Source organism: Bacillus sp. FSL R5-0434, assembly GCF_038004745.1.
In the GTDB taxonomy this organism is placed as follows: Bacteria; Bacillota; Bacilli; order Bacillales; family Bacillaceae; genus Bacillus; species Bacillus halotolerans.
The window spans coordinates 3,054,875-3,108,733 of sequence record NZ_JBBORV010000001.1; the positions used below are offsets into that span (position 1 = coordinate 3,054,875).

Consider the following 53,859-nt stretch of genomic DNA (forward strand, 5'->3'; position numbering starts at 1 on the left):
TTTCCTTTTACGCCAAACAGGTTGTTGGCTTTAGAGGCAAGCTCGCTGTTTCCCCAGTCAGATTCGAGTATGGCCTGAGCTATCGTTATGCTGGGAAGGACATGATATTTTTCATATAAAATTTGAGCATGTCCGGAAAGGCTGTCAATAAATACTTGCTGTTCATCAATTTCTTCAGGTTCTTTGGATGTTTCAATTGGCTTTGAAAGAGTTGTCGCTAAAACAAACAAGGCTAGCGGAATCGATACAACGAAAAATAGAGAGATGAAGAGTCTACGTTTTTTCAGTTTTTTACGGGCCATGAAAACCTTCCTTCGATTTAAAAGATTACGAGTGTAAAAGAATCTACCTTTAAGAATTTTACTTGTACTTCTAATATTTTTCAATTCTTTAGGGATAAAGTTTGAGAGAGAACACACAAAAAGCCTTTCCCATCAAGGGAAAGGCAGTGATCATGTATCTATTTTTGTAAGACTGTGCTGTTTAAAATGTCTGAGCGCATCACGATATTCTTGATCATGTATGACTTTATGAGATTTTACGGCAGCCTTTGTCAGTCCATGTGCAGAAACAGTCGGTTTTTCCGGAGCGGATTTTCCTTTATCATGAGGCTTATGAGCCAGCTTGTGCCCCATTCCGGTGGCGTTCATACAAAACGATAAACAAACGAGCAGCACGCTCAGGATAAAAGAAATCAAAAACAGATCATGATAGGCAGTCATCATAGAATCCTGCATCGATCCGTTTTGTCTGGCAGCATCCTTTTTCGTGAAATAGCCGATCAGGATAGGTACACCCATATAGACAAACAATCTTAAAAACTGAACAGCTGTCATTCTTTTGACCAGATCAGGAAGCGGGCCGCCCATAGCGGCTCCCATTAGTCCTGCTGCGACCGTCAGGCCGGTTCCTGCTGCCAGCATGATGAACAGCGCCGCAAACACATAGAGAGACGATTGATATTGCATATGAAGCCATTGAAAATTCACAAAAACGAGAATGAGAGAACCTATAATCCCCAGCATCCCTGGTCCGACTTTATCATATAACAGAGCACTCGCAATAGCTGCGATGGCCACTCCAATCAATAGAGTCATATTTAAAAGAATGAGATGATCTCGGGATATATCATACATTTGACGAAGCAAGCCTTGAAAAGCTGCCAGACTGACAGCTACCGTAATCGTTCCTGCCGCTATGATAAATAAACCGAGCACAGGTTTAGGCAGCAGCATCTGTTTAATAGAGATGAAAGGGTTTTTCACCTTATATTCTACAAATAACAGAATGAGGAGCAAACATAAAGCAACCCCAAAACCAGCCCGTACATAACCTGATGAAAAGCCCCATTTTTGCAGAAAAATGAATGTAAACGCTGAGGCTGCGGCCACGCATACAGATAAAATGATCCCTGCTCTGTCGAGTGATGACTGTTCCTTTTCTGATCCCCCATGATGCTCATCATTGAGAAAGAAATAACTCACTGCGACGCCGATCAAAGACAATGTGCCAAAGGTAAAAAACAGCCATCTCCAGTGGCCGTAGCTCAACGCGATCGTTCCTAAAATCGAACCGATAATAACAGAGCCATAGAACCCGCCGATAAGCACCAGTAGTGCGTAATTCCGCCGGTCAATCGGAAATGACAGGACTAGCATCGGAATCATAATCATCAGCATGACACCTGTAGCCGCTCCCTGTAAAAAGCGTCCTGCCGCCATCCAGGCAATATCGCTTGAAAATGCGAAGAGCAGTGAGCCAAGTATAAAAACGGGTAATGAAGCCAGATAGATCGGACGGGCACCGAATTTTTTCCTTAGCAGCGGTCCTGCCGGAACTAATAAAGCGAAGGCCATATTGCCGATCAATATTGGATTTACTGATGTGAAGTCACTTGTTCCAACCGTCTTCTGAACAAGGCCTTGAACTGACGACAATGCCGTGTTAGACATCAATCCCGGCCCGACCGCTAAAACAGCGAGCAAAGAAATCACCCAATAGTGTTTTGTCTTCATGTTGTCATTCCTTCCTATATGAATACATACGAAACACATCATTTTTTAAAAGCAAAAGAAGCTAATAGATTTTGCATGCCATTAGCTTTCATTCGGATTCTCTCCCCATCATGGGAAATGATATTATTTTATGATAATATGTGAAAAAATGAGCATATACTCAAACATTATTCCAAACCGATTGTGTTTTGTCAATGGCGCAAATTTCAAGCACAAATCAAACACCTAAACGGCTTTTGCCCGATATCGTGACTTATGAGTCCCTGCCTGCTCCCTCAAGCGATTTAAAGCAGGCCGTTTTAAAATTAATCCTATCGGTCTTCGCTTGGGTAATGACGGCACCTTTCAATTCACTGTTTTCATCAAAATCCAAACTAATCAACCCGAATAAGTTGGTGATAAGAACAACATGTTGACCGCACATTTTTTTGTGTTCACTAGGCGTTTGCCGCCTCTAAATTGTCTATGGGTAAATATCATGAACTAATCTGCGAAATACCAATGCTAGGCAATTTTAAATGATCCGGGAGGTAAAAACGAATGGAACTGTATAAGTGTATCGAAGAAATTTTTGGCGGCTTGAAAAATCCATCGGTTAAAGATTTGGCAGCTTCTTTAAAACAAATTCCAAACGCGGCAGAATTGAGTCAACCATATATAAAGGAACCAGACCAGTACGCTTACGGCCGAAATGCCATCTATAGAAACAATGAATTAGAAATTATCGTGATTAACATTCCCCCAAACAAGGAGACAGCAGTCCACGATCATGGTCAATCCATTGGTTGTGCAATGGTGTTAGAAGGAAAACTTCTCAATTCTATTTATCGCTCAACCGGCGATCATGCAGAACTCTCCAATTCATATTTTGTCCACAAAGGAGAATGTCTTATATCAACCAAAAGTTTAATTCACAAAATGTCCAATCCGACTTCCGAACGAATGGTGTCTCTTCATGTTTACTCACCCCCTTTGGAAGACATGACGGTCTTTGAAGAACAAAGTGGTGTATTGGAAAATTCATGATTTATAGCCTGAACTACTTTACTTGATTAGTTTGTTATATGTCATTTTTCAAACGCAGGAGCCTAACGAAGGAATATCTGACTTTATCATTGGTTTATGAAATGCTCCTGAGGACATATGATTTCGGATCAACAGAAGGGTTCAGCGAATGAATCCTATCTATTAAAAACAAAAAAACCCTTATAGAATAAGGGTTTACAGGTATGGAGCCAAGGGGGCTCGAACCCCTGACCTCTACGCTGCCAGTGTGGAGATATGTTTCTGACACGAACAGACGTTTTATTTTAAAACCCTATTTTATAGGGTTTTCTTACATAAGCTTCTGATGAAAAATGTTCTTTTTTGATTAAAAATGAGGAAGTTGGTCCCCAATTCGTCCCCATCTGTCCCCAAAAGGCATTATAACGTTCTTCTTTAACTAAATCAGACTTCAAATATAGCTCCTGATATTCCATTATTTTCTCTGTTGATAAAAGAACGTTTGTTCGCATATAATTTGTTCAAGGAGATGATCGGAATGAATGAAGGAATTTACGACAAGAGATGGGAACAAAAGTTCATTTTGCCTGAGCAAAGGGCTGCACTGTTAAATAGGAAGAGAGAAGTTCAGAAAATCGACAAACCCATTCTTGATGAATACCAGCTGGAGGAAATGGCACGCACAATTTGTGAGGCTATGGAATTCAACTCAGTTCTGGTAATCAGTGTGTACAGAAATGGTTTTATTGAAGAAGTAACAGGACATGTTCATTACATAGATGAAGTAAAACAGAGGCTTCATATGAAGGATTTAAAAGGAGATACAAACATTATTGCATTTTACACACTTATAGATGTAAAAACTTTATCCGATTGAGTTTAAACAAAACAAAAACCCCTCAACTCAACGTTAAGGGGTTGTAAATTCAAAGGTTAAGGCCCTGGGCACTCTGCCGTTAATGGCGGGGCATCTTAGATACCGAGTGGTGATCCAGCTGACCTAAACCCACTATACATTATGTATATATTTTTGTCAATGTATTAATTAATTTTGCGCACAGCTGATTTTTTTTGTTTTCCGAATGGAAAGTTATGCTTCATAAAACACGATTTAGATATTATATCCCAATATTCACTTTTTTTATTTTCGTATTTTTGATAAATTGCACCAGCAACGAAATCTGACAACTGTAACATTCTTTCTGCAGTCGAGTCTCCAAAAGTTAAGGCAGTAAAATACATGCTATCTTCCGCTGTATATCGCCTCGATTTCATATACTCTTCAACCGCTTTATTTCTTACAATATCTCTCCCATCAATTACAATTTCCAAGTTCCTTTTATTACCTAGTTCTCTGTTTATCGCTTGCAATATAAGTTTTAAAGGAAAATTATATCGAGCGTCCATATCTTTATATAGCTGTGTGTGATCCAATATTACATGTTTTCTATATAGCAAATACCCTATCTTTATATTAGGATCATTAACCAGTTCATTCAAAATAAACTTTCTTTGATTTGGACGACATTTTTGGAATTTCAACTCTTTAATTTTCTTAAATGGTAGATTGAATTGAGTTCTTGCATTATTAATTATTTTTCTGGCTTGTGCTCGATAACTCTTTTTTATTAATACAATGCCATAGGCAAGATACTTGCTTGATCCTTTATCGAAATTTATTCCAGCACACCCTGACTCATCAATATATGCAATCCACTCTGTGTTCTCGGGTGCATCCAGCACCCCCAATGTTTTTAATCTATTTATTTCAACTTTATATTGAGACAACGCCTTAACCCCCGAATATTTTAATCTACTACCGAATTTTTCTATACATTTCATTATACACCATTGTTTGAATTTTCGTATTCTGATTAATATACAAAAAAATAACCCCTAAAACAATCGAAGGGTTATTCATCGTACGGCCGGTACTTCTTCCGGCCGGCTTCTAATTCTTTTTTTAGGGCTTGTACATGTCCAAGCAAAAACAGTGCGACTGTCCCAACCTTTTTAACCGGTTTGAGCTTTCCAGAAGTCACAAGGGTACTTAAACGCTGCCGAGTGATTCCAAGCAGCTCCCCCGCTTCCGCTGCAGTCAAAACTTCTTCCTGGATAAACTTAATTTTTTCGCTTTCTTTCATGTCGACTCTCTCTCCACATCATAAAGAATCCTTTTAACAAGGTAACAACAACGGCTATCATCAATACAGTATGCGCAATCTTTCCAGACATACCCTCATCGGTCAGATCAATTGCAACGATCCCAGTAACCAAAATGAGCAAAACGGCAAAATCTCCTGTGCTGTACTGCTTAAAATATTTTTTCATATTATCGTGGACGTGATATAATGGTATGAGCAAGGGGATTTCTCCCCTTTGCTCACTGTGTATCAGCGCTTCTTGCTTACCCGGCGGGAGCGCTTTTTCTTTTTCTTGCTATGCTTTTCGCTTTCCTTCTGCCATATGTCGTAGATGTGTTTTATGATGGTCACGATACCAGCGATAGCAAGAATCCAGTTTCTCACCTCGTCCACTTCAGCACCTCCTTTCTATACTTTAATTATACAATATCTATTTACAACCGTCAATAGATATTGCAAAAAAATTCCCTTGCTTTAATTTTTTAGGATAAGAAATGAAACTATGGTTTAATTAAAGTCCTACTCAGGTAATAGGGCTTTTTATAGACCCCAGCAATTTCCCAATAGTCAATATGTCAATTTTGAGTTCATAAGAACACAACTTTAGAAGTCCTTTCACTTTATGTTCATGATACCTTACTACCAACTTTATTATAACTATGGAAAATTATGTTATGAAATGTTAGACTCTAATTGCTTCAAATTTAAAGGGAAGGAGAACCAAAAATGAATAGTGTAATCGGAAGTTTTAAGACTAAGTTTGCGATTGTTTTGGGGTTGGTTTTAGCTTTGGGTTTTGCATCTATCTTTGGCACTCCACAAGCTCAAGCTGCACAGGCAAATAATGATTATCAAGATAAAAAAGCAGCTGAACAGTTGGCATTAGCTTTTTATGAAGCGTCTACATTTGACAAAGAGACAAGTAAGTACAGTTTCGATGTTGAAAAAGCTATTGCATCCGGAATCAAATTGGCTGATGCTGTCCAAATGAAAAATTATTTAGAATCGTTGTCACCTGATCAAGCTAAAGAAACATATGATCAACAAGTAAGCGCAATAAAAGAAATGAAAAATAACCCAACAATTGCTCCTATTATTTGGTGGGCTGTGAAAGTTCTTGCTGGTGCTGGCTTAGCTTGGTTAGGCAAAAAACTATTAGATATGGGTGGATATGAGTTCTGTAAAAGATATGAGGATTATAACGACGTTACAAAGTATGTATGTAAATTTATCGGATAACATCTAGGAGTGATCAATATTGAAAACATGGTTTGTATATGTCTTTATTGCGACGTTAGTGTCAATGCTGATTCAATCAGGATTAGATAAGGCTGGTATGTTAAACTTGAACAACATATGGGCTGATTTTATCAGTTGGATTATCATTTTCTTTGTCGTTTATATTCTGATTGACTTGGCAGGAAGATTCCTCTTACGCTCGAAAAGCAATAGTTAAAAAATCCCCTCCTAGAAGGAAGGGATTTTCTTTTTCACTTCAATTTCTCTTCAATTTTCGCTTTCGTTTTCGGTCCATAAATGCCGTCAGCAGTCAGACCGCTTACTGACTGAAAACGTTTGACTGCATTTGCTGTTTTTGGACCATACACGCCGTCAATGCCGTTATTATTCGCCCCTTTGTCCGGGTAGAAATAAAGAGACGCCAGAGCATTTTGAATCCGCCTTACGTCATCCCCTTTTCGCATAGGGCTTGTTACTCTAATGACACCAGAGGGCAGCGCATATGACGTTTTTTTGCTGCTTGGTTTAGGGCTCGAAGTGCTTGAGCCTGTGAGCTTTAATACTTGGCCGACCTTGATCAAGTTCGGGTTTTTGATACCGTTCAAGCTTTGCAGGGGCACCACACTCACCCCGTGCTCTTTTGCAATTGCGGAAAGAGTATCGCCTTTTTTGACTGTGTAAGTGCCCCCAGAAGCTTTAGGCGCAGATGATGACGGTTTAGAAATTGTCTTTCCTCCCAGCGCCTTCAATTCTGCTTCAATGGCAGATTTAACCTCGTCCCATCTTCCCTCTGACAAAATACGGTGCGGGCAATACTTTCCGCTCCAATCTTGATGCTTCCGCACACGATCAATCCCCCAGCCGCGTTCTTTAAGCAGCTGCGCCACAAACTTGATAGCCAACTTTTCAGCAGCCCTATATCGTGCGCCTCCTGACTTGCTGTAGCAGATTTCAACGCCGATAGACTTACGGTTCCCAGGACCGTTTGTGCCGTCTCCAGTGTGCCATGCATTGCGATTTAACGGCAGTCCTTGAATAACCTCTTTGTCATCAACTGCAAAGTGAAAACTCGTTGAACTGGTGTTTCCGGTCATGTAGCTGACCTCGTTAGCAGCTGACGCATCATTGTAAGTATTATGAATGGTGATGTATTCAGCATCCAAGTAATTCGGGCATTTCAAAGCGTATTTTGCTTCTGATACAAGGTTCTTTTTCACTGCAATTGTCATGAAAATCTCTCCTATTCTGTTTTTTAAATAGAAAGAGCCGCCAGCTGGCAGCTTATTTGGTTAGATCGTGATTTTTCAGGACGGCTTTTTGCTTGTGTCCTTTTGCTGTCACGTAGTTGTTTTTGAACCACGCAGCAAGTGTTGTGCCGATTGTGAAGAGAAGAGAGCCGGCAGTGTATAGCGCATCCGCCAGTTGGTTCACTTGTGCATCAGTAATATCCAAGGGTGATTTACCAAACATCAGCATTGTTTGGTTGATAAGCGCAATTAAAAGAAGCGCAGTCCGAACAACTGTGCCTTTGTCAAAGTTTTCCATATGTTATTTTCCTCCTTAATGTTGCAACACGTTATAAAAAATAGCGATTAATCCCCCTATAACTCCGGTGGAAATCGCTGTGATAATTGCACCCGTTATGGTGCGCTTGATCCAAGTTGTGTTCTCTTCAATTTTGTTGAGCTTTTCATTAAGTGACATGATTTGCTGGTCTTGCCTATCTGAGGATCGTTCAAGCGAGCTTACCCGTCTTTCAAGCGATTTTTGTTCTAGTTTGAACTCTGCCATCTCTTTTTGTAGTGAATTCACTTCCGGTACCTCCGTCAATTGTGACATTAGTACGCCCCCCTTTTATCTATTTCATGCGATTTCACCTCCTTTGAGGCAAAATAAAAAAGCCGCTTCTCCGCCGCTTATTTTTTCTTGTGATTTAGTTTTACAGGCCCTTTCAAGTTGTTCAGGTTCTTTTCTAACTTCTCAATATGTTCCTTCAGATGCTGGATTTCTTCATCTTTTTGCTTTAGAAGCTCTTTGTCTTTCTTCGACATATAACTGTATGTCATCAAAGTATCTTCGGCTTTAAGCCATTTTTGCTGATAAGTTGCTGCTTTCATTTCAAACAACTCAACTTTTGTTTCTAACTCCAGATTATTTGATTGTTCCATGTAAGTATTCTCCTATTCTGTTTGATCAGGAAAAGCGTTTCCGCGCTCAAGAGCTGTTATTGCATCAAATTCATCTTGTGTAATGCGTTTCTTTTGAACATTCGCTTTTAGTTCAACGGTCAGAACAGTTCCGTTCTTCCAACAATCCTCAAAAAACCCGTATAGTGCACTTTGACTTTCCATAGGGCTTCCCTCCGTGTATTACGATTGATTCGCCATTAAGACATTGCACACACGTTGAAGATCCAATATTTGCTCCTTCATTTGTTCGACTTCTGAGGCAGGTTCATCTATTGGGTTTATTCCTTTCAAAATCTCGTCAATTTCCTCCTGGGTAGCACCTTCCACCCATTGTCCCCGCTCTCTATCGTATCTTGGTTTAAAAAATCCTGAACCTTCCCATGCGTCTACAACATTATCAGGAATGTTAGGGTCATCAGGATTATAACTCCTTACGATATATCCATTCCCATCAATCACATATTTCATCAATCTTGATTCTTCCAATCTAACTCCTCCTTTTTAATATGTTCCTATAGGCATACCTGTTCCGTTAGCATATTGAGGCTTAGGCATATACATAATGCCATTAAGATTTATCGCTCCTGATTTATATCCTAAAACTTTCAATGTCCCGAATGTATCTCCCGGCGTCTGATCGGCTCCATTCACTTGCACGCGCAGGAAACTTCGACCATTAGAGCAAACCCAAGCGCCGTTCTTATCTGGTGTAGGTACTCCTCCGATATTCAAGTCGCCCGTGTAAGTAGTTCCTTTTATTTCTCCTCGAAGTTCAACGAACCCATATTCATTGTATCTCCAATCAGCATAACCCCATTGCCCGCCTGTGTGTTCAAAAAATGGCCCAAGATTAATCCGGTTCCAATGTTTATTTTTTGAAAAAATAATGGAACGGTCTTGTGCATATAGGACATTTTTTTGTTTCGATTCCATATAAAATTTACCGGGCCACCACTCCCAGTTTATATCTTGACCTTGAATTCTAAATTTGTCCGAAGCTCCAGTTGTTCCGAGTGTATCATAATAAATAGCCAGTCTTTGCACATCATCGCGATAATACTCGATATATGCACCGTCATAACCGTTAGCAGACTCAGCCGCTTCACGGGCAGCTATTTCCATTCTTACGTTTGCTCCATAAGGGCCGTTTGAAAGTTTGACAGCACCCCTTGAAACTTCCGCCTTTTTCTCCATTTTTTTATTATCACTAGAATATAATGTGCCATATTCCTGAGTTATGCTGCCTGACGTTACAGTTAATTCCTCATAATAAATAGAATTGAATTCCCTATATTGGCTGATTTTATTTGCTTCGATATATGATTTTACGCTCGTTGATCCCGTTGTTTCAAAACGCGAACCCCGAATCACAACCCCTTCAATCGTGATACCTTTGAGGGTTCCGACATTGATCTTATCCGCTGACAGGTCTTTTATTTTGGCGTTTGTAATAGCAGCATCTTTGATGTTTGTCGTGTCAATAATCGCTGTGCCTAAATGGACGTTTTTAATAGCTCCGTTTTGAATTGCTACGGAACCAATCGCTGCTTCTGCAATTTGCGCACTCGTTATGGCCGCTTTTTGTATGTGTGTTGTGCCAATAGCTGCTGATTGAATATATTCTCCATATATAGCGCCATCAGTGAGCATGACGTCATAAGGGCTGTAACCGTATTCCTTGATTTCTTCGCCCTTTCTTACTTGAATCTTACGAAAAACAAAACTGCATGGTTCTGTATTTCCGTTTGTATTTCGGCCGCCGATTCCAATAGTATAATCAGATCCGGTTGCTGGCGCTGTGAATTTGATATTGACCCTCACGAATTGATCGGAGGGAAAACTGGATATGTCGTTCAGGTCTGCTCCGCTTATCAAGGTGAATTCTTTGTCCTTTTTCAAATGAATGAAGTTTAAGTTAGTCGTGTTGTTTCGCTTTACCTCAAATGATAGAGTGTATACTTGCCCCTCAACTAAAGTCATTCTCTGTATGTTATTCGGTGAACCTCTGTAGCCAGCTACCCCGAATACCGTAGTATCACCGTTAATCACTTGCGAAACGGTCATTTCATTGAAAGTCTTTTGTTCAACGCTGAGAGTAGAATTGCTGTAGGTGTAAAATTGATTCGCTTTCAGCAAAGACCCTGGGAATATATTACCTTCGTCAAAATCCCTGGCTAACTTATCAGCTGTCACTGCCAAGTTAGCCAGCTTTTCGGCTGTAACTGCACCAAATAATATGTCATCAGTTAATATTCTTTGAGTAGTGGCAGAAAACTCATCTGTAAAATCGCTTGCTGTGCCTCTTGTATTGATTGCTCGAAGACGGTAATACCAAACTTCATCCACACCTGTGAAATGTTCGTAGCCACCTGTTTTCCCTCTGAAAATCAGATTCTCTTTTAAGGGTGTGAAGCCCTTAATCTGTGAAGCATATACCTCATAGGCAGCAATGTAACTGGATGGGACATAATCCCAAGTAAGAGCAATATTTTGAAATAGCGCTTTTACTTGAACGTTTGTCGGGACCGGTGGTTTTGTATCCGGGAAACTGCCGTCAGTGACTTCGCCGACGTCTGGCTTTCTCTCCCAAGTACCACGGTTTTTGTCGAGTATACTCTCTATCTGATTAATCCGATCATCACCTTGGAGCACTGATAAAAACTGCCCTATTTCCACAACACAGGTATTGTCCGGATCTGTGATGTCATATTCCATGGAAATGATGCGCTGCGACGTTTCTATCGGAATAGCAAAGTTTCGGTCTATGGCAATTGTTGTATCGCCCAGCTCTACGTGCTCATGCTCGTAACCTGGTACATTTTGAAGCAATTGAACTGACAGCTCATAATTCACCTCAGTTTTGGATGCTGTCGTAATGAGGTGGTTGTATGTGGCTTTTAAAAGCTCCGCTGGATCAGTGATGTCTTCGTTGTTATATTGCCCTTCTCTGTGGATCAGTTCACCGTTTTTAAGGCGTCCCCGCCTTTTTAATAGATCCGGATCGCCAACCCATTCCTGCCCCAGTGGTTTATCGACAGGATCGCCTTTTGATTTCTTCCACTCTACTTCGGAGAAGTCAATAAACCGCGAATAACCGCCCGTCTCCTCCCCGTCTTCGTCTGTTGAGGCAATAGAGGCTCCATATCCCCAAAGAGCTGTCAATGGGTAGCTGATGACTGTCCTTTTGATATTCTCTGTATCTTTATCTATCTCAAAGCGTTTTCCGCTGTCTTTTCCTCGTCGTGGCAATATCTTTATAATTCTCTTTGTGATCTTGTTTCCGTCAAACTCAATATAATCTTGAAGCTCGCCGCCCCAGATGTTTATCACTTCAGCAATACATTCCAAAGCTGTTTTCTTATAAAAAGTTGTGGAGTTTGTACCGAGTTCAGCGCTTACCTCTGCCACCCACCGAGAACGAGCGAGTACATTGTCCAGAACATATTGTGCTGTTTTGTCAGTTGGCCGGAAGTCTTTCACAAAGGTTTCTGCCAGCTCCATCATGGCAGCTTCACATGTTACGAGTGTATTAACCTCTGAGTTTTCGTCCGTATCGTCAAGCTCCTTGATCACAAACAATCGGAGAATGCCGTCTTTATCTCTAAAAACAACCTGATTCTCTTCAAACAAATAGCGTGCATCAGGATGGGAAGCATCAGCTACAAAAGAAAAAGAAGAGCCTTTATTCAGCTCTTCTTTGTATTTGGCATCCCAAAATCTGCACGCTTCTTGTCCGTCGCTGGACAGCACTGTCAGCACTTGATCATCTGGTGAAAGAATATACATGTCAGCCATTAACGGACCTCCTTACAAATAAGCCTCATCGAATTTGATGCGGCTAGCATGGCTTAACTTCAATTTAGTTGGAACTTTTGGTGGCAGCGTGAACCACTCAGACTGTATTTGCAGAGCAGTCATGATCAATTTACCGCTGCATGTCACTTTTCTCTTTGATGAATCAATAATGAGAGTGTCACCGGCGATGAAGTTATACACGACTTTTATTGTCTTTAAAACAGATCCATCACCATTTAAAAGAGCCACCTCATATGAAGTGGCTGCCTCTTTAAAAACACATTCGATTTTTGGTTCAATCTCCGCATAACCCGGATTTGTGAAAACCTGCACCCCGGCATTCAGTTCTGATTCTTCAGCTGCTCCATACTTTTTAGGATCAGGGCAGATAAAGGTCAATGTAGCCTGTTGGAAGCCGCCCTGCTCTTCGCTTTCAGATATACTCTCAAATATTGCGTAATAGGTTCTGTCAGGCTCATCATGGAAAATGAGTGGCTTTGGCTCCTCTGTATGCAAAATAAAAGTCAATTCTTCTTGTTTCTTCTTCAATTCCTCTTCATTGCTGAATGCAAAAAGAACATCTATCGTTATCGTTCTTATCGGTAGCCTTGTGCCACGAAAGAAACCGCCTGGACGGTTCCCGATTGTGGCTGTATTTACCTCTCGGCTCATTACTCCCCGCCCAGTGGTTGATTTCACATAAAAGAAGGGTGAAATATCGATCCCATTGAATGTGATTTTCCACTGGTTGGGCAAAATCTCCTGATAATTGATCAATTAAACCTCACCCTCCTTTTGTTTGATCTTCTTTGCGCGTCTGTTACAGGCTTCTCTACGCCCTGACCGACTTTCTTGCTGTCCATTTCAACAATGATAGTTCTTTCAGGTAACTCAAGGTTTTTGACATCTGTACTGAGTTCTTTTCTAACAGTGCCGAGGTCGCTTCTAGATATGGATGTATCGTAAGCAAGATTCATATCTTTCTGCTCGATATACATGGCATCGCTGACAGCAGTCATCGCCCGCTGAACCGTTCCGATACCGTTCTGGATACCAACTGCAATTCCCGCTGGCACCATCACACCGACTTGATCCCTCATTAATCGGGAAGGAGAATGTATCTTCAGCTTTTTCTTTATTGTCTTCTCGATTGTAGAGGCAATAGTGTTGGCTTCCTTCGCAAGCTCACCCTTCATATTTCTCATTCCGGAAATAATGCCGGCCATCGTGTTATAGCCGATTGCTCTCCCGCTGTTCTTAAGGGAGCCCAACTGCTTCACATTGACAGTAAGCTCGCCAATTTTTCTCATGTAGTCGCTCTTCAGAAGACTCAATTCTTTATTGGCAGCTGATCGAAGCTCATTAATTTTCTTGGCAGTCTCATTCTTCAGGCCAGTCAATTCCTGAGCCGCCTGTGTGCTTGCGAGTTTATGCTTTTCTGTCCAGAGTCTTACGTACTCATCTAATTCAGACGAAGTCATGCGGGCAATTGCATTGATCTGATCTGCTGAACCGACTCCCATTTCTTTCAGTTCATCAGCGAATGCCTTTGGTGCCCTGCCTGCGATGCTTGCGATATCGCTGTCAAATTGCTTTAATTTTGCCAGCTGATTTTTAAGGTTTGATGTCAGCTTTGAGCCGTTAACCTTCTCGCTTGAAACATCGTCAAATAGACCGATTGCGTTGTAAATCGCATTTGTTCGGTCTTGGAGCTCCTTCTTATAGGCATCGTTTGCCGCTTTTATATCTGAGGTTAGTTTGTCATTGATGCTTTTGAATTTGGACAGATATGTGTTATTGGCTGAGAGAATACCTTTGTTGATTTTATCTGCCGCTTTTCTCTCATTCTCTTTTTGCTTCCTGACCTTATCAGCCATTGCTTTTTGAGTTTGATAAATCTCACGCTGTACCTTGATTTGCTGATCAGAATTCAGTTTGTTCTTCTTACTGATCTTCTGGAGAGTCTTTACGTATGTGTTACCGCTGATTTTCCCTGTATCGTACTTGGCCTCAGCTCGTTTAATCTGATCAGACACCTTTTTGGTATACGCAAGCTTCGCTTTTGCTTCCTTGCGTTGCTGCTCTTTCAAAAGCTTTTTCTGTTTGTCAGAGGCGTTTTTAGCAGCTTGATAGATTTCACGTTGGATTTTCCGGTTTTGCTCGCTTGTCAGCTTGTTTTGCTTTTGGATTTTCTGCAACGTCTTGATATAAGTGTCAGCGCCCATTTTCTTGGTGTCATATTTTACTTCAGCGTTTTTAATTTTGTTGGTCACTTTCACTTCAGCAGCTTTTTGAGCCGCTTTAGCCGCTCTCGCCGCAGCCGCTTTTACTTTGGCCTGTGACTTATCAATACCGGCTGCCATACCGGTGCCGACGTGATAACCAACCTGATCGCGCATAACCCTTGATGGAGAATGAATTCCAAGAAGTTTTTTCATGCCGTTAGGGATTGCATTTGCCATCGATTTAATTTTGCTGGCTAATGCCCCCGCCATGCCGCTGATACCATTTATCAGACCTTGGATAATATTTCGGCCAATGGTTTTCAGATTGATTCCTTTGAAAAACTTCATCACGCTATTCCAGATACTCACTATCTTTTCTCGGGTCGCAATTATGCGATTTGCGATCTGATTTTTCATGTAGAGGAACGCATTAGAGGCAGCACTTTTTATCCCGTTCCAGATGGATTGAACCTTACTCTTAATTGCATTCCAAGTGCTAAGGATTTTTTCACGTGTCGCCAAAATCCGGTTTGCTATTTGGTTCTTCATGTACAAAAAGGCTGCAGATGCGGCTGACTTCAACCCATTCCATATTGAAGACACTTTACTCTTTATGGCATTCCATACACTGAGTATCTTTTCTCTAGTTGCTAGGATTCTGTTTGCAATCTGGTTTTTCATATAGAGAAACGCTGCAGATGCGGCGCTTTTCAAACCGTTCCAGACTTTAGTAACTGAGTTTTTAATCCCATTCCAGACTTTTGAGGCGAATGATTTAACAGCATTCCAAACCGTCATAATTACCTTTTTTTGCAGCTCAAAATTTGCCTTTAAAAGTGTGACGAGAGCCGACCATACTTTAGACGCTGCATTCTTAATCCCTGTCCAAGCAGATGAAAGCCACTTAGAAACAGCGCCCCAGACTTTGACTGTATAAGCCTTGATCTTATCCCAGTTCGCAATGATGAGGACAACCAAACCCACTACAGCCGCTGTGATCCATCCAATAGGACCCATAGCAATGACCCAAGATGCCGCCATTCTCGCCGCGTTTGCCGCCGCTTGAGCCGCTAATACAACCAAACGCGCTCCGAAAGCAATCATCTGTTTGATTCCAGCTGCCAACATAGATGCAAATGAGCTTATTTGAGCCGCTGTCCACGCTGCGGCCATTCTCGCTGCCTGCGCAACAGATTGAGCAGCCATGACAACCATCTGTTTGATCCAAAGGCCCATCTGAACTATTCCAGCTCTAAGGGAAGTTACAAAAGAGCTTATTTTCATGATTGTCCATGCTGTTGCTGTTCGTGTTGCCTGTGCAATCGACTGCGCCGCCATAACAGTCATATTTTTAATCCACAGACCCATTTGAACTATGCCGCTCTTTAGGGAAGATACAAGAGCAGATATTTTCATCGCTGTCCAAGAAGCAGCCATTTTTACACCATTTGCTGTGGCTTGAGCTGCCATAACGGTGTATTTTGCAATGAAGCGACCAATAGCTGCAGTGGCTCCTTTTAATTGAGTTATCAGCCCGGCCAACTTAATTCCGGCAGCTGTATCTTTGAACCCACGCAAGTATTGAGCAGCATCTTTAAAATCTTTAAATCCATTTGTTACTGCACTGACAGCAGCCATCGCAGGAACCAGCGCCCTTAATGCACCCAGCAATGAAATGCCTACTGCAATGAATTGCCCGATAGCAGGGTTAGCTTGCATTGCTGCATTTGTGAATTTTAAAAATCCGTTTACCGTTTGTAAGATGGATTGCCCTAACGGCGCCATACCAACGAGCAAATTGATAATTGTTTTGGCGATTTCTCCGATCGTACTCCAAACAGTTGGACCGTTCGTTTTGATGTAGTCAATAAACGACTGGAATTCTTTTGTTTTCGTGACGCTGCCGGCCCATTCATTAAACTTCTGAGTCATGTTGACAAGGGATGTCATCATGTCCTGAGACATCGGGGCAAAACCGGTAAACAACTTTGTTAGACCGCCTGATAAGTTCCCGATGATCTGCAGCAACTTAGGACCGTTTGTTTTGACATATTCTATAAACGTTTGGAACTTTTTAGATGAACCTAAATTAGCTGACCACTTCACCCATGAAGCCGTGGCCTTTTCCAAACTGGCCGACATGTCGTTCCCAAGAGGGCCAAAAGCAACAATCAGATTCATAACTGTTCTGAGGACGTTTCCGGCTATTTTCCCAAACGTCACAAAAGCCTGGCCTGCATTTTTATTCATGAAACCAATAAAACGTTTCATGTCTGCATCTTTAAATGCTGCATTCATACTTTTAGCCAGTGTAACGCCGCCATTCGCCACGCTTTTGAACATAGGTCTTAAACTATTCAGAACACCTTTGAACGTTGTCAGCGAGCTTGTGAACGTTTTTAGGATAGGCTTCTGAACAGATTCGGAAATGCTCTTCCAGTTCGCTTTGAAATCTTCTAATGTGGCAAGCGCCTTTTTCTCTTCTTTTCCAAGAGACTGCTGAATGCCCTTGATCTTCTCCATGATTTTAGCGCGCTCTTTGGCGTCAGTGGTTTCATCCAGTTTTTCCTGAAGCTTTTTCAAGTCTTCAGAAGCTTTGAAAACACCACCTAGTGAAGATACCGCCAGTGCCCCAAATGCAGCAGCTCCTGTCCCTGCTGTCGCAAACGCACTACCAAGCCCCATAACGCCACCAGCTGCCACACCAAGCATCGGGCCCAGTGATCCTATTGCTCCAGTAATACTGGCAAGAACCGGAGAAATTGCTGGCAATGCGGATGTGAAGGCTCCCGCAAGCGAATGACCTATGACGGTTGAAACAGAGTTAGTGATTTTCGCCAGACGATTCATAGAGTTTTCGAAGCGATCAGTACGGGCTTCTATGAAGATCCATACTCTGTTTGGTAAGGATCTCGTCTCAGTTTGAGCTGCAGCCACTGACCTCGTTAAATCTGATGAATCGCCGTTGATATTGGTTGTAACCCGGTTGGGCAACGAGGCAATCTCAGCCCTTGCCGCTGAAACGGCCCTTTGTACGGGGTCAGCGTCTGCGTCTAAATCGACTCGGGTTCTTTCGTGTCGATGAATAAAGTTGTCGATCTGCTGTTCTGCCTGTCTAACTCTTGCTTGAAAGCTTGCGATTTCCGCTTCAACTTCAACAGTATGGGTATCAGCCATTCGCCGCATCATGTCATTAACTCGATCCATACTTCTGTTGAATCTCTGCGTCTGAGCTTCTACAACAGCAGTAAGCCTCTCGATCATGCCCTCACCCCTTTTCTTTGTATTGTTTTCCGAAATAAGACCGCACAGCGTCATTTAACATCTGCACGTCTTTAGCTCTCGAACCAAGCTTGTTTATGTCTGATTCACGCCATTTGTTTTCCTCGCTTGTCAGAGAACGCTCAAGCTCTCTGCGCGCTTTTCTGGCGTCAAACATCTTTGACTCTTTTGGTCTCTTTTCGTTTAGAGCATAGCGATGAAACATAGCATTTCTCGCCAGCTTTTCCATCTCGTCAATTTCACGGAGTTTTGCTGCTTTTAGCTTTCGTTTATACTCGTTTGGAGTCCATGACATAATGACATCGTTGTCATAGACTCCCATCCAACGAGCCGCATTTTCAATTACTTGGAGATAGTCGATCCCGTCTTCTCTTTGTACGCTTCCTCCATCGTCTCCAGCATGTCCTTGTTCATTTCGTCTTCCTCTAGACGCTTCGCTTCCATTTCCGGTGTCTCGTTCGGGCTGACCTTTTTCGGTTTCGCCAGCTTGCTCATCATCTTCCATTGCTGACGGATCTTTCCTTTGAAAAAACCCGCTGAATCCAGTGTGTTAAAAGCTTCTTTCACCATCTCATCAACGGCGTTGCCAGTTTCATCTTCTTCAATGATCTTGGCAATTGCATCTTCAATCTGTTCAACAGATGGTTTGCCTTTTTTCAAGTGAGCCAGCGCGCAATCCCAAAATGCAGAAAGATAAACAGCATCATCGTTCAGTAAGCTGTTGTAAATCGTTAATGTACCGCCTGATTTATCACCGTTTTTATCTTCTTTCGCATATTTCTCGTTTGCTGTTCTATCAAATGCAAAATCACAACGTGCAGCATAATCTTTTCCGTCAATTGTTAAGTGAGCCATATATAAAACCTCCAAAATTTTGTATTAAAAAGAGCCCTGGCAACAGCCGGGCTCCTATGCTTCTTCTTTATTTGTGCGAATCGTAAATTTCTCTGACCACACCGACTCCCCTGCGGCGTTTACTGCGGACACATTGAAAATATATGAAGTATCGGGTTTAAGAGTCGGATTGGACAGATATGAGTTTGTTGTGACAGTTGCTATCTTTGCATAGTATCTGTAAATGTTGTACGAGGTCGCCCCTTTCACCGCGTCCCACTTGAATCCCACTTGATTAGAAGTGACACTTGTTGTGGTTATATTACGGGGTATATCAGGGCGCAGTCGCTTGAGTTCTCGTGATGATCTCGGTCATCGGTGATTCCCCAGCGTCATTAACCGCTGAGACGTTGACCGTCAGCTGGGTATCTGCCGCAATGCCTGTCAGTGTGTGGGATGTGCCTGTGACAGTAGCATCAAGTTGCTTGTTGGCTCCTCTATACACTTTGTATGACGTTGCCCCATCTACCTCATCCCAATTCACGGTCACGCTGTCAGTAGTAGCCGTGAACGATAGATTTTGGGGCGCATTAGGGTGTAGTTGTGCTGCCAAAGTCCTCAAATTTAGTCGCGCCGGCAGAAGATTCAATTGCTGCTAACACGCTGTCCGGCAGAGGAGGCAACTCGCCTTTGAATGTTTTTCCGAGTACAGGAAGAGTTATCGAAACCTCAACAAACCCATCTTGCGGCTGACTGAATTCCAAGCTTTCAATAATTGCATGACCATAGACAGCGTTGTGCTTATCATTTTTATTTTTGTTTTTATTGACCTTCCAGACCTTAATTGCCTTTTCGTTATCATAAGCGTCCTCAATTGCTTCCTGCCCCGGATCTGAAACAGCAGCATAATAAGTTAGCTCAAAGCTTTCATTTTTTGTTCCGTAACCGACAATACGGCCTGACTTTGTGGATTCATCCAGCGTGTCCTGTTCTTTTGTGTGTGACCCTTCTGTTTGGAAGGCAATGAACAGCCCTTCTGTTCCTTGTGCATCCATCGGCTGAACGAAATAAATTTCATCTTTACCATTCAATAATTGTGGCATTACCTTCATCCTCTCAATTGTTTATTGTGTATCGCATCCTGAGAATGCCGTGTCGGGTGTAACCATCAATGTCGGTGATCACCTGCATGCCGCGCATCTCAGAACGGCATAAAGAAAAGCCCTCTACTTCTAAGGGCTCTCTGGTTATTGCTTGCAGCATCAAATCAAGGATCTTCATCGCTTCTTTTTTGCCGTTATAGTCGCTCCAGCAATGGAGAACAACATTGATGATTTCACCTTTAGACGTTTTTGTTTCAAATGGCGAAACATCATCATCGCCTGTTGTCACATATGGCTTTTTCTGATCTTTCGAGACTGCATCAAGCACACCAGTGACGCGTGCATTCAGCTCTTCATCAGTTGATAGCCTTTGAAATATAGCCGTCTGCAACGGCCACATGGCTGACCGCATAATGACAGCCCCTTTCTATCACATTTGACTGGCGAAGTACCGCATACCTTCTTCAATAGACGGATTCCAGAACGGCTGAGCCCGCATGCCTCGTGTCATAACCCATCGGTTAAGCTTGGTGTCATAATAGACCCAAGGAGTCTGCCGGCCGCCCCCGTCTTCCGCATAGATTCCGGTACCGTATTCGACATAAATTGCATAATCAGCACCAACAGAAATAACGGCCGTTAAGCCGCCATCCCGATAGTCGATTTCTATTGAGTTTTTCAAGTTCCCGCCGTCTATCATGGCCGTTGGAGCATTTAAAACAGCATTGCTGTAAATCAGCTCGGCCGTGTCAGTTACAATACGTTTTGCTTCTTCAATCACATTGTTCCTGAACTCTTCAGTGGCTCTGCGCATTTGCCTGACCCATCTGCCGCTAACTCTTGCCATCAGACTCCAGCACCCCCGATACCTGACATTTCAGATTCAAGACTTCATGCATGCCGCCTTGATCAATTGGCTCTGATTTGAGAATGAGAATTTTATTTTCGTAAATGATCCTCATTGTCTTCTCGATATCAGTCCGATAAGGGAAATACACGTTGCATTCAACCGGGTTTTGCAGCTGCTGAGCCTGATAATATTCCCGGGAACTGACGCCACTGACTAAAGCTTCTGTTGTGATGTAATCGACGTAACCTTCTTCATAACCACCGCCACCGTCCGGCACCTTACCCATCCGCTGAAACATGATTTCGTGGGGGAATTCCTCATAAATCATTTAACTCTCAGCCTTCGATATGGCGTAAGGTGCTTTGTGATGTACCGAGGAAATTCTGTATTGTACGAATACGACACATCCCCCATGCTTCTCCCCGAGAGTCCAGAAGGAGTCATGTTATATTCTGCAGCCTTCGCAACAAAAAGCTTCACTCCAGCTGGCAAAGCCTCCAGATCGAAACTGTTATTACAAAAGTCACTGGCATACTCAATCAAATTAGGGACTATTTCAGACAAATATTCGTCATGTCTATCTGTCTTAATCCCTGTCATTCGCTTTACTTGTCCGATGTCCACTGAATCACCTACTCTTCACCCAAGACAATCCTGATCAGTTCGTCTTTAGGCGCTTTTGGATCAAACTCATATTCATTCTCTTTCAAGAAAGCAATAATCTCATCTTTATTTACTTTCTGCAGTTGAGCCTCAGTCATATCAAGAAGATCGGCAGCTGGCTTCTTGACCTCATCCACTCTCTTAAACCCAATATGTGAGTAAACCACCTCAAAAGCCTTTTCAGTGCATTCAATTGTTTTGGAACCGTTAGATGCTTTCATATCACGCGCTTCCTCCTTCCAGTGCTTTCAGGCGGTTTTCAATATCAGTGAGTTTGGCAGTTACATCATCACCAAGCTTGGCTAACGTAACAGCCTTTGCAGCAATATTGGCATTTTGTACACTGCCGGACCCGATGTTTCGACTTTGAACAGAACCCTCACCAATATTGATGTTTTTCACTTCTCCGTCGCCAATCATTTCAGAAGTGATGCTTTTAGCAGAAGGCGTTGAACCGGGCAAGCCGGTCACTTTTGCGCCTGATTTGATCTCTAATTCGCCGCCGATCACCAATTTGTCGCCGTTATTAGTTTTATAGTTTTTAGATGTGTATCCCATCAACTTACGCCCCCGTTGCTGGTGTAATAGCTGCAAACGCATCATCAGTCAATGTCATGAAACCGACTTGCTGAGTCACACGAAGAGCAACCATGTCACGCTCATATAAGTTGATAGGATCGCCATTTTCGTCGACAACAGTAGTTAACGTTGCATCCTCAGAGATTTTATACTCCATTCCTTGCGGGATACCGTACCGAGTATAATTCCAATCTGCCGCAAGCAATGCCGCTTTATCGTAATCCCATGACTTGGAATTAACATAGCCGATCGGAAGTCCAAGAGCCTGCGATGTTGCGCCGCCTGTCGCATCGTTAAAGATTGGAAGCCCGTTACCGTCCTTAGTGCCGCGGAGTTTTTGACGGAATCGGCGTGTAGTAGTAAAGCCATTTACATCCTTATCAGCATCCTCAACTAACGCCATTACTCCATTAAGCTCGTCATATAGGTTGCCAAGTGAGTTTAAAGCAACAGTGTTACCAGATGCCTTAATTTTTTCAAATACCGAAACGCCTTCACCGAATGGCGAATTGATACCAAATAAAGCTGCTTGGTCAAATTGAATTGCAAAGGCTTCAGCAACTGAATCACGCATTTGTGTAAAGAAATCAGTGACAGAGTAGCGCAAGAATTCTTTAGAAACAGGGATGATAACACCCAATTTCTTAGAAACCATTTTTGCAGTTAACCATTGTGCCTTAGAAGTTTGGATTCTCTCGCCTTCTCCAACCCAGTAAGCCCCTGGTCCAGAAGCCAAATACGTGAATTCTTTCACCGGTTTATTCATTTCTTCAAATTTTGCTAGTTGTGTAACCGCCGATTGCGTCATAAACTTCCTTAAAACTAGGGTTCCTTGTTCAGTTGGGACCTTCCCGTTTACTGCGTCTTGCATCAATACATTGTTTGGATCGAATGTTGGCATAAAGATAGCCCTCCTTATTTTCTAATACTTGCTTCAGCTGCAAGCGAGCTAATATCTAAACTTTGATTTGTCGTTTCATTGCTGCCGGACTGAACATCACGGCCGTTCTCTTGAAACTTGGATTCAATCGCCTTTTGAAGTGCAGTATTGTACTTCTCTTCGAATGCTCCGAGGTTCTTCATCGTTGATTCTTCATCCTCACCGATAAAGAATTCCACTACATCTGTTGGCAGTTGCTTTTCAGAAGCATAAGAGACAGCTTTGTTTAAAAGCTTTTCACGTTGTGCTGCTGTCTTTTGATCTTTCAGCTCCTTTTCCAGCTTCCTGATGCGCTTTTGTTCCTCTGTTTCCTCCGGATAAAGCTCTTTTACCTTTGCATCAACCAGAGCATCGAGGTTGTTCGACTTCCATGTATCAAGGCCTTTCGTAAAATGGGAATCCAATCGAGGCTGAATGAGACGCTTACCTTCTTCTGTATCTAAAAACCCATTCACCTTGTCAGCTGACACGGCAGAAAGTTCATTCAGATACGACTTTACTTCTTCATTCTCTTTATTTTCTTCGAGAAATTTTTTCACTTCGTCTAATGTTGGCATTACAGTTCTTCCTCCTTTGCCCTCTACAGTGCGCGCCTGTTATGAGTGCATGAAAAATAAGCCTTTTAACGTCATGCTCAGGACGGGGATAATTGATTTACTCTTTAACTTCTTTGAAATCAGCATCAAATTCGTGTTTATTCCAATTCTTGATTTTCACATATTCATTTTGCTTTAACTCCCACTGCCATATATCTATTTCAGCAGGTGGATACTCTCCATTTGACAACTCAGTTGCTTTCTCCATAGCTTTTTCGAACGTAGGGTAAATCCCTACCTGATGAGGATAACAGTCATAATAATCGTCACTTGTGTACTCAACTTCAAAGAACATCACTGCTGTTCAAACCTCGTTTGTTTTTCTTCACTTTGACTATTTTCTTTATGAATCATTTGCAACGATGCGAGAGTTTCAGCATCTATGTCGATATGTTCTGTCGTAAATCTAATAGTGCATTCATTAAATGTTTCCGTTGACATATGCAGCGATAAATCAGTTATTAAGCTAGGTTCTTGGCCATCAATCAATATGTCATAATCACTAAACCTTAATGGATGCATGTGAGGTGATTCAAGCTTTTTTCTCCCCTCTTCATTTAGCTTGATTTCTAGTTTAGCCATCATCATTTCCCCTTTTCCTCAATGGATTTGTACCATTCTTCGTAGGTTTGGTATGGAATAGTCTCTCCAGCGCCATTGCCGCGCTTACGGGCTCTTCTAGTATCCGGCAGCACCCCGTTTACTTTGAAAGCAATCGTACAACGGCAGTTAATATCATCCTTGGCATTATTCATGTGCCCCGGAGCCGGTCCGACGCCGCCATATATTGATTTGAATAGCCCATTTCGTTCTATTGTCTTCCCGTCCAGCTTCCTGTGCCCGCCTCGTGTTTTAAGATCAAGGGTAGCATTCCACATCTTTTCGAGTTTGCTCTTTTTAGAAGCCTGCTCAGCGCTTTTCATCCTCGCCGAGACTTGTACCCTATGAGTCTCTGTTCTCGCCACGTCACGAGCCTTTCTGCGGGCAAATTCGGTCGTTTGCTCAATGCGCCGGGCAATTTTGGAGTAATCTTCACCAGCTTGAATCCCTTGAGCAATTGAAATCTGTATTTGCCGGACGTAGTCATCTCTGTGGCGCTTATATAAGGCTGAGAGAGTTAATTCGGCTATCGGGTTTAATATGGCCTGCTTGATTACTTCGACTGTAGGGATGCTGAAGCCTAAATCAACTGCAGCTTCCATCTCGTACAAATAGGCAGAGCGCATGTAACTCTCAAGGAATTGCTTAGCAGCCAAAGCCTCAACGATTGTGAGGATAGTTTTGAATGCCTTACTGGATTCCTCAGTCATGCGCTCCATTTCTTTTTTGAACCTGTTGTATTTATTCATATCAGCCATGGATAGTTGACCGTCTCTGCTGTATTTTGCATAAAGAGCCGCGATTTGTTGATTAATCTCTTTCAGCCGTTGAGCAAAAACGACATCAATCTTTTTCGCGTCCTCTGTGATCATGTCATCCAGGTACTTATCAATATCATTCTGGTTCATCTTCATCACCGCCCGTATCCGTTGGGATTTCTCTCAACGGCGGCATACTTTTCCTGTACTCCTCTTCTTCATCTTTCATCTTCTGAAGCTCATACTGAACATCATCGACAAACGACAGGAGAGATAGACGGGTTTCTTCGCTGATGTTTCCTTTAAGCTGAGCTGTGGTCTGTGCCTCTTCAAGTACGTTGGCTGGCAGATTGCGTTTGAATCCGAACCATACTTTCAAATAATCTTCTGCTTTTGCTTTATTTTTCGTTGCCCAAGCTGAAAAGATCAACTTGTACTGATAACGGAGAGCAGCAGTCATTTTCCGTTCCATCGTGATGCACTTATTCTCAAGGGCCATCAATTTATATTTCATTGCAACGCCAGTGATATTTCCCCCAAATGATTCATCAGAGAAATTTACCGACTTTGCAAAACGGAGAATGTTTTCTTCCAGACGGTTCAAATGGTTTTCAATGATCGCGTCGTTTATATCCTTTGTCAGGTAGCTGACATCGTCTTTTTCATCGTATAGCTCAAGAATTCCAGTCTTTTTAAGTTGCTGGAGTGTGTCCTCATCGGCTCCCAATCCCTTTAGGATCAAGTACGCCAGTCTGTACTGTTCAATTTCGTTTGAGGCGTCTGACAGTGTCCGATCATAGGCATCAATAAGAGACAATACCTTTTCGGCATCGCCTTTGAGCTCTTTATTGTTTGCCAGCCCGAATAAAGGGCAGCCATCAAACATATGGGGCTTTTTGTCGTCCAAGGTAAAAGCTGAACTATCCTTCGTACTGAAATAATAAATCGTTTTGCTATCATAAAATTCCGCTTTTTGCTGCCCGTTATATGTCTCGTAATAACGCAAAGCATATTCCGGTTCATGAATATTCCCATCACTGAGGAAAACCGCTTCCCATGGTTCAATGTTTTTGACTCTTTCATTACCGTTCCGGTCGATATATGCAAGCCGCGCTCCGTAGCCGCAAATGGTAGCCATCTTTCCCCATTCACTATCTTCGTCAGCAATATTATTCAGAGTGTTGAAATCATCAATCATTTGCTTTCTGGTTGAAGTAGTGCCAGTCTCTCGCTTATCGTCAAACTCGTAAGTAATCGGATGCCCGAAGAGATAGCCCACCTTCGTATCAACAATGTCTGAATCAAATGAGTTATTAAGCTTGTTATTAACCTTATGATCTATCCGCTTAACATGGCCGGTCTCGAAATCCTCATACTCAATGGCTTCTCTGGTTAAGATCGGTACACCCTGAACCTCTGCCTTGTATCGATCATATAAGTTTTTCATTCTATCATGATCGTTTTTATGCGCTTCGATGATGTCTGCAATCAATTCAGGTGTAATGCCTGAAGCTCTGATCTTATCTATCAAATGATTCACATGATCACCCCTTCCCTTTTCGTCTCATTGGTTTGTTGTTTGTGTAAAGGGCATAACGTATGGAGTCCAGAACATCGTCCCATTCCTTAACCGGTTCGCCTGTCTTCTGATTCCAGACATACATAAAGATTTCTTTTTTAAACCGGTCAACTTTGTCTTCAACGACCAAAAGCTGTTCTTGTTTGAACAGCCGCGCCACTTCTTCTATGCCGGATACGACAGCTTTATCAGCATTGATAGCCCGAAGTTTTTCACGTCGGAAACGAACAACGTGTTCAGGCCGAGCCGTATCACAGTAGAAATTAATGTTGCCGTATCGCTCTTTGATGTCCTTTGCTACCTTAACCCAGTAATCAATCTCTTCATGCTGCTTGGAATGTTCTTCGAGCAAATAAAAACACCCTTGGTCATCTTGTCCGATTACGACAATAGAACCCGGGTGCTCATATCCCCAGTCAACGCCAGCGAAGTATTTTGTAAACCTGCCCTGTTTCTCTTTTAACTGGTCTGAACTGATATAGTGCTTGTCTTTGTTGAAATCCTTATATATTACGCCTTCTGGAGCTACCCAATAGCCGTAAATGTCCCTGTCCGTAAACATGCCGCTCGGTGTTGAAGCAACAATACTTTCGACATATTCTGGATCAAGAAAGTTGTTATCAAACAACGAGAAGTGAAAAGACCGGATGTTCAGCCGGCCGTTTTTCAGCCGCTGCCCGTCTTTGTCGATATAATCCGTTTTGACAGTGTGCATAGGGTTTTCAGGGTTTGTATCCATCATGACCATTGCGCCCTTATAGGAGCAACGGGAAATGACTTCTTTCACGAATGAATCATGCAGAGCCGTCGCTTCGTTTAAGAATGCGCCAGCTGATGTGAACCCCCGCGCTTTCTTCCATGAGTCTGCATTTGCGCCATCGAAGCAATAAACACGGTTGCCGAATATCTCAACGGCATTCGCTTTATCAAGGCGCAGTTCTTTCCCTAGGATCAGCTCTAAATCATTTAAGATATTCCGCTTTATAGAAGCCTGAGTTGCCCCGCCGATGATAAAAGAAAGCCCCATGTTTTGATACTTGCTGATATGCCCGAGGAACGTCAAAAGGAGCACGAATGTTTTCCCTGCCCTTTTCGCCCCACTGCATATTAAGATTTTCGGCTGCTCTTCAATAAAGCTGTTCCATACTTCTTGCTGCTTTGAGTTAAGTTCCATGAGGCTTCACCATCTTCCGCAGCATGGCAGCAACTTCATTTTCTTTAGAGTTTCCGTTATCGCCGTTAATATCTTTCTTCGCCTTCTCGATATTCAAGCGCATTTGCTCCAATTTAAGGCGTCGCTCGTCTTCTTCATGCGCCAGCTGGTCAAATTGCTTTATCAAGCTCCTGAGCTCTCCCATTGCCCGAGATTGAGCATTCAGGAAGGTTGCATGACGATCCCAAGCGAATTGTATTTCAAGCTCTTCTTCAGCAATGGACTTTTCAAAATACTCGTTACCGTCTTCATCCTCTTCAGGACGATAAACGTATTTCGCTTTTTTCAGCTCTTTTGCAACATCATCTCTATCCTGCACGAACATAATGCGCTGCGCCCGGAGAATGGCTGCATATTGAATCTGTATCTGATCCCATATCATATCAGCAGGCGAACGCTCCTGAATCTCTTCCATAATCTCAAGCGTTTCTTCTGGCAGGAATTTAGAGAAAAAGCCGTGAGTCACAGCATTTTGATTCTTCTGTGGTGCGCCGCCATTGTTCCCTAATGCATTTTTGTTGCCCGGTTGCCCGCCTTTTTTTGTGTGCACCCTTTTTTCAATGGGTGCACCCTTTTTTCTTTCCCAACCATGCCGCTGCTTCCACGATTTAATGGTGTTCACTGACACCCCGTATTTCTCGGCAAGGTCCTTGTATTTCATGCCTTTGACGTAATCCTTATACGCCTGAATGTGCTTTTCGGCCATCTACATTCACCGCCGCCCCCTTCTGATTCGTGTTGTTTTGGAAAAGATATTCCCTCTAAACCACCACCGTGCTCAAGCCGTTAACCGCCAATTGTCTATCCTGAGACTTACCGGAAGCAGTTTACAGAGAATATAAAAAGCACCCCGAAGGATGCTTTTGGATGCCTAGAGAATATTAAAAATCTAATTTCCCTGGCGCTTTGTACTTGTTTAGGATTTTTTCGATGGTATCAGTAGCAACTTGTATAGCTGCATCTTTGTCATTGTAAAAAGTCAATTCAACCCCAAAAGGTTTTAATTCTTCACAACCTGAGTGCAGCTTTCCTAGCAAGGCAGATGGCACATCGCCCCAATACGTTTTGTTTTCTTCGATTTGGAATGTAAATGCTGCATTTTCTCCTGGTACATCTGCTATTTCAATTTCAGCAGCATGTATTCCTCGAAAACGGAATTTATAATTCTCCACTTTATAAACAAGGCTACCTTTATCATGTTTGTATGGATAATTACTCACTTTATCACCTCCCACTTATTACATCGGTGGAAGATATTTCTTTTTTACTAATTGCAAAATTTGTCGAACGAAACTGTTGAATAAAACCATAATTTGTCGGGGATATTAATTTCTACGCAATACTGCTGCTGTTTTATCACCCGAATTCACTGTGTAAAGCCTCCCAGTTGAGTTGATCCTCACTTACTGCTGGGAGGCTTTACTCATTGTATGAAATTGGTGGTGACGCAGGAATAATCCGCCGCGCCGATCCTGCCTCCCATTTTACACCGCCGATTTAAACGAGTTCAAATATTGCAGAAAGTTGGCTTCTTTGACTTTATTGACGATGTTGCCGATTATGGCTGTTTTGATCTTTCTGATGGTATCCCGGGAGCAATCAAGGTGATTTGCAATAGCAGTGTAGCTCATGCCTTCCATCATGCAATCATAGACGATGCGGTGCTTTTCTTCTTCAATGTGTTCCATTGCGTTGTCCAGGTAATGCACAATAGATTCATATTTGTGGAGCCGTCTCTCTCTTCGGTCCATCTGCCGTAGTTCTGCCTGACTGACGCCTGCTGATCCCCTTGGCATGCCCGCTTCATCCCCGTATGTTGCAGTGAGCTTTCCGCCAATAAAATCCACTTTGTTTAATACACGATTGAGCCTTTTAATCTCCCGCAGCATGAATTTATAATCACGAATCCATTCCTCAATCTCCCATGCAATCATTTGATCTGTCATAGTGCTTTCCCTCCTGATAGTTAAATAGAGTAAGTGTCATTCCAGTTGTTTGCTTTTTGCTCTGCGATATATCGAGGCCGTGATACCTCTTTCACGCTGATACTGAAGGTTTTGACCAAGAAGGCTTTCAACTCGTTATAGAGCTCTTCTTTGCCGCAAAAGATATTTACAAGCTTTCCGTTTTTATAAACGAATCCGTATTTCATCCTGAAACTCCCCTTTTACTTTCTGCGTTTATAAGCGCCGCCTTTGCCGCGTCTGAGTGTTTGCATGTTTGTGTTCATCATTGATTGCCAGAAACGATCTGAGCGCTCCTGTTGCTTCTGTGATGGTTTCTTTTTGGACTGTTTCATGTCTCATCACTCCTTTCACCGTTAGTAATCGCGATAGACATCCAGATAGTTGCGAAATAAAAAACGGACACCAAACAAACAGCGCTAATGCTGTAAGTTCAGTGTCCGCAGGCTTTCCGTCTTGGACTTATTTAGTTAAAGCAGCACGTATGTAGCAATAGTGCCGATAATTGATGTGATACATATTGCTGTTAAGTGATTCCGCAGCTGTGAATCCTTATCCTCTCCTATAACTCCCATAAGAGAGATAACCAGAACCAACAGGAGAACTATTTTCAAGGCTATTATCACTTGTCTTCCCTCTTCTCTATATACTTATCAATATCTTTAAAGTAAGCCGCAGCCGTGAATGAAATGATTGCCCCTATCAAAGCAAGGTTCGCTTTCATGTCCGGCCTGTAATCGTGTTGGAAATATATCCAGAATCCGCATCCCATCAGCAGAAACAGTATCCTGAGAATCATAGGTTATGCCTCATAATTCTGCTTCACTCTCGTCGATAACTGTCCAAACTTTAGGTGATTCTATAACCTCGCCGCCAATTGCTTCAGCCAGTCCTTCAGGAGATATAAAATCAATAGTGAAGGATTTTCCGAATACATGAGCTTTTTTTATTTCATTCGTTAATACCACTTTTTGATTAGTCACAGAATAGCTTTTCACGTACCTATCTTTTACTTTCACAATTTTCATCACTCCGCGCCCTCCTTCACAGGCATAAACAGATCAACCATAAACAAGTTAGGGTTATAGGCTCCGCCTGATGCCGAAAATTGATAAACCTCTATCATAAATCCCAGATTATACGCCTCTTGTATCCTTTCACACACTTCTTTTACACTTGCGGCTCTGACTGATTTCACAGGTTTTTTATTCATTTTCCGCTCTCCCCTTAAAAAATGTCTTTTCGCATTCTTCGCATAAAGGCGGGTGAATGGGAAGCCCCATACATCCGCACTCCCGACCATCGCAACACATAGTCATATCTGCACCTGTCATCTTCCCGCATTTGATACAAGGGATTTCATCCATCACTCCGCGTCCTCCAATAACTCAGGATTTTGGTAAACGTCGCCGATTATTTCAAAATTCGGCTCGATTCTATATAAAGGGCCTGCTCCCATTCCCTCTATGTAAAATCCGTGAGTGTCTTTTGAAAATTCGACCTTCCCCAATACTTTGTCATAACCCGGATGCCAAGTTGATTCCCGTTTGCCCTTTATGATGTCTGCTTGATAAATTACACCGTATTCGAAAAACCCTGTGCCCCACATGAGAGCCGCATTTTTTTGTGTGCTAGACGCAATACGGATGGGATAAAGAGCTCCTACGATATTGCGATACAGTCCCCATTCTCCACCTGAGATAATAAGACTCAGCTCACCATCATCCCAATAATGCATCTGCTCGCCGTCCCAAACTCTGTATGCTGTGTTCATAGTAGGGAACCGTCCATAATAAGGGTCTCGCTTTCCGGTTTGTTGAACGTTTCCATGATAAATTTTGTGGATTCAAGATTTCCCTCTCCGTCCCCCGCTTTCGTAAATTCGATAAGAGCATAATCACGGCTTACCACGTTGATTTCCTCTTCTTGAAAATTTTCGTATTCGTCTGTGTCAGCGACGGTTTCATTGAAGATTTTCTCGGCTTCCGCCTTGTCTTCCGCTTTGATCAGTGCGTAATATGGTTCAGTGATTTCATAGAAATTCATTGTTCTTCCTCCTTCAATTGTTTGTAAGGCTGAAATGATCGGGTTGTCAGTGTGGTTCATCAATACCCCTCCTGTTGACGCTGATGGTTGACGGCGTTTTTGTCCATGTATGCGGATTCGATCTGTTCAGGCGTGAACCCAAGCATTTTACCTAAATTGTTAAAACGTCGAAATAATAGCGCATAACTAGCTTTTGGTCCTAATCTACTGAGGGAAATATCTTCTCTTACCATCACAATTGCTTCAAACACGTCGCTAAAAACTCCGACTTGATCAGCGACATCTAAATTTGATCTTAAAGTTCCTCCCTCCAATTTTTTTGTGTTTTTATTGCTGTATCCAATCCGGTTCCCAATACTCAAGATAAAATGCAGGCAGTCCACGTATTCCTCAAGGAGTGGGTTTTTATAATATTCTTTTGCAGTCTGTCCCTTTTTATCTATTACACAAATTCTAGGTTCCCGGTCATTGCTCCAATGCTTAAAGCCGCGCCATTCATTCGCACACTCGGCAAGCTCGACCTGTAGAGCAAGGATGAGGTTCGGCAGCAAGTCCTGCCCCTCAAGCCCCTTTTCTTTGATGATCCGATCATCAAGCACCTTTTGCATTTCAAACATTTTTTGTAGATTCATGCTATTTCCTCCTCAACGCCCATGCTGCAGCCGCATTTCGGGCAGCAGGCTTCTGGGCGGATTTTTATATCTAATTTGCTGTAATCACATTCAGGGCATCTGTATTCGATCATGATGCCGCCTCCTGATCCATAATCGCTTTGAATATCGGGTAAATCTGCTGAGGCACAACCGCGTTGCCTAATCCTTTAATTCTGTCCACCCGGTTGGGAACCCCATGAGCCACTCGACCCACGTCGGGTTCAGCTGGCCAGCGTTGCCTGCTGTCATCTGTTTCCGTTCCTGTTCTGTAATAACTCCCTTTTCCTGTAGATCCATCATTGTCTGAAATGATCCGGTGCCGCCGCACATCCCTTTTGTTCTCGGAGTCGGCCAGAGAACTGCATCGGGTAACGTCTGATGATTCCAGTTCGGGCCGGTTCGCCCTTTCCAATCCCTTGCTGTCGGTGTGGGAAATAGCTTCACTTTTTCCGGCAGACCCTGCTGTTTGCTGTTTGGTCCCCGTCCTTTGTAATCGCTCGCTGTCGGTGTCGGCCATAACACCGAATCGACTAATGAACGCCCCCCCTGACGATTTTTCGCATCCCCCGGTCTGTGGGTCTAAGTTCTTTGATGATCCTAAACATTTCCGGCCAGAGGTCGCGGTCATCTTCCGTGCCTCTTCGCTTCCCGGCAATACTGTAAGGCTGGCAAGGGAATCCTCCTGAAATAATGTCAATTGTTCCACCTGGCTCAATCACTCCTTTTTCCTCTAAAAGCTGTCTATTCAAGGTGCGTACATCATCGAAGATGGGAACGCCCGGGAAGTTCTTATTCAATACTTTTTGGCAAAAGGGTTCACGCTCACAGAATGCGACTGTTTCAATCCCAGCCCATTCAGCAGCAAGCGCAATCCCGCCTATTCCTGCGAATAACTCGATGCTTTTCATGGTCGTGTTCTCCTAATCAAATAAACTAAGCTGAGTGATTTTGTAATTGAAGAGCAACATTTCTTCGGCCCCTCGGTCTTTTCCGGATCCGCCAACTACCTGCTTGTACGCTGAAAAGGTTTCTGTCGCCCAATTTGGGTAGATCTCGAGTATTAAAGGATCATCGTAGTAAGAGAGGATCACTTTACCTTTGACCTGATTTAACAGCCGGGCCAGTTCCCGGTGATCATCTTCCGTGAAGCCGCCAGCGTAAAACTTCTCACGACCAACATATGGAGGATCAACATAAAACAAAGTATCGGGGCTATCGTATTTCTCAATGATGTTGCGAAAATCCTTACATTCGATCATGACGCCCTTCATGCGGTTAGCAAAGGACTGGAAGGCAGTACAGGCGCTTATGTATCCGCCCGCTGGGTTCTGGCCGCTTTGCGTGCTGTGCCTCCATCCAGTCTGTGGTACATTCTCTGCGTTCCCCTTACTAATGCCGGAACGATTCATGTAAAACCATCGGACGGCCCGTTCAAAATCATCTGACGGGTATTCCTCGGCTTTCCATTTCTCATAGAGCGCTCTGCTGTATGGAATGGATTCACAAGCTTTCTGCATTGCCTTGGGATCCTTCCTAACTTGCATCAAGAAATTCACTACATGGCCGTCGATATCGTTATATACCTCATGTCCCATTTTCGGCTTATTAGCAATTACATGGGCTGCCCCACCGAAAGGCTCAACGTACACCTTATGGGCAGGCATTTTATTTATAATGTGTTCGGCGTATTTTGCTTTTCCGCCGAACCAGATCAAAGGTGATCTCGCCATACCTTAACCCCCTATTCCCAGCCGACTGCAATCGCAAAGAATAAAACCAAAACCATCGCCCCAATGAGCCAGCCGTTTGTCTTATCACGCTTTGCAATGATAGTTTCATCACCGATCATTTTCAGATCGTCTGACTTTGCCACGAGCACCGGTATGTAATCTGGATGCACTTTCAAATATTCCGCCGCCTGCTCAACTGTCATCGCTTCGTCTTTCGTGGCTTTGACTGCCCGCTGCAGCTCAACTTGTAAAGGGATCATTTCAAATCACCCTCCAATTCGTTTTGGGCAACTGTTATCGCAAAATTGAGATTGGTAATGATCTTCTCTAACGCCTGTTTGTATCGTTTCCTATCCCCGCTTAGATGCTGAATGTCCTTTTGAGCCTGCCGGAACTGATGAACCGTTACTTTCTGCTGGCGTTTGTTTTCCTCGATGATTTCCCGTTGCTTAACAGCCAGTTCAGCTTGCTCAATAAGCCAAGCAATTTCCTTCTGAGGAATGTATGTCAGTTTTTTTAGACGTTCAATTCTTTCTTTCATGTCCGTTCCTCCCCCGCAGGGGAAAGCCCCTGCTATTTGAATTTGTGGCCGATCTTATAATCTAAACGAGCCAGACCGCCCTTAATTGTTTGAATGATTGTGTCACCGTGTTCCGGGGTATCCAGGACATGTGCAGTGCCCTCATTTCCGTCTAAAATAATGATGCGGATTTTCCCCGGCTCGATACTTTCTCCAATGCTCAAATCTCTATTTTTAATTTCCTGTGGTTTGTTCACCTAGCGCGCCCCCTGTGCATGTGCTATGATAGAAGTACCAGTTCATATCAGAGCATCGGGGCTAACGCTTCGGTGCTTTCTTTTTTTGTGTTTAATAGTGATCCGGTTTCCATCCGGCCATAGTGAATGTTGGCGATGGTTTCAGTTCCTCCCGGTAAACGATTGGATGCTTTTTCACGTATTCGGCCAACTGTTCCGGCGTCATCTTCCATTCCTCAACCGGTCCTGGCTTGTAAGGATTGATGCTTTGCTGTTCCATGGTATCTACCTCCTGAATTGATTTTGGGAATTTCCGTACCGCCGAGCTTCTTGCAATCAGAACCCATTCGGCTGGCGCATGCCTTAAACTGAGAGCAACGTGTCATACAGGCCATGAGCTTATCTTCTTCCTGCACCCACAACGGCCGATCGTCTGCGATTACCACGTTTAACAGTGGATTTTCCCGCCTTTCTTTTGAGTTTTTTCAGCTTTTTCAGCTCGTCCAGCTCGATGAAGCCGAGTGACTGATCAAGAGCCAGCACCTTGAGTGGCGTATCATAAAGCCGCTCATACAGCTTGCGTTTGATCGCAAATTCCTTTGTTTCTACGCCCTTGATGTCAATGATCTCGATGCTGCCGTCCAAGTTATGAACCTCAAAGTCTGCAATATATTCAATCTTCCGAAAAGTTTTGCCGTTCTTTTTGAATGCCTCTTGCAGTAGGAAGCGTGGCTGTAGCTTAAAATCTTTGATCTGCTTGCTCACCTTGAGCCATTTCAGCTGCTCATAGTATTTGGCTTCGGCCCGGCTGTCGAACGTTATGCCGTCCACCTGTGTTTTTCTTGCTCCGTACTTATTTGCTGGCATGTGATGCCTCCAAAAGCTCTGGATTTTCGTAGATGTTTCCTATGACTTCAAATCTTTCACCACAAAATAGGGAATCACGAATTGGATGGGTCCGTAAATCTCCCAAATATCCAATTACACAGAAACAGCCATCATCAAAAACTACTTCTGCAGAGTTCTTGCGCTTATCAATTACAATATCCCCTTCATAAATCTCCCGACCGTTTTTGTCCTTCAACCCGGTGTATTGTCTTAACCAAACATCACCATACCCGCTTGGTTCTAAAGAGAAATGACACCAGTCGCCTATTTCCCCATCAAAATCTCCCACGACTGTTTTGCTATTAAAATTGATATTGTGCGGAATAAACTTTTCTTTTGTTGGCTTATAGATACCTTGAAACTTAATTTCCCTCATTTCCCTTACCTCCCGTCATTCTCTTCCCATTGCTGAATCTGCTTTTCTTTTGCTGGCGCCGTGAGTATGATGGCCGGCAGCAGGATCACCGCTTTAAGCACTGCGCATCAGCTCCATTTGTCTGATCTTTTCCTCAAGCACCCGGATAGCCGGTGTGAGGTCCTTGCCGCCCTTTTGTTCAGCAGGCCCGAACAAATACATTCCCATGGATCCATTAACGTTCGTTTTCTCAACCATTCCGCAACCCTGCCAATCTATGATTTAATAGCATTCTGTCACCCTTGATGATCACGCAATAGTCCGCACACATTTCATAAATCCGGGTGCCAAGCGCCTCGTCAATCTCCACAAGTTTCTCGATGTCCAATTCACTCGAGATTAAGACCGGCTTATGATTCAGATACCGATAATTGATGACGGAGTATGTCTGCTCCACCTGCCAATCGGTTGCCCGGGGCTTTCCATTCATAGGCTTGAATAAGTCATCTATGAACAGCACTTCAATCTCTTTCATGCGATTGAGTTTTTCTTCCAGCTTGTCAAAGTCATCTTTCAGATCGTTGAAGCCTTCGACGTAAGGGAAATATTGAACCGCAATATTCTTCGATTTGATCAGCTTGTTTGAAATAGCTGTCAGTAAATGCGTTTTCCCTGAACCCGGCTGCCCCAGCAAGGCAATGCTGTTGCTTCGGGTGCCCTGGATGCTGTCAAAATCCTTGTAGTATTCCACCGCAGTATCGTAAGCATCTTTCACAACAGCCGGCTTTCCTTCGGTTGTGAAATTCTTGAATTTCAACTTCTCAAATTCAGCAGTTATGTCACTAGAATTCATCAGTTTTCGGATGCGCCTACGTTCTATGCATTTGCACCGGACCCAGACTTCATAGCCGTCTCTGTTCTCGATATATCCGAGCTGATCCTTACATTTAGGGCATTCATAATCAGCCTTTTCTTCTGAGCCGTCCGACCCCGCCAAAAATTGGGCTGACTTTGCCTGAAGCTTCTTCAGTATTGCTGCCATTGCCGCGTCTGTACTGTGCGTTTTGTGTTTTTCCATGTTGCCACTCCTTACTTTTGTTCTTGTTTGACTGGAGAATGCGCTGAACGTAGGCCAAATTGCGAGCGTTCCGCGTTACTGCCTCTTTCATTGCCTCCAGCACCTTATCTTCACCATAATCATCTATCAAGCTATTAAGCTTCTCAGCCATAAACGATGATAGTAGGCCGAATCCCTCATCTTCGAAAAATGCAAATACGTTACCTTTCACTTTCTTCTCAACCTCCTGCTGCTCTTCTTTTGCTGGTGCAGGTTCCGGAACAGGATTTTCAGATGGTTCCTGTTTGATTACAGGCGTTTCAAAAGATATCAGCCTGTATTGCCCTGCCTTCCTCCCCTGCGGCTTATATTCAATTCTTTTAAGATCAATCAGCATCTTTCGGTGTTTGATCAACGTATTTTCGGAAATCTCGATCTTTGCTTGTAAAGTGGTATTTGAAGTGGTGAACCACTCTCGCCACCCTGCCTTATTGTTGATGTGCAAAAGATGAAACCATAATGCTTGAGTTGTAGCAGACAACGGATTCGTTTCCAGCCAATTCATGAAGCCGTTCATTTCTTTCAGGTAGTTCATGGCTCACCTACTTCCTTTCGCACAGTGCTGTCAAAGCTTTGAAGTCTATTTCAACTAATCTCAAAGTAGGTTCATTTCTCTTGAGATAGTCAGTAACATATCGGGTGTACAAGTCTTTTCGCATATCTCGTCGGACCGTCTTCACAAGCCAGACATAACAATGAGGGATAGGAACCTTGATCACTTCCCTTTCCATCAGCTAACCAACTCCGAAAAATGTATGATGCTGTTCAGTTGATTAGTGGCACGGCAATACTTGCATTTTTCGCACCGTAAGGGCTTCTCTCCGCCGTATTTAACCTGAATAATGCGCTCCATTCTCTTTTCAATTTCTTCGAGCTCTACTTCCATTCGGCCCTCGTCTATATTGATAACCGCTTTGTCCGGTGGGTCTTCTTTAGACACTCCAACGATCAGGGGTTCAAGCCATTCGTTACGCCCTGTCATCCGTTTTTCAATTTCTGCGTAAAGCGCCATCTGAGCGATGTATCCGTATGCCTCAACAAATGAGCAATATCCTATTTCCGGGTCCCAGACTTTCTCCCGCAATGACCTTGCTGTTTTTAGATCGGAGAAACGGCCGCCAGCTGGGTTGTATACGTCCAGCTTTCCTTTCCACGGAACACCGAACAATTCAGCAGTTACGATGACTTCCTTTTCTCCTTGAAGAACAAACATACAGAGATCATCATGTTGAATTGCCTCAATCATCAAATCAGCTAACTGATACTGCTTGTACAGTTGGCCTTTCTGAGTAAATAGTGAAGGTGTGTTCTTCTTAAATTCATCAAAAGCCTGTTCACCTTCAAGCCAGGCATGAACGTATTGACCGAAGAGAAGGGCCTCCGATGTTGGGGGCGTCCATTCTCCGTTAATCTTTGCCATCGTTGCTGCCTCACATTGAAGAAAGCTTTTATATTGAGAGTTCGACATGTAGTATCTATCAATCTCGTTAGAATAATAGTTCTCCTTGTTTAGCGCCGGTATCCGCATTAGCAGGATCACCCGCCTTTTCTTTGCTATCAGTAGGCTTGTCGGCTTGCTCTTTTTGCTTTTTGAACTCTTCCTCAGCCTTTGATTTTGTTGCACCTGTAGCCTTGGTATTGAAGTAATCTTCCTTCTTTGCCATACCGTCACGAAGCGCTGTATAAATGCGGCCTATTTTGAGAAAGTCTTGCTCTGTGAATGCATCTAAATTGCTACCGATGTACTCCTGAATCATTTCCTTAGTAACACCAAACTCTTTTTTAAAGAGAGACAGCGCGCTTCTGAGACGATCTTCCAGAGGCTCCTTATAGCCGCTGATTAAAGTTTTTTGACACATATCAACCGCAGCATCGACAATGTCACCAGGTATGACACCGAGAATACAAGCACGGACACGTCGAGCTCCTTGGTTGGCAACCATTTCGTAAATATCGCGTGGATCATCTAGTTTTGTGATCTTTCCCTTTGCCTTTCTTTCGTGTTTCACAGTGAAAATTTTGGTTTGTCGTGTGTTGGTTTCAAGGTCCCATGCGTAGGCCATGACAGAGGATTCCCCGGCTTTCTGCTCAAGCTCCATGATTCCGTAATCAATGTTGCCCCAATTCTGCGCCAGTGCTTCGGCCAACCTAATTGATGGTCCTGACACTTTACTTCCGCCGCGTGGATATTCATAGACAGCATTTTCAGCTAACAATCGTCTTTCACAAGCTTTTCTAATTCGTTCAAACGCCGCATAAACGTCCCGAGGGAATTTCTTTGCAATAACCATAGCCGCCTGTACTTCCTGCGCCTGCCGACTTACCATTGCCTCTGTAGTCACGCTGGCTGCTTGCTGAGAGGCCGGCATGTAATCTGAGTAATCTACCTGTGATAATCCATTCATTGTGCTTCAGCCACCTTTCTTTTGTAAGCTTCTGTTCCAAGCCGCTGCCATTCCCGGTAATGGTCCATTGAAGGGAATTGGAATTGTGGTTTGCCCTTACTGAACACAATCGAACCACCGACCTGTCTTAAACGTTGCTGATCCTCTGCACGCTCGCTGAATGCCACTTTAACTGCTTTAGCCATGTATAAAACCTCCATTGATTTTTATAAGGCGTTTTGGTATAATTAAGTAAATATTTGAGTCAAAACGCCTTACCAAGTCCACATTGCCGTGTGGGCTTTTTTATTGCTCATTTTTAAATTTGAAACCAAGCTGTTCCCTCAGATAACGATCAAGGTTCTCTCTCAAGATCACTGCGCCGCAATCGATTACATAATCATCGACTGGCGTAACTTCATCCCCGAAAAAATCCTTTTGTGTTTCCGGCTCAGTCAGCTTGTCGTGCCAGTTGTTTAGAATCATTGGATTTTCGATCATTCATATTCTCCTTTCTGTAATTTGCTGTGCGTTCATCCCAAATCAAGTGCAGTGCGCTATGATTTCGGATTCTTTCACACCATGCTCTGACCTCCAACGCTGTTGCTGGTTTGTGGACAAAGTGAACCATCAGCCTAAGCTCCTGCGTACCAATGACAAATCAATGCCTCGCTTTTGCATTTTTAATGCCGTATCATATAACAACCCTTTATTCGAAATGCGTTTCAAATCTTCAATATTTGCTTTAATACTGCCAAGAATATCTAAAGCTTCTTCATAATCACCATCTTTTAAAGAGGCCAGTAATAGATCAGCCATACTTTCAACTGAATCTGATTTTCGCTTTGCGACTTCTACATCGGATTTCAAGAATTGATTGAGTTTCATACGAGCATAGCCTGCCTTTCCTCTTGTTTTGACATTGCAACTTGATCCATTAACGCTTTTCGTGTCCACTTTTCTGCAAGCTCCTGCATCTTTAGACCATGACTTCTAGATAAGGCATAGAAGAGAGTATCAATAGCCGGGCCGAGATCAAGAATCTCTTTAAGATCACCCATGGGGAGAGCCTCGACACGGCCGGGCCGTTCGTTTGCCAACCAGAGTGCAATGTTTTCTGCAGCATCAAGTGATTCTTTTGTCTGTTTCATGAAATTGATTAAAGCCTTGCTGGGGCTTACATTCAAAGCCGGATCGACTGGCGCTGTCGCCCTTGGATGGAGACGGAACAAGTAATGCACAAGATCAATGTGTTCATATGCTCCACATACCTCAAACCACTTGATACAGAGTTCAGGCGTTAGTGTGCTCAGGCCCTTTTCGACATTTGAAACATACTGCTGATCTTTGCCGCCGAGTAGTTGCCCAAGCTGATATTGCGTAAATCCTATTGCCTTTCTAACTTCACGCATAATATTTGGTAAATTATCGAGTTTATACGGGTTGTTCGACATATGTTCTCCTCCTGTTTCACGGGGAATTATTTGGTAAAATTTAATTAATAAAGTGTTGTCCCTTTGCCATAACGGCTATTTCAATCTCCCCAAAATTGTGGAGATTAGTAACTCACTCCTCAAAGTTGTGGAGTGAAGGCGATTAAGCCGATTGAGATGAAATGAATTTATTTACAAAATAAATCTGACCTTTACCGGTTACCTTTGGTGTGCGTGTAGTCCTAATAGAACCGTCAAGATTGCTTACAGTTCTTTTCTTGATTTCAAACAGGCCCATATCCATACTGCGTTGAGTTGGAAGATTAAATGACTCACCTTTTTTGCGAATCAGATACCCATTGTCACGCAACCATTGAAATAATTTGTTCGGCCCGATATCTACACCGTTTTGCTGGATGATTTTCGCTAATTCACCAACAAGCACAGAGGACTCGGACGATTCAACCGCCTCAGCGAAAATCACTTTCGGTTTCATGGTTTCAATTTGTTTGCTTTGCTCTTTCATAGTGTGAAGAGTTGTTTTGAAAAGCAGCTTTGTGTTTTCATCAGCTTGCGGCAAGTATGTTTGGATGAATAACTCGTCATTTGCAACGTAGCCGCCCGTTTGTCTGATTGTCGGGATGACTTCATGAGTGATCCACCTTTTGAATTGTTTAGCCTCTGGTTTGTTACTAGTTAAAATAAGTGAATACAAACCAGCTTCATTGATAACGGTTGTTTTTTGATTACGTCCTAATGAATCGGTGAGGTAAACTTTACTTACCTCGTCTTCGTCGAGCCGGGACACCGCTACTTTGTGATTTGAATGACTTAGTACATTGCAGACATCTTTTGCGACAAACCAAGGTTGTCCATCCTTTACAACTGTCCGAACCTGCTGATCTTGATAATTGAATACTTGTTGCAATTGATTCATTCATGAACCTCCTTAATAGAGTTGTCATTCACAAACGGAAATTTTCGTTCAGTAGGTCCTTTGCTATTGCGCTTGTTTCATATTTTCTTGTTCCTGCGCTTCGATCCACGCATCTATGTTGTGCTTAGTGAAGAAAATGCGTGTGCGTACTCGGAAGTGAGGAATTTCTTTTTCACGAACCATTGTGTAAATCGTGTCATGGTGAACACCGAGGTATTCAGCAGCTTCTTGAACAGTCATTGTGTTGCGAGCCATTTCGTAACCTCCTATGAAAGTTTAGTTGAACTATCTTTGTCAAAGATTTTTGTTCGATAATCTCATACTTATATAATCATAGTATGAGATTCTTGTCCTTTTTGATTTAAAAAAAGGTCTTTAATATCACAACCCAATATCTCAGCCACCCTAAATGCATCTTCCATTTTTGGTGTAGAGTAACCGTTCTCCCAGTTTGAAATAGTGGATTTTTTATACTTTAGTTGATTTGCTAATTTTTCTTGTGTCAACCCTTTCGCTTTTCGGGCTTTAACAAGGTTGTGATTTTTCATTTGCTCACCCCCTGTATAAGTTTCTTGTACTTCTCGTCTTTATTTTAAGTATAAGAATCTTGTATGTCAACAAAAAGTATGAATTTCTTATACAAAATTTTAATCTGTAACATATTGTTGTACAATTATCTTGTACTTAAATAAGATCAGCGGTCTAAGTGGAGGAAATCAGTATGTTGTCTAAAAGATTAAAGCTTATCCGGAAGAGAAGAGGTTTAACACAAACAGGATTAGCTAGTAAAGTTAAAACAACAAAAGGTACAATTAGCAACTATGAGAACGGACATAGTACACCTTCAAACGAAATGCTTCGTGATCTTGCAGATGCTCTTGATACGACTACTGACTATCTCTTAGGCAGAACTGACATTGACACAAATGTTAGTAGGACTGTTTCTTACTCTGAAAGTGATATTGAAACTGATCCAGACTTGCAAATAGCATTTCGAGAAGCTTCAGATTTTTCCGAAGAAAACCGAAAACAAGCTATTGACTTTATCAATTATCTGAAAGAGAAAGAAAAGGCAAAAGGTCGTAAAATTCCAAATTCATCTGATGAGTAAACAGAAGCAAAAAATAATTACATAACAAACACATTATTCTTTATTTATTATTATTGTTTTGTTTAGTTTAATTAATGCTGAACACTTCGCCTCAAAATTTGAGGTAAACTATTCAGTTGAAAAGATTTCAACCTCAAAAATTGAGGTGATCTTTGAGGTTATATATTCTTTCAACCGCAAATTTTGAGGTGATCCGTAAAGCGAAATCGCCATCTTATCCCCGTTAATTTTATGAATCTATTAACATTTTTGGCAAAATCCTCTTGAAATTTTGCTGAATTTGGTCGATTATTAATAGGTATTCTAATTTATGAACTGGGGGAATTAGGTTGAAAAAATGGTTCGTATTATTCATGTCTTTGGGACTAGCACTTGCATTAGCAGCATGTAGCTCGACGGACGATGTCTCTACAGAGAGTAGTGATTCAAAAGACAAAAAAACTGAAGAGACTAAAGATGACGGCTCTAAAAAAGTCGACGCAAGCAAACAATCTGCTGAAGCTCTGGGAATGAAAGTTAACCTGGGCGATGTAAAGATCATGAAAGACAAGATAAACGTTGGTATAAACATTGAAAACACTACTGACAAGGTCCTAACTTTCTATCCAGACCAAGGAAATGCAGTAATTGGCAGCATGCAGTTGTCAGCAAACATGTTCTTGACTGATGGAGAAGTTGGCGGCGAAGTTCAAGGCGGCGTTAAACAAGAAGGAGTTCTTGAGTTTACAGCCCCTGATGGAAAAGAAATTGATGTAGATAGCGTTAAAGAAATCAAATTGAATTTCGGTGACGTTACGACTGACGACTTCATGAATACTAAAGCAGTAACAATCAAAGTACCAGTTAAGTAAGGAGAATTGAAATGAAAAGAACAACTGAATTTGTTTTAGGTCTGATTGGTGGAATTTTTGGATTTATTGGAGCCTTTTTGGCGTTAATCGTTGGTGGTCTTGATGCCTCTTTTAACTCATCTGGCACAAGCGATATTATCGGTTTAGGTTGGGGCGCTATCTTCCTCTCTATCCTTGGTATTGTTGCTTCTGTAATTGTTAGAAAGAAAGGAAAACTAGGTGGAATTTTACTCATCATTTCCGGTGTCGGTGGCATAATTTGTATTTCTTTATTCTACTTACTGCCTGCTGTACTTCTTATTATTCCTGGTATCATGGGACTCGTTAGAAAAGACAAATCTCAGACAACAGCAGCGTAACGAAGAGCCCTTCAAAGGGCTTTTCTTTCACACCAAAAACAGAACATATATTCCCATCAGGTGGTGCTATTATGACAATTCAGTTATCTCATCTAGAAGAAGAAGTAAAGAAAATTTATACAAAATTGAATATGCTTACTCCTGAAGAGATTGACATGGAACGGATTGCAGCTGCTTTTCAGATTTGGATACACTACGAAAAAAAAGGCAGCAGCATGTTTTGTATAAATGGTCTTTATAGCATGGTTTTGGATTCAAGGACTTCTCATCAACAACAATGGGAGGACTTTGTCCATGAGCTCGGGCATGTGATTAAACACTGCGGGAACCAATTCAATATGAATCGTATGTTCCGCCAGTTGCAAGAGTACCAGGCTAATAGGTTCATGTATCACTTTTGTGTACCGACATTCATGCTCGAAAAGATTTCGTTGCCGCGCATGCAATCGGAGGCTATAAAGTTAATTGGAGATACCTTTAACGTCACATACCCTTTCGCAGCTAAACGGCTGGAAATGTACAAAAGAAAACAGTTTTCTATTCTCTGGCATCAAAAGCTCTATCAAATGAATTAATAGAACAAGGAGGTTGCCACATGGCTAGTATTGAACGACGTGGTGAAAAGTCTTTTAGATTAATAGTCGAAAATGGTTATGATGCAAACGGTAAAAGAGATAGAAAAAAGAAATCGATTCGTATCGAAGATCCAAAAATATTAAAGTCGAAACGGAAATTACAGGAGTATCTCGAAGACCAGTTGCACCGTTTCAGAATTGAAGTAGAGGCCGGCGAGTATATTGCTCCTGAAAAAGCTACTTTTGAATCATTTGCGGAGAAATGGGTTGAAAAGAAACTCTTTAATAAAAATGGTAAACCTTACTCCTATAAAGCATCCGAGAAACACTCAGGTCACTTACACAACCACATCCTCCCTGCATTTGGGCATAAACAAATAGACAAAATAAAAACACTTCACGTGGTTGATTTTATAGATGATTTATCTAAAGATGGAGCTCGAAAAGATGGAAAGCCTGGTGGGCTTGGTGATAGAACAATTCTTGATGTATTTCAAACGTTACAGGCAATGTTCAAGACAGCTACAGAAGAATGGAAACTCATTAAAGACAACCCTATGGAGGGGTTAAGTCAGCCACATGTGGAACCAAAAGAAATGCAGTATTTTCAGACTGATGAAGCTGAAGAATGTATCCGGGTTTTATATGAGATTGATATTAAATGGCGTTTGTACTTTTTGGGTGCAATGATTGGCGGTTTACGGCGTGGAGAAGGACTTGCCTTTCAATGGCACTTAGATGTTGATTGGGAAAGAGGCGGCTTCTATGTAAATCGCTCAATTTCTAAAACAATCAACGGGCAGCCGCTTGTAAAGGCTCCTAAATCGCGCAGTTCAAAACGATTTGTTAAAATGCCAGATTTCTATATGGAGGATTTAGCAACGTATTATCGCATGTGGAAGAAAGAAAAACTTATGCTCGGTGATGCCTGGGAAGGTGAGGACAATCAATACATCTTTCACAGTGGAACAGGAAAACCATATTACTACACTACCCCTACTGCAAAGTGGGCTAAAATCAAAAAGAAGTATGGGCTTAAGAATATTAGGCTCCATGATCTGCGGCATACAATGGTGGCTCTCCTTATAGAAGCCGGTGAAAATATGAGTGCAATTCAAAAACGTGCCGGTCACGCAAGCAGACGAATAACGTCTGATATTTACGGTCACGTTACCGAAAAACTTGAAAATGAGACAGCTCAATATTTTGATCAATTCAACCCTAATTTGAAGGCGAAAAGCAACTAAATGACCCCAAAATAAAATTTTCGTCCCCAAATTGTCCCCAATTGCTTTTTCGGGTTATTGGCTCTGTTCCTGACAAATAAAAAAACCCTTATAGAATAAGGGTTTACAGGTATGGAGCCAAGGGGGCTCGAACCCCTGACCTCTACGCTGCCAGCGTAGCGCTCTCCCAGCTGAGCTATGGCCCCGTATGTAACGTCATGTTTATTATAGATGATTTTTTTTTGAAAAACAAGCTGTTCCTTTCTAATTGACAGAAAAAATAAGGCCCTTTCCGGAGCCTTATTTTTTCCATTTACATCATAAACAAAAGTAAAATCACGCCGAGAATGATTCGGTAGATTGCAAACGGAACAAGTTTGATTTTGTTAATCAGTCTTAGGAAGAAACGGACCACAAACAGCGCAACAACAAAGGCACAAATAAAGCCGACGATAAAAAACGGCATTAAATCGGAGCTTAAGCTGTCCCAGTGTTTCACTAGGCTTAAGGTGCTGGCTCCCATCATAATCGGCATTGCCATTATGAATGTGAAATCGGCTGCCGCACGGTGATTCAACCCGAGAATAACGCCGCCGGAAATCGTTGAGCCGGAGCGTGAAAAACCCGGCCAAAGGGCAAGACATTGGAATAAACCGACGCCGATTGCCTGCTTATATGAAATACGGTCTAGGGTGTCTGTCGTTTCTTTCCGTTTATTAATCCAATCGGCTGCAAGCATTAAAACTGCCCCGGCAATTAAGCCAATGGCCACGGTGCGGACTGAAAATAAATATTCATCAATATAATCCTCAAACAAAAAGCCGAGAACCGCGGCGGGCACAAGCCCTACTGCGATTTGGGCAATGCTTAATTTGTGACCATGCTCTTGGTCACTCGTGATATTTTTTTTCAAGCCAAGCAAATTCAAAATCCTGTCTTTAAACACAATCGCAACCGCTAAAATAGAGCCAAGCTGAATGACAACTTTAAATGAGTTGGCTGCTTCTTCAGACATGAGACTGCCTGATTTAAGCCAGATATCGTCTACTATAATCATATGTCCTGTCGAAGAAACCGGTGCGTACTCTGTTAACCCTTCTACGATTCCTAAAATAGCAGCTACAAACAATTCCCATAGAGTCATGATTTTAATTCTCCCCATTAGACATTTATTTTTCACATAACGGGAGCCTTCCATAAATGGAAAGCCCGTCTTATATAACTATAAATGAAATTTATGCTTTATGACTCTTTGCATTTTCATTTTTTTCTTCATCGTATAGATGCGACTGCATTTTAAACCAGTCAAATAAATGTGTCGTAATGACTTTGGCAACCGCATAGCCCGGAATCGCAAGAATAATTCCGATAACACCAAACAGCTTGCCGGCGGTTAACAGCAGAAAAATAATGGTGATTGGGTGGATATGAAGGTTTTTCCCCATAATTTGCGGGGAGATCAGTTTCCCTTCAATAAGCTGAACAATTGTCCAGACGATCACAAGCTTGAGCAGCATCAGAGGCGATGTCACAATAGCGATAATGATCGCAGGCGTAATGGCGATTGTCGGACCTAAATACGGCACGATGCTTGTACAAGCCGCAATAACGGCAAGTAGCGAAGCGTAATCCAGTCCGATGATCAAATAGCCGATAAACAGCAAAAATCCAATGCAGAAGCTGACAATGATCTGTCCTCTGATATAAGAACTTAGCCGATGATTCATTTCGCTTAAGACTGTGTATGTCTGCTCTTTTAATTGTGTCGGCACAAACTTCAGTATGTAGATCGGCAATTTCTTTCCGTCCTTTAACAGATAGAAAAGAATAAATGGAACTGTCACGATCGAAATGATAATCTCAGTTAAGGCGCCGATAAAATTCCCAACGCCGGTAAAGGTGCTGTTTACAATCGTCGCTGCCTGATCTGACACCTTTGTCGCGAGATCAGATATATTAATGTTCATCGTTTGCTGCGCCTGATTGACAAAGTTACTGCCGATCAGTTCTTTTGTCTGATTCTCAACAACATCCACATATCTCGGGATGTTGTCAATCAAACTCATAATTTGCTCTTTTAAAAAGGGGATAATCGACACGATTGTGATCGTGATCAGCCCGATAATCAACAGATATAACAGCAAAATGGAATAGATTCTTCTGATTCTTCTTCTCTCAAGGAAATCAACGACAGGGTTTAACAGATAAAAAACAATGCCTGTTAAAATAATCGGAAGCGATATCGTTTTGAGCAGAACAATGATCGGGGTGAAAATAAATGATGTTTTTGTAAATACGAGAATATTTAAACCAATCAGCAGCAGAACAAGCAGGAATAAAACAAACTTGTTGTCCAAGAAGAATCGCTTGAATCTGCCGCTCCATGTTTGCAACGTCTCCACTATCGTTCCTCCGTCATACATAGTTTAAGTAAATTGTACACTATCGTACCTATAATGAAAAATAAAAACCGCTAATTGCTGGAAAAACTTCCTTATCTAAAAAATGTGATTTGATCTATCATGTGCTTTTCATCTTTTTAAGCTATAATTTAGCTATATCATACAAAAGGAGCGATATGCGTGATACGATTTGCAATAGTAGGAACCAACTGGATTACAGACCGCTTTCTAGAAGCAGCTTCAGAAGTTGAAGATTTCCAGCTCACAGCCGTTTATTCAAGAACACCTGAACGCGCCGCTGAGTTTGCCGCTCGGCATGGGGCTGCACATACCTTCTCCGACCTTCAGGAAATGGCGGCAAGCGATGGCTTTGATGCTGTATATCTCGCCAGCCCGAATGCTCTTCACAAGGAGCAGGCGATCCTCTTTATGAAACATGGCAAACATGTGCTATGCGAGAAACCGCTTGCTTCAAATACCAGAGAAACAGAAGAGATGATTTCAGCGGCCAGAGCGAATGGTGTTGTCCTCATGGAAGCAATGAAGACCACATTCCTGCCTAATTTTAAAGAGCTGAAAAAACACTTCCACAAAATCGGCACAATCCGCAGATTTACCGCAAGCTACTGTCAGTACTCTTCAAGGTATGATGCGTTTAGAAACGGAACTGTTTTGAACGCGTTTCAGCCTGAGCTGTCTAACGGCTCATTGATGGATATCGGCATCTATTGTATTTACCCTGCCGTTGTGCTGTTTGGAGAGCCGAAAGCCGTGAAAGCGAACGGATACACTTTATCTTCCGGCGTTGATGGAGAAGGTACCGTCATTCTCTCATATGACGGGTTTGAGGCCGTACTGATGCATTCTAAAATCTCAACTTCCTACGCGCCTGCTGAAATCCAAGGAGAAGACGGGACAATTGTATTGGATACGATCCATCGTCCTGAACGAGTGGAAATCCGCTATCGTGACGGCCGCCTGGAAAACATTTCACTCTCTGATCCTAAACCGGCAATGTTTTACGAAGCGGCTGAATTTGTTTCACTCGTGAAAGAGAAGAAACAGGAATCTGAAGAAAATACATATGAACGCTCCTTGATCACTGCTAACATCATGGAGGAAGCAAGAAAACAGATGGGTATTGTGTACCCTGCTGATCAAGCCTAAAAAAATCCGCCCGCGGCATGTTGCACGCGGGCGGATTTTTTTAAACGATCGGTGAGGATGCCTGCCTTTTGAAAAGCACGTTTTGTTCATATTCTTTGATATCATCAAGCCAAGCCTCTTTTACCGGCACTCCCATTTGCTCACAGTAATAATCCCAGATGGCACCGAAAGGATAGGTTTTAAATTCCTCCATCAGCGCCAGTCTTTCTGTAAAGCGCCCCTCATCCTGCAATTGTTTTAAATGGTCATTCGGAAGAAGCAAAGCGTACATTAAAGCTTTCATCATATTTCTCGTTCCGATAGTCCAAGCGGCGACACGGTTAATGCTGGCATCGAAAAAATCCAGACCGATGGCGACTTTCTCTAATGCCTGATTACGGACGATCTCAAGGGCGATTTCTCTCAATTCATCATCTAACATCACGACATGGTCACTGTCCCAGCGAACGGGCCGGGATACGTGCAAGGCAAGTTTGTCTGTGTAAAGCAGCATCGCCGAGATCTTGTTTGATACCGTTTCTGTCGGATGGAAATGTCCCGTATCGAGCAAGCATACCTTATGGTTCGTTAAAGCATAGGCTAAATAAAACTCATGAGACCCGACGACATATGATTCTGATCCAAGTCCGAACAGCTTGCTCTCGACCGAATCAACATTGTAATCTTCACTGATTTCCTCGCGGAATATCCGATCCAATGATTCTTTTAATCTTTTGCGCGGCGTCAGCCTGTCACTCGGAATATCCTTATAGCCGTCCGGAATCCAAATATTCGTCAAGCAAGGCGTGCCTAATTCTTTGCCGAAATACGCTCCGATGCGGCGGCACGCGATGCAGTGATGAATCCAAAACTCCCGGATGGATGGATCAGGGTGTGCGAGTGTAAGCCCGTCATCCGCTTTCTCATGTGAAAACAGTGTCGGATTGAAATCTAATCCGATACCAAGACCCTTTGCCCACTTCACCCAATTTTCAAAGTGATGCGGCTTCAGCTGATCACGTTCAACAACTTCTCCGTTTGTTTCTGCGTATATAGCGTGCAGGTTTACCCGATGCTTTCCCGGGATGAGAGACAGAGCTTTCTCCAAATCTCTTCTTAATTCTTCCGGGGTTTGCGCTTTTCCGGGATAATTGCCTGTGACGTCAATGCCGCCGGAAAGCTCGCCCTTATTCACTTCAAACCCTTCAATGTCATCACCCTGCCAGCAGTGGATCGAGATCGGAACTTGCTGCAATTGCCGGAACACAGCTTCAACATCAATTCCCCATTTTTCATATTCTTGTTTTGCGCTGTCATAATTCGCTTTTATCGTCATACGGCTCTCTCCCTTTTATTCGAAATAAAAGACTTCCTTCAGATCGATTGAAACGGGACTGTCATCGGCGTTTGTTTTCATTAATGGCGCCATTGATTTCCACCATCTGCGGCACGCCTCTGTGTCTGCCATCTTCTTCCACTTTTCCTCATCCTCTATCTCTAAATAAGCAAATAACCGGCCTGTCTCTTCGTCTAAAAAAATAGAATAGTGATGCGCCCCATGGGCTTTAAGCGCTTCCGCCATTTCTGGCCAAATGTCATCATGCCTCTGTTTGTATTCCTTGAATTTATCTTTATGGACGAACATGATACTCGCTTTTCTTTTCAAGCTGATCACCTCTTTTTATTTAGATAGCGCTTTCAAAACAGTTTGATGATAGGACTGAATGATGGCGCTTCTGTCAGTATCTTTAGGGATAAACACTTTAATGGGAAAGGAGTTTCTGACGGTCTTGCGGGCCTGGTTTACGTCCTTTATTTCTTTGGCAGCAATCATTTGCATCAGCAGATTTCCGATGGCTGTCGCCTCAGCAGGTCCGGCGTATACCGTTTTTCCGCTCATATCAGCGGTTAATTGATTTAAGAAGTCGTTTTGGGCGCCTCCTCCGATAATATGAAGCTGTTGAATGTTTTTCCCTGTAATGGTTTCTAGTTCTGAGATGGCTATCGCATAGGTGATGGCTAAATTGCTGTAGATACAGCAGGCAAGTTCGCCTGCAGTGTGAGGAATCTGTTGGAAGGTTTCTCTGCAATAATGTTGTATTTCCTTTATCATGTCGTGCGGATACAGAAAACGATCATCATTTAAGTTGATAAACTGCTGAAACGGTTTTGTTTTTCCAGCTTCTTCTGCCAGTTGCTGAAAATTGTAATCTTCTCGTAATTGTTTTCGGACTTCTTGTATCATCCACATGCCAATGATGTTTTTCAGGAAACGAATGGTGTTGTTTGCGCCGCGTTCATTTGTATAATTGTTTTTCAATGCGAGTTTATTTATAATCGGCGTTTCGTTCTCAATTCCGATTAGCGACCATGTTCCGCTGCTGATATACGCCCAATCATTGTTTATGCCTGGTGCGGCGAGGACAGCTGAAGCAGTATCATGTGTTGCGACGGTAATCACCCTGCAAGCCGGCAGATCATAGCCTGGAAACCAATCATTTCTTAACATGCCGAGTTCCTGTCCCGGTTCAGTCAGCGGCGGAAGTTGCTGTTCCTTAACAGACACGGCTTCGAGCAATTCGGGATCAAACTTTCCGGTTAAGGCATTTAAGAGCTGTGTCGTGGACGCATTTGTGATTTCCGCTGCTGCTTTGCCGGTTAAGCAATAGCCTAAATAATCCGGCACCATTAAAATCTGCTCTGTTTTTCTCAGCAGCTCCTGGTCTTCTTCATATAATTGATAGATTGTGTTAAAAGGCAGAAACTGAATGCCTGTTTTTTGATAGATTGTTTCTTTTGATATCGTTTGCGCAAGCTTCTCCATTGTGTTCTCTGTTCTTTTATCCCGGTATGATATGACTTCTCGTAAACGGCTGCCTTTCTCATCCAGCAAGACGTAATCAACGGCCCATGTATCAATGCCGACGGTGCAGCAGTCATAGCCAAGAGCTTTCACCTTTTGCAGCCCTTGCAGGATTTGCTCTAGCAAATGATCAATATCCCAATAGCCATGTCCGTCTCTTTGCATGAAGCCGTTTGCGAATCGGTGAATCTCTTGTACTGCAAGCTTTCCTTCCTGGAGTTCGCCTATTATGACTCTCCCGCTTGATGCCCCTATATCAACAGCAGCATATATCATCCTTTCACCCTTTCTTTAGGAAGGGGGACGGCTGTCACTTTCACATTCTTTTCTTCAAGGGCTTTTACTGATACCGGATCAAGTCTGGAATCGGTAATGATGCAGCTGACATCCTGCAAAGAGGCGATATGTGAAAACTCGCGGTTCCCCCATTTGCTTGAATCGGCCATCAAAATGGTCTGATCAGATCTTTCAATCATCCGTATTTTAAGCAGTGCCTGCCACTCATTTGAGTCGCTCATTCCATGTTCCATATCAAACCCTTGGCAGGACAGAAAGGTTTTATTTACATGATAGGTTTCAAGTGAACGCTCAGCTAACGGTCCCGCAAATGATAATGATTTTGTCAGCAAGATACCTCCGGTTGAAATAACTGATATCTTTTGTTTTTTGCTCAGTTCAATGGCTGCCTTCATTGAGTTTGTAATGACGGTGAGCTCAATATCAGGGAGTATTTTCGCCATGTACCATGCAGTGGTGCTTGCATCGAGAATGATTCGGTCACCGCTTTTTACATATTTGGCCGCTTCATGAGCAATGGCTTTTTTCTCTATTACATTTGTAATTTCACGTTCAGAAAAATGAATTTCTGACTCCTGCTGCTGAATGCTGACCGCACCTCCGTGGCTGCGGCTCAGCTTATGCTCTTTCTCAAGCTTCTCAAGATCTCGCCGAATCGTTTCTTCTGTGACAGAAAATATGTCACTCAATTCGGATACGCGGATGCTTAAACGCTTATTCACTAGTTCGACTATTTTTTTCTGCCGTTCTGCTACTAACATCGGTAACGTCCTTCCTCATTAATATCCGTCTTGCTTTTCCCATATCATAGCATACTTCTAACGCGTAAAAGCTGCCGGGACGCCGCCGTCTACTGTAATCATACACCCTGTCGTCTTTTCAGCTTTAGAAGAAGCCAAAAACGCGATTGATTCGGCAATATCCTGAGGGTAAATATTAACCAAAAGCGTTGTGCGTTTCCGATAATGTTCCTCTAGCTGATCCGGCTCTATTCCATATGCCGCAGCCCGTTCCTCCCGCCAGCTTGAACCCCAAATCGCTGAGCCTTGGAGAACCGCGTCAGGCAAAACTGAGTTTACACGAATGCCGTATTCTCCTCCTTCTGCTGCAATACATCGAGCCAAATGGGTTTCAAGTGCTTTTACCGAACTGTAGGC

At 42.7% G+C, this 53,859-nt stretch carries 79 protein-coding genes, 1 tRNA gene and 2 pseudogenes (2 of these 82 only partly in view); 9 read left to right on the forward strand and 73 right to left on the reverse strand.

Annotation, left to right across the window (positions count from 1 at the left end; all coding sequences use genetic code 11):
* Both NYE43_RS15915 and NYE43_RS15920 read right to left on the reverse strand, forming a co-directional pair.
* Positions 1-302: the beginning of a glucosaminidase domain-containing protein gene (locus NYE43_RS15915; protein WP_024122621.1), read on the reverse strand. The gene continues 547 nt to the left of window position 1, outside the view; only the first 302 of its 849 coding nucleotides appear in the window; its start codon is at positions 300-302; its stop codon lies beyond the left edge, outside the window.
* Positions 303-452: 150 nt separating this feature from the next.
* Positions 453-2,015, reverse strand: a complete 1,563-nt coding sequence (locus tag NYE43_RS15920) for an MFS transporter (RefSeq protein WP_341062211.1) — start codon at positions 2,013-2,015, stop codon at positions 453-455.
* A 540-nt stretch (positions 2,016-2,555) separates the two neighbouring features.
* Between NYE43_RS15920 and NYE43_RS15925 the strand changes: the two genes are divergently transcribed.
* Positions 2,556-3,041, forward strand: coding sequence for a cysteine dioxygenase (locus NYE43_RS15925; protein ID WP_103672556.1), 486 nt, complete (start codon positions 2,556-2,558; stop codon positions 3,039-3,041).
* A gap of 284 nt (positions 3,042-3,325) precedes the next feature.
* On the opposite strand, the gene NYE43_RS15930 is transcribed toward NYE43_RS15925, so the two are convergent.
* Entirely contained in the window at positions 3,326-3,475 is a 150-nt protein-coding gene (locus NYE43_RS15930) for a hypothetical protein (RefSeq protein ID WP_326230646.1), read from the reverse strand.
* 83 nt (positions 3,476-3,558) lie between these two features.
* Between NYE43_RS15930 and NYE43_RS15935 the strand changes: the two genes are divergently transcribed.
* Positions 3,559-3,897 (forward strand): YolD-like family protein, encoded by a 339-nt coding sequence (locus tag NYE43_RS15935; protein WP_326230645.1) that lies wholly within the window; start codon positions 3,559-3,561, stop codon positions 3,895-3,897.
* 164 nt (positions 3,898-4,061) lie between these two features.
* Here NYE43_RS15935 and NYE43_RS15940 read toward each other — a convergent pair whose 3' ends face one another.
* The 4 genes from NYE43_RS15940 to NYE43_RS15955 all read right to left on the reverse strand — a co-directional run bounded on the left by NYE43_RS15940 (position 4,062) and on the right by NYE43_RS15955 (position 5,557).
* Positions 4,062-4,808, reverse strand: coding sequence for a DUF3800 domain-containing protein (locus NYE43_RS15940; protein ID WP_326230644.1), 747 nt, complete (start codon positions 4,806-4,808; stop codon positions 4,062-4,064).
* Positions 4,809-4,933: 125 nt separating this feature from the next.
* Entirely contained in the window at positions 4,934-5,164 is a 231-nt protein-coding gene (locus NYE43_RS15945; RefSeq protein ID WP_015382966.1) for a helix-turn-helix domain-containing protein, read from the reverse strand.
* Entirely contained in the window at positions 5,142-5,384 is a 243-nt protein-coding gene (locus tag NYE43_RS15950; protein WP_268450227.1) for a hypothetical protein, read from the reverse strand. The genes NYE43_RS15945 and NYE43_RS15950 overlap by 23 nt, the downstream gene beginning before the upstream one ends.
* Before the next feature lie 29 nt (positions 5,385-5,413).
* Positions 5,414-5,557 carry a hypothetical protein gene (locus NYE43_RS15955; RefSeq protein ID WP_010329784.1) on the reverse strand — a complete coding sequence of 48 codons (144 nt, stop codon included), beginning with the start codon at positions 5,555-5,557 and terminating at the stop codon, positions 5,414-5,416.
* A gap of 333 nt (positions 5,558-5,890) precedes the next feature.
* On the opposite strand from NYE43_RS15955, the gene NYE43_RS15960 reads away from it, so the two are divergent.
* On the forward strand, positions 5,891-6,403 hold the full coding sequence (locus NYE43_RS15960) for a hypothetical protein (protein WP_268498287.1): 513 nt from the start codon (positions 5,891-5,893) through the stop codon (positions 6,401-6,403).
* A gap of 251 nt (positions 6,404-6,654) precedes the next feature.
* On the opposite strand, the gene NYE43_RS15965 is transcribed toward NYE43_RS15960, so the two are convergent.
* The 58 genes and pseudogenes from NYE43_RS15965 to NYE43_RS16260 form a co-directional block, all read right to left on the reverse strand.
* Entirely contained in the window at positions 6,655-7,632 is a 978-nt protein-coding gene (locus NYE43_RS15965) for an N-acetylmuramoyl-L-alanine amidase (RefSeq protein ID WP_326230642.1), read from the reverse strand.
* A gap of 52 nt (positions 7,633-7,684) precedes the next feature.
* Entirely contained in the window at positions 7,685-7,948 is a 264-nt protein-coding gene (locus tag NYE43_RS15970; RefSeq protein WP_326230641.1) for a phage holin, read from the reverse strand.
* Between the two features lie 15 nt (positions 7,949-7,963).
* Positions 7,964-8,242 carry a hemolysin XhlA family protein gene (locus NYE43_RS15975; RefSeq protein ID WP_101864208.1) on the reverse strand — a complete coding sequence of 93 codons (279 nt, stop codon included), beginning with the start codon at positions 8,240-8,242 and terminating at the stop codon, positions 7,964-7,966.
* 77 nt (positions 8,243-8,319) lie between these two features.
* The gene (locus NYE43_RS15980) at positions 8,320-8,571 is read right to left on the reverse strand and encodes a hypothetical protein (protein WP_341062212.1); all 252 of its coding nucleotides are present in this window, start codon (positions 8,569-8,571) and stop codon (positions 8,320-8,322) included.
* Between the two features lie 12 nt (positions 8,572-8,583).
* Complete coding sequence (locus tag NYE43_RS15985) at positions 8,584-8,754, reverse strand: XkdX family protein (RefSeq protein ID WP_341062213.1); 171 nt, start codon at positions 8,752-8,754, stop codon at positions 8,584-8,586.
* A gap of 18 nt (positions 8,755-8,772) precedes the next feature.
* Complete coding sequence (locus tag NYE43_RS15990; RefSeq protein ID WP_341062214.1) at positions 8,773-9,078, reverse strand: hypothetical protein; 306 nt, start codon at positions 9,076-9,078, stop codon at positions 8,773-8,775.
* Positions 9,079-9,093: 15 nt separating this feature from the next.
* Positions 9,094-12,387, reverse strand: a complete 3,294-nt coding sequence (locus tag NYE43_RS15995) for a phage tail spike protein (RefSeq protein ID WP_341062215.1) — start codon at positions 12,385-12,387, stop codon at positions 9,094-9,096.
* Between the two features lie 12 nt (positions 12,388-12,399).
* A complete protein-coding gene (locus tag NYE43_RS16000) occupies positions 12,400-13,164 on the reverse strand; it encodes a distal tail protein Dit (RefSeq protein WP_341062216.1) in 765 nt (254 codons plus the stop codon).
* Positions 13,161-17,876 carry a hypothetical protein gene (locus NYE43_RS16005; protein ID WP_341062217.1) on the reverse strand — a complete coding sequence of 1,572 codons (4,716 nt, stop codon included), beginning with the start codon at positions 17,874-17,876 and terminating at the stop codon, positions 13,161-13,163. The genes NYE43_RS16000 and NYE43_RS16005 overlap by 4 nt, the downstream gene beginning before the upstream one ends.
* Before the next feature lie 4 nt (positions 17,877-17,880).
* Positions 17,881-18,216 (reverse strand): hypothetical protein, encoded by a 336-nt coding sequence (locus NYE43_RS16010; protein ID WP_257962804.1) that lies wholly within the window; start codon positions 18,214-18,216, stop codon positions 17,881-17,883.
* Positions 18,217-18,236: 20 nt separating this feature from the next.
* The gene (locus NYE43_RS16015) at positions 18,237-18,749 is read right to left on the reverse strand and encodes a tail assembly chaperone (protein ID WP_041055257.1); all 513 of its coding nucleotides are present in this window, start codon (positions 18,747-18,749) and stop codon (positions 18,237-18,239) included.
* A 54-nt stretch (positions 18,750-18,803) separates the two neighbouring features.
* On the reverse strand, positions 18,804-19,073 hold the full coding sequence (locus NYE43_RS16020; RefSeq protein ID WP_341062737.1) for a fibronectin type III domain-containing protein: 270 nt from the start codon (positions 19,071-19,073) through the stop codon (positions 18,804-18,806).
* The gene (locus tag NYE43_RS16025) at positions 19,063-19,377 is read right to left on the reverse strand and encodes a fibronectin type III domain-containing protein (protein WP_341062218.1); all 315 of its coding nucleotides are present in this window, start codon (positions 19,375-19,377) and stop codon (positions 19,063-19,065) included. The genes NYE43_RS16020 and NYE43_RS16025 overlap by 11 nt, the downstream gene beginning before the upstream one ends.
* The gene (locus NYE43_RS16030; RefSeq protein ID WP_341062219.1) at positions 19,319-19,831 is read right to left on the reverse strand and encodes a phage major tail protein, TP901-1 family; all 513 of its coding nucleotides are present in this window, start codon (positions 19,829-19,831) and stop codon (positions 19,319-19,321) included. The genes NYE43_RS16025 and NYE43_RS16030 overlap by 59 nt, the downstream gene beginning before the upstream one ends.
* Before the next feature lie 13 nt (positions 19,832-19,844).
* Positions 19,845-20,243 (reverse strand): DUF3168 domain-containing protein, encoded by a 399-nt coding sequence (locus tag NYE43_RS16035; RefSeq protein ID WP_341062220.1) that lies wholly within the window; start codon positions 20,241-20,243, stop codon positions 19,845-19,847.
* 18 nt (positions 20,244-20,261) lie between these two features.
* Positions 20,262-20,678 (reverse strand): HK97 gp10 family phage protein, encoded by a 417-nt coding sequence (locus tag NYE43_RS16040; RefSeq protein WP_041055270.1) that lies wholly within the window; start codon positions 20,676-20,678, stop codon positions 20,262-20,264.
* Positions 20,665-21,009 carry a phage head closure protein gene (locus NYE43_RS16045; protein WP_341062221.1) on the reverse strand — a complete coding sequence of 115 codons (345 nt, stop codon included), beginning with the start codon at positions 21,007-21,009 and terminating at the stop codon, positions 20,665-20,667. Before NYE43_RS16045 ends, NYE43_RS16040 begins: the two co-directional genes overlap by 14 nt.
* Positions 21,006-21,305 (reverse strand): phage head-tail connector protein, encoded by a 300-nt coding sequence (locus tag NYE43_RS16050; RefSeq protein WP_341062222.1) that lies wholly within the window; start codon positions 21,303-21,305, stop codon positions 21,006-21,008. The genes NYE43_RS16045 and NYE43_RS16050 overlap by 4 nt, the downstream gene beginning before the upstream one ends.
* An 8-nt stretch (positions 21,306-21,313) precedes the next feature.
* The gene (locus NYE43_RS16055; protein WP_162103256.1) at positions 21,314-21,565 is read right to left on the reverse strand and encodes a hypothetical protein; all 252 of its coding nucleotides are present in this window, start codon (positions 21,563-21,565) and stop codon (positions 21,314-21,316) included.
* Between the two features lies 1 nt (position 21,566).
* Entirely contained in the window at positions 21,567-21,902 is a 336-nt protein-coding gene (locus NYE43_RS16060) for a hypothetical protein (protein WP_341062223.1), read from the reverse strand.
* Between the two features lie 4 nt (positions 21,903-21,906).
* Positions 21,907-22,824, reverse strand: coding sequence for a phage major capsid protein (locus NYE43_RS16065; protein ID WP_101864197.1), 918 nt, complete (start codon positions 22,822-22,824; stop codon positions 21,907-21,909).
* A gap of 14 nt (positions 22,825-22,838) precedes the next feature.
* Entirely contained in the window at positions 22,839-23,420 is a 582-nt protein-coding gene (locus tag NYE43_RS16070; protein WP_101864196.1) for a DUF4355 domain-containing protein, read from the reverse strand.
* A gap of 97 nt (positions 23,421-23,517) precedes the next feature.
* Positions 23,518-23,757, reverse strand: coding sequence for a hypothetical protein (locus NYE43_RS16075; RefSeq protein WP_101864195.1), 240 nt, complete (start codon positions 23,755-23,757; stop codon positions 23,518-23,520).
* A complete protein-coding gene (locus NYE43_RS16080; protein WP_101864194.1) occupies positions 23,754-24,041 on the reverse strand; it encodes a hypothetical protein in 288 nt (95 codons plus the stop codon). The genes NYE43_RS16075 and NYE43_RS16080 overlap by 4 nt, the downstream gene beginning before the upstream one ends.
* A gap of 2 nt (positions 24,042-24,043) precedes the next feature.
* The gene (locus tag NYE43_RS16085; RefSeq protein ID WP_341062143.1) at positions 24,044-24,967 is read right to left on the reverse strand and encodes a phage minor head protein; all 924 of its coding nucleotides are present in this window, start codon (positions 24,965-24,967) and stop codon (positions 24,044-24,046) included.
* Complete coding sequence (locus NYE43_RS16090; RefSeq protein WP_341062144.1) at positions 24,954-26,357, reverse strand: phage portal protein; 1,404 nt, start codon at positions 26,355-26,357, stop codon at positions 24,954-24,956. The genes NYE43_RS16085 and NYE43_RS16090 overlap by 14 nt, the downstream gene beginning before the upstream one ends.
* Before the next feature lie 4 nt (positions 26,358-26,361).
* Complete coding sequence (locus tag NYE43_RS16095; protein ID WP_341062224.1) at positions 26,362-27,570, reverse strand: PBSX family phage terminase large subunit; 1,209 nt, start codon at positions 27,568-27,570, stop codon at positions 26,362-26,364.
* Positions 27,560-28,315 (reverse strand): phage terminase small subunit, encoded by a 756-nt coding sequence (terS, locus tag NYE43_RS16100; RefSeq protein ID WP_341062225.1) that lies wholly within the window; start codon positions 28,313-28,315, stop codon positions 27,560-27,562. Before terS ends, NYE43_RS16095 begins: the two co-directional genes overlap by 11 nt.
* Before the next feature lie 175 nt (positions 28,316-28,490).
* A complete protein-coding gene (locus tag NYE43_RS16105) occupies positions 28,491-28,829 on the reverse strand; it encodes a hypothetical protein (RefSeq protein ID WP_341062226.1) in 339 nt (112 codons plus the stop codon).
* A gap of 264 nt (positions 28,830-29,093) precedes the next feature.
* On the reverse strand, positions 29,094-29,555 hold the full coding sequence (locus NYE43_RS16110; RefSeq protein WP_038428466.1) for a sigma-70 family RNA polymerase sigma factor: 462 nt from the start codon (positions 29,553-29,555) through the stop codon (positions 29,094-29,096).
* A 36-nt stretch (positions 29,556-29,591) separates the two neighbouring features.
* Positions 29,592-29,761, reverse strand: a pseudogene (locus NYE43_RS16115) (hypothetical protein).
* Positions 29,762-29,776: 15 nt separating this feature from the next.
* Complete coding sequence (locus tag NYE43_RS16120) at positions 29,777-29,908, reverse strand: hypothetical protein (protein WP_033884289.1); 132 nt, start codon at positions 29,906-29,908, stop codon at positions 29,777-29,779.
* A gap of 287 nt (positions 29,909-30,195) precedes the next feature.
* Complete coding sequence (locus tag NYE43_RS16125; RefSeq protein WP_163226413.1) at positions 30,196-30,372, reverse strand: hypothetical protein; 177 nt, start codon at positions 30,370-30,372, stop codon at positions 30,196-30,198.
* 10 nt (positions 30,373-30,382) lie between these two features.
* Entirely contained in the window at positions 30,383-30,601 is a 219-nt protein-coding gene (locus NYE43_RS16130; protein WP_341062227.1) for a hypothetical protein, read from the reverse strand.
* Positions 30,601-30,786: a hypothetical protein gene (locus NYE43_RS16135; RefSeq protein WP_341062228.1), complete on the reverse strand. Its 186-nt coding sequence runs from the start codon at positions 30,784-30,786 to the stop codon at positions 30,601-30,603. The genes NYE43_RS16130 and NYE43_RS16135 overlap by 1 nt, the downstream gene beginning before the upstream one ends.
* Before the next feature lie 153 nt (positions 30,787-30,939).
* Positions 30,940-31,347, reverse strand: a complete 408-nt coding sequence (locus tag NYE43_RS16140; RefSeq protein WP_341062229.1) for a YopX family protein — start codon at positions 31,345-31,347, stop codon at positions 30,940-30,942.
* On the reverse strand, positions 31,344-31,679 hold the full coding sequence (locus NYE43_RS16145; RefSeq protein ID WP_101864184.1) for a hypothetical protein: 336 nt from the start codon (positions 31,677-31,679) through the stop codon (positions 31,344-31,346). Before NYE43_RS16145 ends, NYE43_RS16140 begins: the two co-directional genes overlap by 4 nt.
* The gene (locus NYE43_RS16150) at positions 31,679-32,251 is read right to left on the reverse strand and encodes a dUTP diphosphatase (protein ID WP_341062230.1); all 573 of its coding nucleotides are present in this window, start codon (positions 32,249-32,251) and stop codon (positions 31,679-31,681) included. Before NYE43_RS16150 ends, NYE43_RS16145 begins: the two co-directional genes overlap by 1 nt.
* 109 nt (positions 32,252-32,360) lie before the next feature.
* A pseudogene (locus NYE43_RS21755) lies at positions 32,361-33,180 on the reverse strand (DNA cytosine methyltransferase).
* Between the two features lie 12 nt (positions 33,181-33,192).
* Positions 33,193-34,002: a DNA adenine methylase gene (locus NYE43_RS16170; RefSeq protein WP_326230614.1), complete on the reverse strand. Its 810-nt coding sequence runs from the start codon at positions 34,000-34,002 to the stop codon at positions 33,193-33,195.
* An 11-nt stretch (positions 34,003-34,013) separates the two neighbouring features.
* Positions 34,014-34,262: a hypothetical protein gene (locus tag NYE43_RS16175; protein ID WP_010330964.1), complete on the reverse strand. Its 249-nt coding sequence runs from the start codon at positions 34,260-34,262 to the stop codon at positions 34,014-34,016.
* On the reverse strand, positions 34,259-34,543 hold the full coding sequence (locus tag NYE43_RS16180) for a hypothetical protein (protein ID WP_341062231.1): 285 nt from the start codon (positions 34,541-34,543) through the stop codon (positions 34,259-34,261). The genes NYE43_RS16175 and NYE43_RS16180 overlap by 4 nt, the downstream gene beginning before the upstream one ends.
* A 32-nt stretch (positions 34,544-34,575) precedes the next feature.
* Positions 34,576-34,779, reverse strand: a complete 204-nt coding sequence (locus NYE43_RS16185; RefSeq protein WP_089030022.1) for an XtrA/YqaO family protein — start codon at positions 34,777-34,779, stop codon at positions 34,576-34,578.
* Between the two features lie 91 nt (positions 34,780-34,870).
* Positions 34,871-35,038, reverse strand: coding sequence for a hypothetical protein (locus tag NYE43_RS16190; protein ID WP_164906843.1), 168 nt, complete (start codon positions 35,036-35,038; stop codon positions 34,871-34,873).
* Positions 35,039-35,157: 119 nt separating this feature from the next.
* Complete coding sequence (locus tag NYE43_RS16195; RefSeq protein WP_341062232.1) at positions 35,158-35,625, reverse strand: DUF1064 domain-containing protein; 468 nt, start codon at positions 35,623-35,625, stop codon at positions 35,158-35,160.
* On the reverse strand, positions 35,612-36,022 hold the full coding sequence (locus tag NYE43_RS16200) for a YopX family protein (RefSeq protein WP_341062233.1): 411 nt from the start codon (positions 36,020-36,022) through the stop codon (positions 35,612-35,614). Before NYE43_RS16200 ends, NYE43_RS16195 begins: the two co-directional genes overlap by 14 nt.
* A 93-nt stretch (positions 36,023-36,115) precedes the next feature.
* Positions 36,116-36,259, reverse strand: a complete 144-nt coding sequence (locus NYE43_RS16205; protein WP_017697390.1) for a hypothetical protein — start codon at positions 36,257-36,259, stop codon at positions 36,116-36,118.
* Positions 36,252-37,079, reverse strand: a complete 828-nt coding sequence (locus NYE43_RS16210; protein ID WP_257962802.1) for an ATP-binding protein — start codon at positions 37,077-37,079, stop codon at positions 36,252-36,254. The genes NYE43_RS16205 and NYE43_RS16210 overlap by 8 nt, the downstream gene beginning before the upstream one ends.
* A complete protein-coding gene (locus NYE43_RS16215; protein ID WP_101864173.1) occupies positions 36,964-37,653 on the reverse strand; it encodes a DnaD domain-containing protein in 690 nt (229 codons plus the stop codon). Before NYE43_RS16215 ends, NYE43_RS16210 begins: the two co-directional genes overlap by 116 nt.
* Positions 37,654-37,848: 195 nt before the next feature.
* Positions 37,849-38,646, reverse strand: a complete 798-nt coding sequence (locus NYE43_RS16220; RefSeq protein WP_289507956.1) for a PD-(D/E)XK nuclease-like domain-containing protein — start codon at positions 38,644-38,646, stop codon at positions 37,849-37,851.
* Positions 38,606-39,523: a hypothetical protein gene (locus NYE43_RS16225; RefSeq protein WP_268420601.1), complete on the reverse strand. Its 918-nt coding sequence runs from the start codon at positions 39,521-39,523 to the stop codon at positions 38,606-38,608. Before NYE43_RS16225 ends, NYE43_RS16220 begins: the two co-directional genes overlap by 41 nt.
* A complete protein-coding gene (locus NYE43_RS16230) occupies positions 39,520-39,708 on the reverse strand; it encodes a hypothetical protein (protein ID WP_101864169.1) in 189 nt (62 codons plus the stop codon). Before NYE43_RS16230 ends, NYE43_RS16225 begins: the two co-directional genes overlap by 4 nt.
* Before the next feature lie 100 nt (positions 39,709-39,808).
* The gene (locus tag NYE43_RS16235) at positions 39,809-40,003 is read right to left on the reverse strand and encodes a YqaI family protein (protein ID WP_015715353.1); all 195 of its coding nucleotides are present in this window, start codon (positions 40,001-40,003) and stop codon (positions 39,809-39,811) included.
* Positions 40,004-40,132: 129 nt separating this feature from the next.
* A complete protein-coding gene (locus NYE43_RS16240; RefSeq protein ID WP_015715352.1) occupies positions 40,133-40,390 on the reverse strand; it encodes a YqaH family protein in 258 nt (85 codons plus the stop codon).
* Positions 40,387-40,956 (reverse strand): helix-turn-helix domain-containing protein, encoded by a 570-nt coding sequence (locus NYE43_RS16245; RefSeq protein WP_101864168.1) that lies wholly within the window; start codon positions 40,954-40,956, stop codon positions 40,387-40,389. Before NYE43_RS16245 ends, NYE43_RS16240 begins: the two co-directional genes overlap by 4 nt.
* 142 nt (positions 40,957-41,098) lie before the next feature.
* A complete protein-coding gene (locus tag NYE43_RS16250) occupies positions 41,099-41,872 on the reverse strand; it encodes a phage antirepressor (protein WP_101864167.1) in 774 nt (257 codons plus the stop codon).
* Positions 41,873-41,935: 63 nt separating this feature from the next.
* Positions 41,936-42,127, reverse strand: a complete 192-nt coding sequence (locus NYE43_RS16255) for a helix-turn-helix domain-containing protein (protein WP_101864166.1) — start codon at positions 42,125-42,127, stop codon at positions 41,936-41,938.
* Positions 42,128-42,195: 68 nt separating this feature from the next.
* Positions 42,196-42,420 (reverse strand): helix-turn-helix domain-containing protein, encoded by a 225-nt coding sequence (locus NYE43_RS16260; protein WP_101864165.1) that lies wholly within the window; start codon positions 42,418-42,420, stop codon positions 42,196-42,198.
* 173 nt (positions 42,421-42,593) lie between these two features.
* Between NYE43_RS16260 and NYE43_RS16265 the strand changes: the two genes are divergently transcribed.
* The 5 genes from NYE43_RS16265 (at position 42,594) to NYE43_RS16285 (ending at position 46,015) form a co-directional block, all read left to right on the forward strand.
* Entirely contained in the window at positions 42,594-42,983 is a 390-nt protein-coding gene (locus NYE43_RS16265; RefSeq protein WP_033884319.1) for a helix-turn-helix domain-containing protein, read from the forward strand.
* Positions 42,984-43,312: 329 nt separating this feature from the next.
* Positions 43,313-43,834, forward strand: coding sequence for a hypothetical protein (locus tag NYE43_RS16270; RefSeq protein ID WP_341062234.1), 522 nt, complete (start codon positions 43,313-43,315; stop codon positions 43,832-43,834).
* A gap of 11 nt (positions 43,835-43,845) precedes the next feature.
* Positions 43,846-44,193: a DUF4064 domain-containing protein gene (locus NYE43_RS16275; RefSeq protein WP_033884323.1), complete on the forward strand. Its 348-nt coding sequence runs from the start codon at positions 43,846-43,848 to the stop codon at positions 44,191-44,193.
* 71 nt (positions 44,194-44,264) lie between these two features.
* Entirely contained in the window at positions 44,265-44,768 is a 504-nt protein-coding gene (locus tag NYE43_RS16280) for an ImmA/IrrE family metallo-endopeptidase (protein ID WP_326230602.1), read from the forward strand.
* Between the two features lie 20 nt (positions 44,769-44,788).
* Positions 44,789-46,015 (forward strand): tyrosine-type recombinase/integrase, encoded by a 1,227-nt coding sequence (locus NYE43_RS16285; RefSeq protein ID WP_341062235.1) that lies wholly within the window; start codon positions 44,789-44,791, stop codon positions 46,013-46,015.
* 112 nt (positions 46,016-46,127) lie between these two features.
* Here the strand turns inward: NYE43_RS16285 and NYE43_RS16290 are convergent.
* The 3 genes from NYE43_RS16290 to NYE43_RS16300 all read right to left on the reverse strand — a co-directional run bounded on the left by NYE43_RS16290 (position 46,128) and on the right by NYE43_RS16300 (position 48,396).
* A tRNA-Ala gene (locus NYE43_RS16290) sits at positions 46,128-46,200 on the reverse strand.
* A 107-nt stretch (positions 46,201-46,307) separates the two neighbouring features.
* Complete coding sequence (locus NYE43_RS16295; protein WP_010331630.1) at positions 46,308-47,138, reverse strand: undecaprenyl-diphosphate phosphatase; 831 nt, start codon at positions 47,136-47,138, stop codon at positions 46,308-46,310.
* 91 nt (positions 47,139-47,229) lie between these two features.
* The gene (locus NYE43_RS16300) at positions 47,230-48,396 is read right to left on the reverse strand and encodes an AI-2E family transporter (RefSeq protein ID WP_024122625.1); all 1,167 of its coding nucleotides are present in this window, start codon (positions 48,394-48,396) and stop codon (positions 47,230-47,232) included.
* A 180-nt stretch (positions 48,397-48,576) separates the two neighbouring features.
* Between NYE43_RS16300 and NYE43_RS16305 the strand changes: the two genes are divergently transcribed.
* Positions 48,577-49,563, forward strand: coding sequence for a Gfo/Idh/MocA family protein (locus tag NYE43_RS16305; protein ID WP_024122626.1), 987 nt, complete (start codon positions 48,577-48,579; stop codon positions 49,561-49,563).
* Positions 49,564-49,603: 40 nt separating this feature from the next.
* Here the strand turns inward: NYE43_RS16305 and rhaA are convergent, their stop codons facing one another.
* The 5 genes in view from rhaA to NYE43_RS16330 are tightly spaced (at most 57 nt apart) and all read right to left on the reverse strand, a layout consistent with a single transcriptional unit that may run on beyond the window.
* A complete protein-coding gene (gene rhaA / locus NYE43_RS16310; RefSeq protein ID WP_213417871.1) occupies positions 49,604-50,878 on the reverse strand; it encodes an L-rhamnose isomerase in 1,275 nt (424 codons plus the stop codon).
* A gap of 15 nt (positions 50,879-50,893) precedes the next feature.
* Positions 50,894-51,208, reverse strand: coding sequence for an L-rhamnose mutarotase (rhaM, locus tag NYE43_RS16315; RefSeq protein ID WP_216393813.1), 315 nt, complete (start codon positions 51,206-51,208; stop codon positions 50,894-50,896).
* Between the two features lie 15 nt (positions 51,209-51,223).
* A complete protein-coding gene (rhaB, locus tag NYE43_RS16320; RefSeq protein ID WP_095713954.1) occupies positions 51,224-52,681 on the reverse strand; it encodes a rhamnulokinase in 1,458 nt (485 codons plus the stop codon).
* Positions 52,678-53,463, reverse strand: a complete 786-nt coding sequence (locus tag NYE43_RS16325; RefSeq protein WP_024122630.1) for a DeoR/GlpR family DNA-binding transcription regulator — start codon at positions 53,461-53,463, stop codon at positions 52,678-52,680. Before NYE43_RS16325 ends, rhaB begins: the two co-directional genes overlap by 4 nt.
* A gap of 57 nt (positions 53,464-53,520) precedes the next feature.
* Positions 53,521-53,859, reverse strand: partial view of a bifunctional aldolase/short-chain dehydrogenase gene (locus NYE43_RS16330; RefSeq protein WP_341062236.1) — the 3' end only. The gene runs 1,731 nt beyond the window's last position; only the last 339 of its 2,070 coding nucleotides appear in the window; its start codon lies off the right edge, out of view; the stop codon is at positions 53,521-53,523.

Coding starts and splice junctions, on each gene's coding strand:
- NYE43_RS15920 (WP_341062211.1), bottom strand. CDS start 2,015: ATGAAGACAAAACACTATTGGGTGATTTCTTTGCTCGCTGTTTTAGCG.
- NYE43_RS15925 (WP_103672556.1), top strand. CDS start 2,556: ATGGAACTGTATAAGTGTATCGAAGAAATTTTTGGCGGCTTGAAAAAT.
- NYE43_RS15935 (WP_326230645.1), top strand. CDS start 3,559: ATGAATGAAGGAATTTACGACAAGAGATGGGAACAAAAGTTCATTTTG.
- NYE43_RS15945 (WP_015382966.1), bottom strand. CDS start 5,164: ATGAAAGAAAGCGAAAAAATTAAGTTTATCCAGGAAGAAGTTTTGACT.
- NYE43_RS15960 (WP_268498287.1), top strand. CDS start 5,891: ATGAATAGTGTAATCGGAAGTTTTAAGACTAAGTTTGCGATTGTTTTG.
- NYE43_RS15965 (WP_326230642.1), bottom strand. CDS start 7,632: ATGACAATTGCAGTGAAAAAGAACCTTGTATCAGAAGCAAAATACGCT.
- NYE43_RS15970 (WP_326230641.1), bottom strand. CDS start 7,948: ATGGAAAACTTTGACAAAGGCACAGTTGTTCGGACTGCGCTTCTTTTA.
- NYE43_RS15975 (WP_101864208.1), bottom strand. CDS start 8,242: ATGTCACAATTGACGGAGGTACCGGAAGTGAATTCACTACAAAAAGAG.
- NYE43_RS15980 (WP_341062212.1), bottom strand. CDS start 8,571: ATGGAACAATCAAATAATCTGGAGTTAGAAACAAAAGTTGAGTTGTTT.
- NYE43_RS15985 (WP_341062213.1), bottom strand. CDS start 8,754: ATGGAAAGTCAAAGTGCACTATACGGGTTTTTTGAGGATTGTTGGAAG.
- NYE43_RS15995 (WP_341062215.1), bottom strand. CDS start 12,387: ATGGCTGACATGTATATTCTTTCACCAGATGATCAAGTGCTGACAGTG.
- NYE43_RS16005 (WP_341062217.1), bottom strand. CDS start 17,876: ATGATCGAGAGGCTTACTGCTGTTGTAGAAGCTCAGACGCAGAGATTC.
- NYE43_RS16010 (WP_257962804.1), bottom strand. CDS start 18,216: ATGGGAGTCTATGACAACGATGTCATTATGTCATGGACTCCAAACGAG.
- NYE43_RS16015 (WP_041055257.1), bottom strand. CDS start 18,749: ATGGCTCACTTAACAATTGACGGAAAAGATTATGCTGCACGTTGTGAT.
- NYE43_RS16030 (WP_341062219.1), bottom strand. CDS start 19,831: ATGCCACAATTATTGAATGGTAAAGATGAAATTTATTTCGTTCAGCCG.
- NYE43_RS16035 (WP_341062220.1), bottom strand. CDS start 20,243: ATGCGGTCAGCCATGTGGCCGTTGCAGACGGCTATATTTCAAAGGCTA.
- NYE43_RS16040 (WP_041055270.1), bottom strand. CDS start 20,678: ATGGCAAGAGTTAGCGGCAGATGGGTCAGGCAAATGCGCAGAGCCACT.
- NYE43_RS16045 (WP_341062221.1), bottom strand. CDS start 21,009: ATGATTTATGAGGAATTCCCCCACGAAATCATGTTTCAGCGGATGGGT.
- NYE43_RS16055 (WP_162103256.1), bottom strand. CDS start 21,565: ATGAAAGCATCTAACGGTTCCAAAACAATTGAATGCACTGAAAAGGCT.
- NYE43_RS16060 (WP_341062223.1), bottom strand. CDS start 21,902: ATGGGATACACATCTAAAAACTATAAAACTAATAACGGCGACAAATTG.
- NYE43_RS16065 (WP_101864197.1), bottom strand. CDS start 22,824: ATGCCAACATTCGATCCAAACAATGTATTGATGCAAGACGCAGTAAAC.
- NYE43_RS16070 (WP_101864196.1), bottom strand. CDS start 23,420: ATGCCAACATTAGACGAAGTGAAAAAATTTCTCGAAGAAAATAAAGAG.
- NYE43_RS16080 (WP_101864194.1), bottom strand. CDS start 24,041: ATGGCTAAACTAGAAATCAAGCTAAATGAAGAGGGGAGAAAAAAGCTT.
- NYE43_RS16085 (WP_341062143.1), bottom strand. CDS start 24,967: ATGAACCAGAATGATATTGATAAGTACCTGGATGACATGATCACAGAG.
- NYE43_RS16095 (WP_341062224.1), bottom strand. CDS start 27,570: ATGGAACTTAACTCAAAGCAGCAAGAAGTATGGAACAGCTTTATTGAA.
- terS (WP_341062225.1), bottom strand. CDS start 28,315: ATGGCCGAAAAGCACATTCAGGCGTATAAGGATTACGTCAAAGGCATG.
- NYE43_RS16110 (WP_038428466.1), bottom strand. CDS start 29,555: ATGACAGATCAAATGATTGCATGGGAGATTGAGGAATGGATTCGTGAT.
- NYE43_RS16120 (WP_033884289.1), bottom strand. CDS start 29,908: ATGAAACAGTCCAAAAAGAAACCATCACAGAAGCAACAGGAGCGCTCA.
- NYE43_RS16125 (WP_163226413.1), bottom strand. CDS start 30,372: ATGATTCTCAGGATACTGTTTCTGCTGATGGGATGCGGATTCTGGATA.
- NYE43_RS16130 (WP_341062227.1), bottom strand. CDS start 30,601: ATGAAAATTGTGAAAGTAAAAGATAGGTACGTGAAAAGCTATTCTGTG.
- NYE43_RS16135 (WP_341062228.1), bottom strand. CDS start 30,786: ATGAATAAAAAACCTGTGAAATCAGTCAGAGCCGCAAGTGTAAAAGAA.
- NYE43_RS16140 (WP_341062229.1), bottom strand. CDS start 31,347: ATGAACACAGCATACAGAGTTTGGGACGGCGAGCAGATGCATTATTGG.
- NYE43_RS16145 (WP_101864184.1), bottom strand. CDS start 31,679: ATGAACCACACTGACAACCCGATCATTTCAGCCTTACAAACAATTGAA.
- NYE43_RS16150 (WP_341062230.1), bottom strand. CDS start 32,251: ATGAATCTACAAAAAATGTTTGAAATGCAAAAGGTGCTTGATGATCGG.
- NYE43_RS16170 (WP_326230614.1), bottom strand. CDS start 34,002: ATGGCGAGATCACCTTTGATCTGGTTCGGCGGAAAAGCAAAATACGCC.
- NYE43_RS16175 (WP_010330964.1), bottom strand. CDS start 34,262: ATGATCCCTTTACAAGTTGAGCTGCAGCGGGCAGTCAAAGCCACGAAA.
- NYE43_RS16180 (WP_341062231.1), bottom strand. CDS start 34,543: ATGAAAGAAAGAATTGAACGTCTAAAAAAACTGACATACATTCCTCAG.
- NYE43_RS16190 (WP_164906843.1), bottom strand. CDS start 35,038: ATGGAACAGCAAAGCATCAATCCTTACAAGCCAGGACCGGTTGAGGAA.
- NYE43_RS16195 (WP_341062232.1), bottom strand. CDS start 35,625: ATGCCAGCAAATAAGTACGGAGCAAGAAAAACACAGGTGGACGGCATA.
- NYE43_RS16200 (WP_341062233.1), bottom strand. CDS start 36,022: ATGAGGGAAATTAAGTTTCAAGGTATCTATAAGCCAACAAAAGAAAAG.
- NYE43_RS16205 (WP_017697390.1), bottom strand. CDS start 36,259: ATGGTTGAGAAAACGAACGTTAATGGATCCATGGGAATGTATTTGTTC.
- NYE43_RS16210 (WP_257962802.1), bottom strand. CDS start 37,079: ATGGAAAAACACAAAACGCACAGTACAGACGCGGCAATGGCAGCAATA.
- NYE43_RS16215 (WP_101864173.1), bottom strand. CDS start 37,653: ATGAACTACCTGAAAGAAATGAACGGCTTCATGAATTGGCTGGAAACG.
- NYE43_RS16220 (WP_289507956.1), bottom strand. CDS start 38,646: ATGCGGATACCGGCGCTAAACAAGGAGAACTATTATTCTAACGAGATT.
- NYE43_RS16225 (WP_268420601.1), bottom strand. CDS start 39,523: ATGAATGGATTATCACAGGTAGATTACTCAGATTACATGCCGGCCTCT.
- NYE43_RS16230 (WP_101864169.1), bottom strand. CDS start 39,708: ATGGCTAAAGCAGTTAAAGTGGCATTCAGCGAGCGTGCAGAGGATCAG.
- NYE43_RS16235 (WP_015715353.1), bottom strand. CDS start 40,003: ATGATCGAAAATCCAATGATTCTAAACAACTGGCACGACAAGCTGACT.
- NYE43_RS16240 (WP_015715352.1), bottom strand. CDS start 40,390: ATGAAACTCAATCAATTCTTGAAATCCGATGTAGAAGTCGCAAAGCGA.
- NYE43_RS16245 (WP_101864168.1), bottom strand. CDS start 40,956: ATGTCGAACAACCCGTATAAACTCGATAATTTACCAAATATTATGCGT.
- NYE43_RS16250 (WP_101864167.1), bottom strand. CDS start 41,872: ATGAATCAATTGCAACAAGTATTCAATTATCAAGATCAGCAGGTTCGG.
- NYE43_RS16255 (WP_101864166.1), bottom strand. CDS start 42,127: ATGGCTCGCAACACAATGACTGTTCAAGAAGCTGCTGAATACCTCGGT.
- NYE43_RS16260 (WP_101864165.1), bottom strand. CDS start 42,420: ATGAAAAATCACAACCTTGTTAAAGCCCGAAAAGCGAAAGGGTTGACA.
- NYE43_RS16265 (WP_033884319.1), top strand. CDS start 42,594: ATGTTGTCTAAAAGATTAAAGCTTATCCGGAAGAGAAGAGGTTTAACA.
- NYE43_RS16275 (WP_033884323.1), top strand. CDS start 43,846: ATGAAAAGAACAACTGAATTTGTTTTAGGTCTGATTGGTGGAATTTTT.
- NYE43_RS16280 (WP_326230602.1), top strand. CDS start 44,265: ATGACAATTCAGTTATCTCATCTAGAAGAAGAAGTAAAGAAAATTTAT.
- NYE43_RS16285 (WP_341062235.1), top strand. CDS start 44,789: ATGGCTAGTATTGAACGACGTGGTGAAAAGTCTTTTAGATTAATAGTC.
- NYE43_RS16295 (WP_010331630.1), bottom strand. CDS start 47,138: ATGACTCTATGGGAATTGTTTGTAGCTGCTATTTTAGGAATCGTAGAA.
- rhaA (WP_213417871.1), bottom strand. CDS start 50,878: ATGACGATAAAAGCGAATTATGACAGCGCAAAACAAGAATATGAAAAA.
- rhaB (WP_095713954.1), bottom strand. CDS start 52,681: ATGATATATGCTGCTGTTGATATAGGGGCATCAAGCGGGAGAGTCATA.
- NYE43_RS16325 (WP_024122630.1), bottom strand. CDS start 53,463: ATGTTAGTAGCAGAACGGCAGAAAAAAATAGTCGAACTAGTGAATAAG.